The organism is Streptomyces sp. NEAU-YJ-81 (assembly GCF_017592595.1).
GTDB classification, from domain to species: domain Bacteria; phylum Actinomycetota; class Actinomycetes; order Streptomycetales; family Streptomycetaceae; genus Streptomyces; species Streptomyces hygroscopicus_B.
The window spans coordinates 1-42,958 of the sequence record NZ_JAGFNO010000048.1 but is presented as its reverse complement, the minus strand read 5'-3'; the positions used below and the strand labels follow the sequence as shown (position 1 = coordinate 42,958).

The window sequence follows — 42,958 nt, the reverse complement described above, 5'->3', positions numbered from 1 at the left end:
CAGGCGCAGGCAACGGACGCATCGACATGATCTCCCCCTCGCCCCCAGGAAACAGACCCGACAACGAGCAGTGTCCACCGCACCCGAAGGTCATTTCAGGTGAACCATCACATCGACCAACAGAGTCCCACAGGGTGAGTCAGCTGCTCAGCGCCGTCGCGGCATGCGGCTGTCTCACTTGCCGACGAGGGCGTCGTGGATGGCCCACCCCATGTCGCCGGCGCACCAGCTGATGTTGCCGAGGACAGCGACGTCCAGACCCTGCTGTGGGTAGTGGTAGAGGCGGGCGCTGACCCCGTCCTCCTCGCCGGTGTGGCCCCAGCGGACGATGGTTCCTTCGTCGTCGAGGATGTGGGTGAGGCCGAAGCCGTACATCCACCGGTAGCCGCGGACCTTCTCCTCACGCTCGTCGACCTGCGGGGTCAGCGCGAGGCGCGTGGTCTCGTCGTTCAGTAGTCGCCCGTGGCGCAGCGCGTGGGCGAAGGCCGTCAGATCGGCGGCGGTACAGGTGGCTCCTCCATCGGCGGCAGCCCCGGGGGTGGTCGCGTAGTGATTGGTCCGGTACGGGGTGGGGCTGTCGGGGGTGGTGAGGTATCCCTCGGCGGTGTCCGGCCCCAAGTCGTCCAGGGCCGGGAATCCTGCCGTACTCATTCCGGCACAGGCGTAGACGTCGTCGGCGACGACCTCTTCGAAGGAGCGGCCGGTCACCGCTTCGATGAGCAGGCCGAGCAGGATGTAGCCGGCGCCGTTGTAGAGATGACGCTCCCCGGGAGGGAAGTGGGGCTGCTTGTTGGCGAACAGCGGCAGGTAGTCCTTGTTGCTCCGCAGCAGGTAGAGCGGGTGGGAGGAGGTCAGGACAGCCCATTCGGCCTCCCAGTCGTCGCTGCCCTCTTCGAACCAGTCGCCGATGCCCGCTGTCATCGTCAGGGCATGGCGGACCGTGACACGTGGATCGAGCTGGGGCATGTGGTCTCTCACGAAGTCCACCAGCGCTTTGTCCAGGCGGACCTGTTTCCGCTCGACGAGCTGCAGGACGGCCACCGCTGTGAACATCTTGGACACCGACGCCACGCGGAAGCGCGTGTCGCACGTGTTCGGTATGGACCATCGCCGTGACGCCATCCCGAACGCGCGGGTGAATACCGGCTCCCCGTGGCGCGTGACACGGACCGTGCCGGAGAACCCTTTCCCTCCTGCCACTCGGGAAACGGCCTCCTCCAGGCAAGCTGGATCGAAGCCGTCAGCCCTGGTCACGATCGTCACCGCAGATCCCCTCGCAGAAGAAAGTTCACCAGCCATCGGTGATGATCGTCAGCAGTCCGCCCGCGGGCAACCGCTTTACCCTGACCGCCTCGCCGCGGCGAGAGCGTCGCGCGTCGGCCGCCGGTCCGCTGACCGTGACCAGCATTCCGTCACCCTCGCGGATCGTATCTCGTCGGTCCCCTTGCCTTGCCCTGGATGTTGCCATTTCCCAGTCGCTCTCGGAGGGCGACCACCACCGTCTTCAGACAGCCGACCAGTCACTCGACCATGGCGTTGCGATCCTCGGCTTTCCGAAGGACGACTGGCGGTTGCCCCCTGGAGCGGCCGCAGATCGCAACAAGCACACCGAGGTCACGCCGAGCATGCTGCAGAGCGGTGGCGGTCGTCCTCCGGGGCGACCGGGGGGTCTCGAGTGGGAGCGGGGGCGCTCCCGAGAGCGGCCGGGGATCGCAACTGCAGCCACGTCAACCCCGGCGGCCGGGCGGTGGCCCGCTGCGGTGGAAGAGCGTTGCCGGAGCAGCTCGCTGAGGCTACTGCTGGGGGCGTCCACACATGTGCTGTTTCGTCGGGTCGGCGCGTGCGACAAGCGCTTAGTGCTCCAGTCGCAGATCGCTATCGTCGCCGGTCAGGAGCGTGTCTGCGAGTGTACTCGCCTGACATGCTGTCAGGCGCTGTGAGTTCGTGACTTCGGGTGCGGCGGTGGTAGTGGCAGCGGCGGGCGGTGGCCTGGTGCCGGCGTCGCCACCGGGACCAGCTCATCGCGTGTCCGGTGCGCTGAAGGTGTGCCGACGGGATACTTCCAGCTGCCAGGAGTCGCCGGATTTCTGCCACGGGGAGCGGGGCAAGGGAGCCGGAAGCGTTTCTTGAGGCCCCCTTTTCCGGCCCCGCGGCGGCGGCCATGGCGGCGAGGAAGGCGTGGGCGAGCATGGCCAGGGTGATGTGCCGGTACCAGCCCGGATACCGGCGGACCTCGCGCGTGGCCGCGGAACTGGACGCCCTCGCCTTGGGCATCGCTTATGAGAGCTGGAGCGACACGACCAGCGGCGCCAGCTTCGGTGGCGTCGCGCGACGCTGTGGGTGCCGACAAATCATCCGCGCAGTTCAGGCCGCTCGCTGGTACTCGTGGAGGGTTCCGCCGAGTCGGTCTCGTCTGCGGACGTCCAGGTGGGCAAGCTGGGCTTGTTGCGTGATGGGTGTGGGTAGCGGGCGGCAGGGAGCGGCTTGTTCCAGGGCTCCGTGCGGGCGGTGCTCGTTGTAGAAGGATTCATACTCGCGCAGGGCGTGGAGGAGGTGGCCCTGGTTCCAGATTAGGGTCCGGTCCAGGAGTTCGGTGCGGCAGGTCTGTATCCATCGCTCCATGAGCGAGTTCATCCGTGGTATCCGAATGCCGGTGGTGACGACATTGAGACCGGCGTCGGTCATCAGGGTGTCGAAGGCGGTTGTGAACTTCGAGTCGCGGTCGCGGATCAGGAACTTTGCCTTGCTGCCTGCGTCTTCGAGGTCCATGAGGAGGTTGCGTCCGAGCTGCACGATCCAGTCCGCGGTGGGGCGTGCGGTGGCGCCGAGGATCCGGATGCGCCTGGTGGTGTGCTCGATGACGGCGAAGACGTACAGGCGCGCCCCTGTCAGCGTTCGGACTTCGAAGAGATCGCAGGCGAGGAGGGCCTTGGCCTGGCTGCGGAGGAAGTCGGCCCAGGTGGTGCTCTGCCGTTCGGGGGCGGGAGGGATGCCGTGATCGCGGAGGATCTCCCAGACCGTGGAGGCGGCGACCTTGATCCCCAGCGCGGCGAGCTCGCCGTGGATCCGGCGATATCCCCACGAGGCATTTTCCCTGGCCAGGCGCAGGAAGAGGGCGCGGATCGATCGGATGGTGCGTGGGCGTCCACGCCGCTTGGACACGCAGGTTGCGGCATGGCGCCGCCTGAGCAGCTCGCGATGCCAGCGCATGACCGTCTCGGGGCGGACCAGCAGCAGAAGGTGCCGCAGTCTGTCTTTGGGCAGGTGGTGGAGCAGGCCGGCGAGGACAGCGCGATCGCTGTCGGTGAAGGCAGGCTTGCCGACCTTGTAGGTGCCGGATATTACGTCCACGCAGGTCACGCTGTCGGTAAGCTGGAAAAGGTCAACGCGATCGCTTCTCCCCTCCCTTGGACCAAGACCGGGTGTAGCTCGTCCGCACCGACCAGCGAGATGCTTGACTGTGCTGCTGCGACTCCTCTACCTCGCCCTGTCAACCACGTTCGCGTTCATACGGCTCGTGCCGATGAACGATCGCGAGAAAGACCTGGAGATCCTGGCGCTGCGCCACCAAGTCGCCGTACTGCAGCGAACGGTAGACCGTCCACAGCTGGCCTGGCCCGACCGGGCACTCCTCGCGGCCCTGCTACACCGTCTCCCCCGAGCACGGCTCCGCCGGCTCCGCCTGATCGTCTCTCCGGACACCCTCCTGCGCTGGCACCGCGACCTGCTCCGCCGCCGCCACGCGAAGGTCTCCCGTCCCAAACGCCGCGGCCGGCCCCGTACCGTCCGCTCCATCCGAGTCTTGGTTCTGCGCCTTGTACGGGAGAATCCGAGCTGGGGCTACCGGCGCGTGCACGGTGAACTCTCCGCGCTCGGTATCAAGGTTGCCGCGTCCACCGTGTGGAGCATCCTCAAAGAGCACGGGATTCCGCCCGCACCCGAGCGAGAACACACGACCTGGGCGGCCTTCTTACGCTCCTAGGCCAGCGCTGTCCTCGCCGCGGACTTCTTCGAAACCAAGACCCTGACCGGGGCGACGCTGTACGTCCTCGCCGTCATCGAACACGCCAGTCGACGCGTCCGCATCCTCGGCGCAACCGCCCACCCGACCGCGGCATGGGTGACCCAACTCGCCCGGAATATGGTCATGGACCTCCAAGACGCAAACGCCAGGGCGAAGTACCTGATCCGGGACCGGGACGTCCGCTACCCAGATGCCTTCGACGCAGTCCTGCAGGCCGAGGGCATCAGGGTCATCCAGACCGGCGTCCGGATGCCCCGCATGAACTCCATCACAGAGCGGTGGGTGCGGTCATGCCGGGCCGAGCTCCTCGACCGCACCCTCATATGGAACGAGACCCACCTACTCCACGCACTCCGCGAGTACGAGCAGTTCTACAACCATCACAGACCCCACCGCACCCTCGAAGGCGCCGCGCCCCTCCGCCCGCTACCCGCGCCGATCGTCCAACCGAAGAGGCTCGCCCACCTCGACGTCCGCCGACGCGACCGCCTCAACGGCATCCTCCACGAGTACCACCATGTCGCATGACCTGCACGGACGTAATTCTCGGCACCTACAGGGCCGGGCAACCGGCCAGCACGATCCGCCTGTCAGGACTCCGCCAGCACCTCGACATTAGGCGCCACGTTACCGATGCTTCGTCCCTCAGCATCCAGCAGTCGGCCCATCTGCTTGACGGTATGAAGGACGGTGGCCCGATCGACGATGGTCACATGGGAGGAGCGTTCAGTGATAGCCGCCTCCAGCCGCGGCAGGTCGCCGAGCGTCCGCAACCACACCATCAACAGCAGGTTCCGGCCCCCTGTCAAGCCGCAACATAGCCGGACGTCCTGTAGCGCGGTCAGCGAGCGCGCCGTGGACTCCAGATGCTGCGGCGGGACGCTCGCCCAGCACACCGCGGTCACCGGCCAGCCCGATATGGACTGCGCCACCTCACAGCGCAGCCGCAGCAGCCGACTCGCGAGCAGCCGTTTGACGCGGCGGCGCGCGGTGGGCTCGCTGATCCCGGCACGGTCGGCCAGCACGGTGAACGGCATGCGGCCGTCCTCGTGCAGCAGCCGGTACAGCTCCTGATCCGTGACATCCACCCGCGCCCCGCCCACTGCCGCGGGCAGCGCCTCGAGCGACTCGAGCACGTGCTGCTGCGACCGCTCCAGACTGCGCAGCCTCCACCGGCTCGCCTCGCTGTATCCCACGGTCCGCATCTCCACTCGGGACGACCGCACACCGGGCAGGCGGTCGATCGTGTGGCGCACGTAGGCGGACACCGCCGCAGGCGTCCGCAACGCGATCACGACCAGTAGACCGTAGGGGCCCGTGATGTGGTGGACATAGCGGACGGGACGCTCGGCGCTGAGCGCCGCCGCCACCGCCTCCAGCCGCCCCGGACCGCACTCGATCTCGATGTAAGCCATGCAGAAATCACTGTGCAGCGCCGGCCCGGCGACGCAGGTGACCCAGGCCAGTCCGCTGTCGCAAAGGCGCGCCCAGCGGCGCGCGACCGTCATGGGGTCCAAGTCCAGGGCCTGCCCCAGTTGAGCCCAGGACGCGCGCGGGGTGACCTGCAGCGCGTTGATCAGCGCCAGGTCTCTTTCGTCGACGATATCCTGCGCCATTCCCCGTCCCTATCACATGGTTGCGTGCGCGCCTACCCGCGTTCAATGTGCAGACGTGACGATTTCGAGCGTATGTGACGACTTCTCGCGGAGTTCCTCGACTCTGGTGCACGCCACGGGTGCTTCGGAGGAGGTCGCGATCGACATGTATGCGCACAACGACGAGAACAGCGGGGAGGGACGCGTCAGCGGCACGGGCGTGTCCGGGACGTACCGCCGGATCGATCCCGGCCGACGCGACGGGGTCGTCCGCGAGGCGGTCCGCACAGGTCTGATCGGCGCCGACGACCTGGTCACGGGCTTCTTCGACACTGACGGCGTCCGGGAGTCCGTGCGTGACCTGCGGGAGGCGTTCGGCGATGCCTCGGTCCTGCATACCTTCGCCGCCAAGGCTGCGTCCTTGGTCCCGGTGCTGCGGCTGCTCGCCCGGTCCGGCATGGGATGCGAGGTCGCCAGCCCTGGTGAGCTGGCGCAAGCCCTTGCTGCGGGTTTCTCGCCGGAGCGCATCGTCCTGGATTCACCGGCCAAGACACAAGCCGAGCTGACGCACGCCCTCTCCCTGGGCGTAGCGGTCAACGCCGACAACTTCGCCGAGCTGGACCGGATCGAGACGCTGCTCTCGGCAGGTAACAGCTCCTCGGTGTGCGGTTTGCGGATCAACCCGCAGGTCGGCACCGGGTCGATCGACGCCATGAGCACCGCGTCACTGAACTCCAAGTTCGGTGTTCCGCTGAAGGACACCGGCGCCCGGCAACGCATCCTCGGCGCGTTCGCCGCACACTCCTGGCTCACCCGAGTGCATGTGCACGTAGGTTCGCAGGGATGTTCCCTGGAACTGATCGCCGAAGGGGTGCGCGCCGCGTACGAACTCGCGGAAGAGATCAACACCGCTGCAGGCCGGCGGCAGGTCACCAGCCTGGACATCGGCGGCGGCCTGCCGGTCAACTTCGACGACGACGAGATCCGCCCTTCCTACGCGGACTATGTCGAGCAGCTGAGGACCAGTGTGCCGGGGCTCTTCGACGGACGGTATTCGCTGGTGACGGAGTTCGGGCGCTCGCTCGTGGCCAAGAACGGCTTCATCGCTGCGGTCGTGGAGTACACCAAGGACACCGGCGGCCGCCGGATCGCGTTGACCCACGCAGGAGCCCACATCGCGACCCGCACCGTCTTCATGCCTCAGGCGTGGCCGCTGCGGGTCGGGGTGTACGACGCCGAGGGGCGGCCCAAACGCGGGACGCCGCGTGTGCAAGACGTTGCGGGACCGTGTTGCTTCGCCGGTGATCTCGTGGTCCGCGGAGGCGAACTGCCCGAACTGGAACCGGGGGATGTAGTGGTGCTCCACGACACCGGCGGCTACTACTTCTCCACGCCATGGTCGTACAACAGCCTCGCCCGGCCCGCCGTGCACGGCTTCACCACGCAGGGACCGGCCGTACGGTTCGCCACGGTCCGCCCGGAGCAGTCCCTTGAGGAGATCCTTGCCGAGAGCGGCGTCGGCCAGGCGGACGCCCTTCTCTCCCTTGACCGGCCGGACGCCACGACACCGGCCTTCGGCCCCCCCGTCTCCTTGACCGGTCCGCTCAGCCCGCCAGATACCACGACCAACGACCGCGATGACCACGAGGTCTGGAGCGCGCCATGTCGATGACCGAGAAGCCCCCCGCTGTCGCGGCCGCGCCCCGGCACGGCCGCTCGCTGCGGACCGTCACGCAGTACGCCATCGCGGGGGCCGGTCTGATCGCCGCGCTCGTGCTCGGCTTCCTGGTGCACACCCCCACGATCTGGGGTCTGCTCCCGATCGTCCTTTATGCTGTGCTCTCGCTGTGCGGCATGAATCTCCTACTGGCCACCGTGATCTCCCTGCTGGCCGGGGTCGTCCTCGCGCAGCGTCCGCCCACCGATGTCGGCATCCTCCTTGGGAGCGCGCTCGGTGACACGGTGACCGTCATCGGTGTCATCTGCCTGCTGGGCTCCGGCCTGGGGGAGGTACTGCGGCAGACAGGAGCCGCGGACCTCCTGGTCCGCGGCGTCATGCGCGTGGTCCGGCGGGACAGCCAACTGGCGATCCAGCTCGGCGTGATGATGTCCTGCCTGCTCCTGGTCTTCGCGCTCGGCACGCTCGCCGGTGCGCTGGCGATCGCGGCGCCGATCCTCGTCCCCATTGCGGCACGTGCCGGCTTCACACGCTCAGCGACGGCCAGCATGATGTTCCTGGGCGGCTGTGCGGGGCTGGCGCTGGCCCCCTTCGCCGGGTCGAACATCGCGATCCTGGACGCCTCCGGAGTGGGGTACGGGACCTATGTCCTCGTTGCCGCGGGCCCCCTCGCCCTCCTGTCCCTGCTGCTCTCGATGGTCGTCGTGCCGCGCGTGCAGCGCCGCTCGGCACTCGGCGGCGACGACTTCTACGAAGACGAGCTGGCCGGAGCGGACGAGCAAGTCCCTGGGCCCCATACCGTGCGCGCCACTTGGGCATTCTCGGTAGTCCTCGTGGTCTCGGTCGCCTACGCCACGATGAGCAAGGGAGGCACCGCCTTTCCCCTGTTGGCCCTCCCAGTGATGGCCGTGGTCACCGCCGCAGCCGGCGGATTGTCCGTGAGGGGCACCATCGACGCGCTCTGCCGCGGCGCGGGACGCATGGTGGAGACCTTCCTGCTGTTCTGGATACTCGCCGCGTTCTTCCAGATGGTCAACGAACTCAAGCCGTACGACGTCCTCCTGGACTGGTTCGGCCCGCAGCTGCACGACCTGCCGGTGCTGTCGTTCGCCGTAGCGGTGGCGCTGCTCGGTTGGCTGGGCGTCCCGGGCGCTACCGCCGCACACGTGGTGCTGCTGAACAAGGTGTTCGGTCCCCTCGGCACCAGCATCGGACTCACTCCCGCCATGTGGGCCGTGACTTACCTGTGGGGTTCCAAAGCCGACACCTACGGCCCTTTCCCCAACCCCAACATGATGTCTGCCCTGGGCTTCGCCGAGGCCACCCGCCTCAGGACGCTGCTGTCGGTCGGCTGGCAGGTACTGATCCCCGCAGCGGTCATGTACGGCCTGATCCTGACGCTGCTGGTCTGAGACGCCCGCCCCGAATCCCGCATCACACTTCGCATGTAAGAGGAGAAAAGTTGTACGAGTTCGATGTGCTCGCCGTCGGGGGAACCGTCGTGGACGGCACCGGAGAGCCCGGGCGGCGCGCGGATGTCGGCCTCCGGGGCGACAGGATCGTGTTCGTCGGCGACGCCCCGCCCGGCGCCACCGCCCGCGAGACGATCGACTGTGCCGGCCAAGTGGTCGCACCGGGCTTCATTGACCTGCACTCGCATGCCGACTTCACGATACGTGATGCGCCCGCTGCCGAATCCTGCATCCGGCAGGGCGTGACCACCATCGTCACCGGCAATTGCGGCACGTCTCCCTTCCCGATCAACCCCGCGCGGCGCCACGAACACGACACGACGCTCGCCCGCGGAGGCAGCCTCAGCGCCGAGATGCTGTGGGAGGACTTCGACGGCTTCGCCCGCGAAGTGGAGGCGGCGGCCCCGTGCGTCAACCTCGCGGCGTTGGTCGGCCACGCAACCCTCCGCATCGCCGCCCTCGGTACGGAGCTGCGCCCCCCGGCAGCCGATGAGACGGCCACCATGGGCACGCTGCTCGCCGAAGCCGCCGAGCAGGGCGTCTTCGGCCTCTCCACCGGACTGATCTACGCCCCCGGATCGTTCGCCGGCACCGACGAGATCGTGACACTCGCCACCGAGGCACGACGGGCTGGACTGCTCTACAGCACCCACATGCGGGACGAGGGAGATCACCTCATCGAGGCCGTCACCGAGGCCATCGAGACCGCCCGCCGCAGCGGCGTTCGCCTGCAGATCTCACATCTCAAGGCCATGGGCCCGGCCAATCACGGCAAGGTGCGCGAAGCGCTCACCCTGATCGACTCCGCAGTCGCGGAAGGTCTGGACGTGGCGTGCGACGTCTACCCGTACGCGGCGTCCTCCACCCGGCTCACCTCCCGGCTGCCCGACTGGGCGCTGGACGGCGGTCTGGAAGCGCTGCTCACACGGCTGGAGGCCCGGGATACACGCGAGGCGATCGCCGCCGAGCTGCGCGCCAAGATCGGACGTACCTTCCTTCCCGAGGGCACCGTCCTCGCCGCCATGGCTCCGGGCCGCTACTCGGAGTGGGTGGGCTCCTCCATCCGAGAGATCGCCACCGCCGAGGGTAGTCACCCCGCTGAAGTGTCACTCGACGTGCTGCGCGACCACGGAGGGGAGGTGTGGATCGTCAACCACGCGATGTCCGAGGCCGACGTCGAGACCGTTCTGCGTCACCCGAACAGCGCTGTCGTCAGCGACGGGTGGGAACTGGACCTGACTGGCGGCGGACACCCGCACCCGCGCCATTTCGGAGCCTTCGCCCGCACCCTGGCGCACTACACCCGCGACCGCGGTGTCCTCACCCTGTCACAGGCCGTGCGCAAGATGAGCACGCTTCCTGCCGCACGCCTCGGCCTCACCGACCGCGGCACACTGGCCGAGGGCATGGTCGCCGACATCACGGCCTTCGACCCTGTCACGATCACCGACACCGCCACCTATGAGGCACCGCTCTCCTACGCCCACGGTGTACGCAATGTCCTCGTCAATGGCAGTCCAGTGCTCCGTGACGGCGTGTTCTTGGCGAACCGGCCGGGGAAGGTGCTCCGGAAGAAGCCCTCGGGGCCGACCGCGTACTGAGCACGGTGGCCGAGCCGCGCGTTCCGAAGGAGCGAGAATGGGTGAACATGAAGGCGGCTACCTGAGAGATCTGCTGGAGGCCGCGCGCGACCGGGCCTTCGTAGGCCGGATCGCGGAACTCGCTCTCTTCCGAACCGCGTTGTCCAGCGCCCCCGGATCCCGCTCCGTCCACTACCTGCACGGTCCAGGAGGAATCGGCAAGTCGACGTTTCTGCGCCGGTTCGCGTGTGAGGTCCACCGGGAAGGGCGTCCGGTGGCGGAGGTGGACGGCCGAACGCTCATCCCGACGCCTCAGGGATTCACCGCGGCCGCGGGGGACGTGATCGGGGAACCGGGCGTGGTGCTGCTGGTGGACACCTTCGAACGCTGCCAAGGCCTGGAGCACTGGCTACGTGAGGAGTTCGTGCCCGGCCTGCCTGCGGGCAGTGTCGTGGTGATTGCCGGGCGCAGACCGCCGGACTCCGACTGGACGTCCGACCCCGGGTGGGCGGACCCGCTCCACGTCACGTCATTGCGGAACCTGACTCCCAAAGATGCCGTGCGGCTGCTGCGTGCGCGTGGCCTGAGGCCGGAAGTTCACCAGTCACTGCTGTCCTTCACCGGTGGCAACCCCCTTGCCCTGACGCTCGCGGCAGCGGTGGCCCTCCAGGACGGAGCAGCAGCCGACTCCGGCTGAAAGCCGAGCCAGGACGTCATCGCCACCTTGCTGGCCCGGTTGCTCGGTGACATTCCCAGCACGGAGCACCGCAGGGCGCTCGAAATCTGCGCCCACTCCTATGTCACCTCGGAAACGCTCCTTCGCGCTCTCATGGGCAACAGAAAGGCTCCTCAGCTGTTCGCCTGGCTGCGCCAGCAGCCCTTCATCGAGTCAACGAACGCCGGACTCCTTCCGCACGACATGGTCCGGGAGACACTTGAGGCCGATCTGCGCTGGCGTGACCCCGAGGGCTTCGCCGACATGCACAGAACTGTTCACCAGTACCTCGTCGAGCGGGTCCGCACCGCGCCGGAGGCGCAGATGGTGCAAGCCACCAGCGCTCTGCTCTTGAAGGGTGTCAATATTCCGATCAGGCTGCTGAGCTGGGCTTTTCCTGTGGATGGTGAGGCAGCCGGGGTGACGTGGTGCGGTACTCGTTGAGTAGTCCGCCAAGTACCTGGTGGCGCCTGACCGCGGCGGCGGGCAGGGGGATGATGTTCGGGGCGTCGTCTGGGGCACGCAGGTCCAGGCTGCGGTGGGCCCGTCCCGAGTTGTAGTGCTCGGCGTACTGGGTGAGGACAGTACGCAGGTGCCGTTCGCCGGTGATGAGGAGTCGGTCGGTGCACTCGGTGCGGACTGTGCGTATCCATCGTTCGGCGAATGCGTTGGACCGTGGGCTTTGTGGCGGCGTCGGGATGACGGCTGTGCCGTTGCCGGCGAAGACGGCGTCGAAGGCGGCGGTGAAGGCGGCGGTGAACTTGCTGTCCCGGTCACGGATGAGGAACCGGAAGCATCCGGCCCTGCCGCCGAGATCCATGAGCAGATTGCGGGCGAGTTGGGTGACCCATGCGCCGGTAGGGCGTGCGGTGACGCCCAGGACGTGGACACGCCGGGTGTCGATCTCCATGACGAAGAAGACATAGAGGCGCTTGAGGAAGACGGTCTCCACGTGCATGAAGTCGCAGGCGAGCAGCGTGTGGGCCTGGAAGCGGAGGAACGAGCGCCAGGTCTGCTGGGAAGCTCGCTGCGGTGCGGGCGGTAAACCGGAGCAGCGCAGGACGCGCCGGATCGTGGCGGCGGCAACCTTATGCCCGAGCCGTCGGAGCACGCCTTGAATCCTGACGTACCCCCAGGTCGGATTCTCTCGCGCCAGGCGCTGGATGAGCGCGACCGTCTCTTCCGGCAACGGTGGCCGACCGGGTCCGACCGCCGTCTGGCGCCACTTCCAGCGCACCAGACGCCGGTGCCAGTTCAGCAGCGTGCCCGGGGTGACCAGCCGATGACAGCGCAAGACGGACGGCAGGTGCCGCGCGAGAGAGGAGAGCACGGCACGATCAGCCCATGAGAGCCGCGGCCACTCGATCTGCCGACGAAGTACAGCGACCTCATGACGAAGTACGAGGATCTCGGCGTTGTTCGCAGCGGTCGACCGGCCCCGCAAGAGGAAGCAGCCCAGTAGTCGACAGAAGATCAGGTAGAGCAGTCGCAGACCCACAAATACTGATCATGCCCGTACTCGGGCGATCACAAAGCCCAAGGTCAACCACCGTACGGCAATAAAGACACCCATCAGGGCCCGTGAACGGGCGAGCACCCGCGAACGGATCATCGAGGCCGCACTGCATGTCCTTGAGACCGACGGCGCCGCAGCGCTCACGATCCGGCGCATCGCGACCGACATCGAATACTCCGCGCCTGTCGTCTATCAGTACTTCGCCAACAAGGACGCGCTCGTACTGGAGCTGGTCGCCTACGGCCATCGCCTGATACTGGCCGAGTTCCAGCAGGCCGCCGAGGAGCCCGGTATCGATCGGCGCATGATGCGGATCGCGTCCGAGTACGTCCGGTTCGCCGGCGAGCATCCGCACCTCTACGGAGTCATGAACGGCACCACGGTCGACGCGGACGAACGCCGCCGCGTCGCGGAACCGGCCATCGGCGTCCTCAAAGAACTGCTCACCACCTGGTCCGACACCCACGACGTGGTCCTCGCCGACCCCGACGAGGCGTGCGAGATCATCTGGGGCACCCTGTACGGCATCGCATCGCTCGGCCACCTCGGCACCATCGGCAGCGAGCGCGCCCGACGGCTCGCCGAGCAGGCGCTCCGCGCGATCCTTCTCGGCTGGCGGGCCGAGGCGCCGGGGAACGGGTAGTACGGCGCCGGCTCGGTATCGCGGCCTGCGGCTGGACGCGCCAGCACGCCCTGCGCCGAGCGGCCCGAAGTCGTACGCGAGCTGCCGCGGCGAGCTGGGACGTCTGTCGCCCCTTCCCCTTGGTTGACCAGGGGGCCGACGTCATGCTGGACTTGTTTGCCCCGCGCAGCTCGTCCCTGACCAGGCAAGAGGCCATTGGGCCAAGCTGCCACTGGCCGCCCACGCCGCGATCCCGACCGGTGCCCTACTCATCCGCTGCGGCGAGATCACCCTCTTCCTCAAGGACGACCTCGTAGCCCTCGCACACTCCCGCTCCCCCGCAGACCTATAGGCCACCCCCGCCAATAATTCGGCGGCTGCCGACTCGATGGCCCGTGGGTCCGAGGAGCACGGGACCAGTCGCCCGTGTCGTGGGGGGATCACCACCGGCTTCGCCATCAGCGGTGGCCGTCGGCCCCGACGCCGACCCACTTATTGCATATAGCCTGCAATAGCCACGCCCTTGCACCAGGCTGATTGTGTGCGAGGTCGGCCCGATAGCCTTCATCATGATCCGCGCCTGTCGGTCCGGGGCATGTCCTTCCGATGGCTGATCGTCTTCTCAATCCGGCACCCGCCGGACAGGCCGACCCCGCGCACTGATCCGCCCTGATAAGCGATCCTGCGCCTGCCGGTGATGGATCGGGAGGACTGAGCAGTGCCCCGTCACTTGGGTTGCCAAGGCATGAGCCGGCCCCCGCGAGTGTGTCCCCGCGGGGGCCTGGCTGTCGGAATGTGCCTGGTTCAGGCGCTCGAACGTGACACCTACCGAGTGAGACGTGCCCGAAGGACTCGGCGATGGCATCGGCCAGCTCTGTGCTTGCCGATAACTTCATCCGTGCAGGTCATGCAGCATGCTGGTATTCGTGGAGGAGGCCGCCGAGACGATCACGTCGTCGTATGTTGAGGCGGGTAATCTTCTCCGGGTCGGCGATCGCTGGCGGCAACGGGTGCGGCGGGCGGGCGTTGGCGATGCCCTGGTGCGGCCGGTGTCCGTTGTAGAACTGCTCGAACTCTCGCAGGACGTGGAGCTAGGGCCGGTCTTCAAAGCCCCGGGTTCTGCTTCCGCCAAGCCGATGAGCCCGCTTCTACCTGCTGTCCCATGTCTTCTCGTAAGCGGCCAGTTGCTCCGCATTGCCGGTGAAGGCCGGGCCGCAGTGTGGTGGCAGGCGATCGATGACCATCGCTACCGCGGCCTGCGCGCTGTCCGTCTCGGCGATCCGAGGGCTGCTCCGACTCGGTCCTTCGACGTAGTACCGGCCGTCCCTCAGTGTGCCGATGTAGGGGATGTCCCAGGTGTGGCGGATCTCTGTGCACCTGCTGAAGTGCAGCTCCCACATACCGGTCCAGGGGTAGAGCTGACGTAGCAGCGGCTCGGCATATGCCACCCGGACCAGCTCGGCAAACGGTTCCAGAAGCGGTGATCCTTCCGGCCGGGAAGGTTCGCCAGCAGCGGTGAGGATGTCGCGCCAGGCGGTATCGACGATGTTGGTCATGCCGTGATTGTGCAGGTGCTACGGACCAGTCATCAAAGATCACTTACTGTTGGATCATGGTCGCGTGCATCGACATGAACTCACCGATCGGGAGTGGGATTTACTCGCTCCACTCATACCTGTGCCGTTCGGAAACCCATCGCTGCTGCTCGGAGCAGGTCTGGCGTTCCATCACGGTCTGCTGGAACCCTGTCCGGGTGATCGTCTCTTTGGTGTACCAGGTGGCTCGGAAGCTGCTCGCGTTGCCGGCGTTGTTGTTGCGCCGGGATGCGGCCAAGGACGCGGAACTGCTTGTGCTGCGACACGAGAACGCGGGGCTGCGCAGGCAGCTCACGAGGCCTGTGCGGTACGAGCCGGCGGATCGGCTGTGGTTCGCGGCGCTGTCGTCGATCCCCCGGTGCCGGTGGGCGAACATGTTCCCGGTGACGCCCGCGACGCTGCTCGCATGGCAGCGCAGGCTGATCGCTCGGAAGTGAGACCACAGCAAGCGTCCGGGCCAGGCCCGGGAACCGTCGACCGCGGGTGTGGTAAAGACGCTGGTACTGCGGCTGGCCAAGGAGAATCCGCGGTGGGGCTACCGACGGATCCAGGGCGAACTCATCCGGCCCGGACGCCCGGTCGGCTCGATAACGGTCTGGGAGATCCTCACAGCGGCGGGCATCGAAGAAGAACACCAGCACGACCACCGGCAAGCGGAAGGGGACAGAGTCGGCCAGGAACCGCCCCAAGCGGGCACGGAAAGCGGGTGCACCCACGCTCCGGGACCTCATCCGCGACGACCTCGCCCAGCACGGTGAACCACGCTCGGCAACCGAGGTCACCGCCGCCCTCACTCAGGCTCTTCCAGACCGGGAGATCAAAGCCACTGTCGTGCGCAGCACTCTGGAGTCACTCGTCGCCAAGGGCGAAGCTCACCGCACCAAGCAGAAGCGGTCCGTCTTCTACTCGACTGCCGCCCCAAACACGGCCGCCGGTACAGCGGAGCCCAGCGAAGGAACCCCTTCCTGAGAGGGATTGCACAGAACATCCGGCGTTGCGCCACGCCGTCCGAGAACCCGCGAGCATCACTACTGATCTCGGCTCGTTAGGGTGATGTTTGCGGAACGTCCTGATGTGGGTGTTGTGTTGTTGGTAGTCCGTGGTGCGTGAGATATGCGGATGGGGGCGGGCTGACGCCTGCAGCACGGCGGCGCCGGGAAGCGGTGCGGATACAGGCGGCGGAGCTGTTCGCTCAGCAGGTCAAACCGCCCGAGGTGGCCCGGCAGCTGCGTGTGAGTGTGAAGTCGGCTTACCAGTGGCAGCAGTTGTGGCGGCAAGGTGGTGCCGACGCGCTGCTTTCGCGAGGGCCGAGCGGGGCGGGTGTCGCCTGTCGTCGCGCTGTCTGGAGAAGCTCGCCGGGTATCTCGAGCAGGGGCCGGCCGCGCACGGCTGGACGGAAGACCAGGTGTGGACGGCTGCACGGGTGGCCACGCTGATCGGCAGGAAGTTCCACGTCTCCTACAGCGTCTCGGGCGCAACGAGGCTGATGCGCCGGCTCGGTTTCACTCCGCAGATGCCCGCACGCAGGGTGGCCGAGCGCGACGAGCAGGCCGTGACCGGCTGGAAGGAGGCGACCTGGATGGAGGTAAAAGGGCCCGGGCGGCCTGCCGGGGCTACATCTGCTTTTGAGGACGAGGCGGGCTTCACCCGCAGGCCGCCCAAAGGACGCACCTGGGGCCGGCGAGGCCACACCCCGGTCGTCACCGTCAGTGGACGACGCTCGGGGCGCCTGTCGGTGGCCGGGCTGATCGCCTGGCGCCCGGGCTCCCGCACCCGGCTGTGCCACCGCCTGCTCACTCACCCCGCGGGCAAGGGCACGCGACGCAGCATGAGCGAGCGCGACTACATCGCCCTTCTGGACGGCGTCCACCAGCTGGTGAAGGCACCCATCGTGCTGGTGTGGGACCGGCTCAACACCCACGTCTCCAAGACGATGCAGGAGCTGGTTGCCGAACGTGAGTGGCTGACGGTGTTCCTGCTTCCTGCGTACTCGCCCGATCTGAACCCGGTCGAGGGCGTGTGGGCACATGTCAAACGCAGCCTGGCCAACCTCGCCGTCGTCGCCCTCGACCGCCTGGAGAAGCTCGTGCGCAACCGGCTCAAGAACCTGCAGTACCGACCCGACACCCTCAATGGGTTCATAGCCGGGACCGGCCTGCCCCTAGACACCCCCACATCACCCTAACGAGCCGAGATCAGTAGCGATGGTGATCCGGTGCCTCTCCGCGGTCCGGTCGATGCGGGCCAGCATCTCCGCCACCGCCCCGATGGGCACACAGACGTCCTCCGTGAGTACCGGCCCCAGCCGCTCGAGCGCGGGGAAGGCCAGCCGGCGGGCCGCGAAGAGCATCTCGGCCTCTTCCTCTGTCTCCGACCGGTCCGCCCAAGTAGAGCCAGCCCCGCGGAAGCAGTCGACCATCCGGCGGGCGCCCTCCTCGGCGGCGCGGCCATCATCGTCGAAACGGGCCAGGAGGACCACGTCCGCCTCGGCGGAGAGCCCCATGTTCTTCCAGGCATCGACCGCGCGCAGACAGTGCCGGTCGACGAGTTCCAGCGCGGCCGGCCGCAGCCCGGCGGCAGCCGTCGCACGCACCGCGTCACCGGCCTGCCCGACGCTGTCGAAGTAGCCGACGGCGGTCACGCCGACCGGAGGCAGGCGTCGCAGCCGGACCGTGATCTCGGTGACGACACCAAGAGTGCCCTCGGCACCCACCATGAGGCCCATAAGGTCGTAGCCGGCGACCCCCTTCGACGTACGGCGCCCGAGCCGGACCACCTCGCCCGTGCCGGTCACGACCTCCAAACCGAGGACATAGTCGCAAGTGACGCCGTACTTGACGCAGCACACTCCGCCAGCGTTCGTCGCGACATTTCCTCCAATAGTCGACCAGGGCGAACTGGCGGGGTCAGGCGGGTACCACAGGCCGAGCGCCGCTACATGGGCGCGCAGGTCGTCGTTGACCACACCGGGCTGCACGACGGCGAGGCGCTCCAGCTGGTCGACCTCCAGCACCCGATCCATGCCGTCCAGCGCGAGGATCACGCCGCCTTCGACGGCATTGGCGCCCCCCGACAATCCAGTACCGGCGCCGCGTGCAACCAACGGGACTCCTTGCTCCAGGCACGCACGAACCACGGTCCGGACCTCGTCGGTGCACTTGGCGCGCACGACGGCCACCGCTCGGCCAACAGGCGCCCACACCGCCTGGTCGTGGGAGAGACCGGCGACGATGTCCGGATCAGTCACCACCCGGCCAGCGGGCAGCCGTCGCCTGAGTACTTCGGCGATACCCACGGCAGGGGGCGTCGTGCTGACGAAGTCCCGCTCGGCCACCCGCACACCTCCAGAGAAGTTGACTCAAATATGAATGCACCATTGATGGCACCACGCCGCCGGGCAGCCGGTTCATGGACGATATGCACGAAAGACCGATGGAAGTCTTGGGGCGCCTCTTGCTCCGTTCCGTTCCTCCCCCTGGGTGGCGCGCTTCCCGGCGCGACCGGCTCGGGCTCGAAACGCGTACCGGTCGGGTGCGGCGAGTGGTGCCAGGCACTCGGGGCGGCGGCACTGGCCAGGAGCGCCGCCGCCCAGCGCGGCGGTCAGGCAGAGCCGCGGCGTCCAGGCTTACTGGGCACGGCAGGTCCTGAGGTAGCTGAGGAACGATGCCTGCAGCCCAGTCACGTGCGTTTCGTGCATGAGTGCGCTGGTGACGGATCCGCTGCGTGAGGTGAGGCGGTGAAGGAACGTGGCCGTGTTCTTCGTGAGATTCTGGTAGACCGCCAGGTCTCCGAGGATCTCTCGGTCGTTGAAGGTCACGTGAAGCTTGGTAGCAGGCAGGGTGTCACCCATTGCTTGAAGACGAGCGAAGACCTGACTGTCTGCATTGACAATGCCGGGGCTGCCCGCGCCGATGCTCTCGAAGAAGGTGCTATTGGTGAGCCAGGCGTAGAGACTGAAGAGTCCGCCGTAGGAATAGCCGAAGAGGCCGTGACCGCTCGGGGCTGTGCCGTAGTCGCGTTCGATCCGCGGGTGTAGGTCGTCGGTAAGGAAGTTCAGGAACATATCCCCGCGGCTGTCGCTCAATTCAGCGAGGTAGGCGTCGGCTTGCTCGCGAGTCATCGTGCCCGCTTCGACCCCCATCTCCACCGCATCGATGTACTCCTTCGCGATGGGTTCGCCGGGGGGCACGAGGTCTCGGTTGCGCAACCGCTCCCAGTGCTCTGCTTCCTCGCCTGCGTAACCCACGCTGACTTGCACGTAGGGCTGAATCGACTGCATGGGGTCCAGTTGCGTGACGATGAGTGGGGCGGTCATGCCCACGGCCCAGTTACCGTCGAGCACGTACACGACAGGCGCTTGCGCCGCGGCAGGGTCGTAGCGCGGTGGCGTGGTGACCCAGACGCCGTAGTCGTGCCCACCGCTGGAGCGCATCTCGAAGTAGTCGGTGTGGGCGAGGCAGCCCTGCCACATGGTGCTCATCTGAGGTCCTTCACGATTTGGCCAGCCTGGATTACGAGGACGGCGTTGGTGGGGTCGGAGAACAGTTCTGGGTCTTCGAGCGGGTTGCCGTTCCAAAGAACGAGGTCTGCCTGTGCGCCGGGAGTGATGACACCCACCTGGCCGGACAGGCCGAGGATCTCGGCGTTGGTCTTGGTCGCCGCCACGAGCGCTTCCATCGGCGTCTCGAGGGCTGCGCGCAGGCTGAGTTCTTTGCCGCGACGGTCCTGGGCCGGACCGATGAGGTCGGAACCCAGCCCGATCCGTACTCCTGCGTGCTTGGCGACAGCGAGCGCCTTCGTCATCTGCTCGCGTACGCCCTTGACTCGGTCGCGGGTCGACTCGGCGAGACCGGCTCCGGCGGTTTCGTGCAGCAGTTGCTCGACGACAGCGAACGTGGGCACGAGGGCAACCTGGCGAGCGGCCATCAGGGTCGCTGTGGATTCGTCGAGGCTAGTGCCGTGCTCGACACAGCGCACCCCGGCCTCGACCGCATTTCGTATGCCCTCGTTGTTGTGGGCGTGGACTGTCACGTAGGTGTTCCGTGCCGCAGCTTCTTGAACTGCAACAGCGATCTCTTCGACGGTGAACTGGGTGTCGGTCAGTCGATCATGTGCGCCCACCACTCCGCCGGTCACGCAGAGCTTCAGGAAGGAGGCTCCGCGACGGAAGGCTTCGCGGACGTTGTGTCGCAGCTCGTCCGCGTTGCCCGCCATCATGGAGAGGGCGCACAGGCCCGGATGTGGTGGCTGCTCCACAGCTCGGTGGGTTCCCATTCGGCTCCGTAGTAGCCGTGCCCGCCGATCTGGCACTGAACAGGTCCGCACGACAGGACGCGCGGCCCTCTGACCTTGCCCTTCGCGATCGCGGTGACGACACCGCCGTCGATCCCGCCGGTGTCGCGAACGGTGGTGAAGCCGGCGTCGAGCGTCGCGCTGGCCGTGGCGAAGATGTCCGCCGCGATCTCGGCGGCGCTTATCTGAAACGAGAAGTGCGGCTGGATCGGGCTCGACAGGCCCAGGTGGACGTGAGCGTCGATCAGGCCGGGCGTCATCGTCAATCCCTCGGCATCGAGACGCTCGCCGTGCGCGCTGGAGGCACCGAGTTGAGTGATGCGGCCGTTCTCGATAGTGATGTCGAGGTTGCTGGGATCGCGCCCCGATCCGTCGATGACCGCCGCCCCGACTACATGAGCAGGTCCCATAGTCGATCCTCCGCCGTTGCGAGCTGACTGCGACCATGTGCGAAGCAACACGGAACCGCCAATCATTCTTTTCCAATGGATAAACTGTGGGAGTGATCCTGTCAACCTCGGAACGCAAGGGCAGCGCGCGCGAGCGACTCCTGGCACGGCTTCTCGACGCCTTCGGCGAGGCCCTTCCCCCGCCGGAGATGTCGCTCCGTGAGATCGCCGCCCGGATCGAGACCAGCCACGCCCTGTTGCGATACCATTTCGGGTCACTCCCGGGCGTCTTGGCCGCCATGCTCAAGGCGCAGCGATCCCGTGACAACGAGGCACTTTTGGAGGCCGCCCAGCAGGGCACCTTCGACGATTTCGTTGTGGCGATCTGGCGTACTTACACCCGGCCAGAGCAGCTGTCGCGTGTCCGCGGCTTCTTCTACGTCGTCGGGCTGGCCGCGTACGGCCCCGAGGACTTCCGTGAGTTCGTAGAGTCGATCGGCGACCTGACCGTGATGCTGTCCTCACTCGCGGAACGCGAAGGGCTCGACGCGAAGGAAGCGCGGGATGTGGCCACCGTCACCGTTGCCGCGATTCGCGGCCTCCTCTTGCAGGAAGTCCTGACTCCCGGAACCCGCTCGGAGGACGCGGTCACCTTGATCCTGCGCATGAGAGAGGGCCGATCCGTTCCACGATCACGTCCGGAGCGCTGAGCAGGCCCCCGGCCCTTGCTGCCGCCTCACCTGGTCCTCGGACCCTGTCTGCGGACGCGCTGACAAGCAGCCTCGACCATTGGTTGCTTCACCTTTCCACGTGCTGACCGAATGTTCGGTTTGCGCGAAGGGAGGGCTGCTCGTCATAGCTGCAGGGGGCAGTATGTGCGACGAGGACCGTGCTTCGCGACTGCTCGGAATTGACATGCTGGACGTGGGTAAGGCCAGCGCACGGCTGCACATGACCATGACGGCGAGCATGATCAACAGCCCTGGGATGGCGCACGGTGGCTACATCTTCCTGCTGGCAGAGTCGGTCTTCGCTCACGCCTGCAACAGCCACGGCCCCGTAGCTGTCGCGTCCGGAGCCGACCTCACCTTTGTGGCCCCGCCTATGACGGGGATGTCCTCACGGCGACCGCCGAGGAGCGCGCGACTTGGCTCTCGAACCATCCGAGGTCGCCGCGGGATACGACCTCACCAGCCAGCCCGTTCCCGCCTCTGCCAGGCTCATGGTGGGTTCTGACAGCTGAGCATCGGCGCACACGCGCGCGACAACTGTTGGGTACGACGACAGAAAGTGGCGACAACAGTCGCCGGAACATGGACTCTGACCTGCGTAATGTGCGGACAACGGGCGGAGCGGCGACCCTCCGCGCCGCCAGAGGAACCGTCTGGTCCGGCAACGAGAAGGTGGGTTGGAACATGGCTGAGAGCACAGACGTTGTCGTCGTCGGGGCCGGGGTAATCGGATCCTCTATCGCTCTCGAACTGGTGCGGAGCGGTCTGCGGGTCGTCGTGGTCGACAAGTTCGGCGGCGCAGGCAACGGCTCCACCAGCGCCTCGAGCGCCGTGGTCCGCTTCACCTATCCCACGATCGCGGGCGTCAATGCTGCTTGGGAGTCCCGTCACTGCTGGGAAGCATGGCGCGACCATCTCCAAGCACCCGCCCGTGAACCCCTCGCAGCGTTCAACCGCTGCGGCGTCACCATGCTGGACGTGGACTTCGCACCCTGCGGCATGTTCACGCGACACTTCGACAAGGTCGGTGTCCCGTACGAAAAATGGGGTGCACGAGAGCTGTCCAAGCGGTCGCCCGCCGTGGACACCGGCCGGTGCTTCCCGCCCCGCCCCGTGGATGACGACGAGTTCTTCGCCGACGCGTCCGCTCGGCTCGGTGCTCTCCACACACCCGACGGGGGCTTTATCGACGACCCGCAACTCGCCGCGCACAACCTTGCTACGGCGGCCCAGCGGCACGGAGCCGCCTTCCGGTGGAAGACCCCCGTCACCGCGGTGATGCGGCGCGGGGGACGCGTGCGCGGGGTGCGCCTCAAGGATGGAACCGAACTGTCCGCCGGGGTGGTCGTCAACGCGGCCGGCCCATGGTCGGGACAGCTGAACCGGCTCGCCGAAGTGGGCGGCGACTTCACCGTCGGTCTGCGGCCGCTGCGCCAGGAGGTGCACCACGTAGCGGCGCCCGCCGGCTACCACGACGCCGGCGGCGACGGGCACGCACCGGTGCTGGTCGATATGGACCTCGGCACGTATATACGGCCCGAGGGCAGGGAGTTCCTGCTCGTCGGCGGCACGGAACCCGAGTGCGACCCGCTGGAATGGCTCGACGATCCGGACGACGGGAGTCCCATTCCGACCGTGTCGCAGTTCAGGACGCAGGTGACGCGGGCGGCTCGCCGACTGCCCGGCCTGCGCGTTCCCAACAAGCCTCGTGGTGTGGCAGGCGTATACGACGTGACCGACGACTGGACCCCCGTATACGACCGAACCGAACTTGCCGGCTTCTACGTGGCCATAGGCACCAGCGGCAATCAGTTCAAGAACGCCCCTCTGGTAGGCCGCCTCATGACCACCCTGATCCACGGTGTCGAAGGCGGGCACGACCACGACCGGAGTGCGCTCACGCACACCTGCGAACACACCGGCCAAACCATCGACCTCGGTGCGTTCTCACGTCGACGTCGGCCGGCCCCATCCACGGGCACAGTCCTCGGCTGACGCTGGCCGCTGAGCCGAGTTCCCCGTCGAAGAGGATGGCCTCGTACCCGGCGGTCGACCACCTGTGCAAACCTGGCGAGCCGGAGCTGGGCAACCCCACGCACTGTGCGAAGCGCACATCAGCGTCACGAGCGACGTCTTCGACGAGCTAGCGGATCCTGCTCGCCGTTGCCGCCCCGAAAGCGTCAACAGCGGTTCTCTTCTCTGCTGGAGTCAACGACCGGTGTGGTGGGGGTGTCACCTGTCTCCCGGTCGTGGTCGGGCCGCCGGGGGCCGGTCAGGCGCGCTCGCGGCCATCCGGCAGCGCATCAGCCGCCTGACGGGCGAGAAAGCACACCCTGCTGAAGGAGCCCACCTGCATGGAGCACTACATCGTCTCGGCCGACCTGGTGCCGGGTAACCGATCAACGTTGCTACGCATCATGGCGACTTTGCACAGCCGCAACGCCGACCTCCACGAGGTGAGCTTCCGGCGCAGGCCCGCAGGCACGTCCGTCTTCAGCGCCGTAGTATGCGCAGATCCCGAGCGCCTTGACCATCTCGTTGCGGCACTGGGCAGGCTCGTGCACGTCACGGGGGTGACGGCACGGCGAACGCCGCAGGTTCTGCGGCAACCGTAGCAACGTTGCCTAGTGCCGCATCAGGCAACGTTCGCCCTGTTCACGACCTCGCGGAGGCGTTCGTCGGCGGCGTGCTTGTTTCACCAGATGATGTAGCGACGGATCATGCTGCCCTGCTCAAGTTGTCGAGCACGATCGCGATGCGGATCTCGGGCGGGTAGAGGCTGCGCAGGTAACGGCAGAACTCCAGGAACCTGGTCCGCTTCTTCTTCGGCTTGACGCGGCCCCGTAGAGCTTGCCCTTGGCCAGGTCGTAGGCGGCGAACAGGTGCCGGACCCCGTGCGGGCGGGTGTAGGTCGCCCGCCGGCGGGGCCTCGGTTCCCGGGCGGGGTCCTTGTGGCGGCCGCCGCGTTCGGTCCACTGCCGCCCGGGGTGGGGCTGGAGGTTGAGCGGCCCGAACTCGTCTATGCAGAAGACGACTTCGGGCTCGCCTTCCTCGGGTATGACCTCACCGTCGGCGATCGCGTAGAGATGTTCGACCTGGGCCTTCTTGGCCGCGTAGTCGTGTGAGGTCTTCCAGGTCTTTATGCATTGAAATCAGACGCCTTCCTCGCGGAGCGGGGCCCGAAGGCCCTCGTGGCTGATGTCGTCGAACGCCCCCTCGGCTACCAGGAAACCGGCCAGCTTGGCTGGGCTCCAGGTCGAGCACGGCAGGCCGTGCTCGGCTGGCTTGGACTTGGCGATCTTCTTGATCTCCCGGCCGGTCCGGGCGAACAGGGTCTGGTCCATGGAAGATTCAACGGAGGCGAGACGGGTCCGGCGGACACGGTGGGAAAGACATTCCGCTCGGCCCGGACCAGGTCGCGGTGAGCATCCGCCAACGCCGCGCGGGTGCGTCGAGGAGATCGCCGTCGCGCCCGCCGGCCGGGAGAGGGTGACGCTCGCCGCGGGCGTGGAGGTGCTGCCGCTGATCATCCAGGGCTGGCAGATATATTTCGTAGCTCGATATATGCTCGATGCATGACCAGACAGAATCCGCCCTTGACGGAATCGCAGTACTTCATCCTTGCTGCACTCATGGATGGTCCGTTGCACGGTTACGGCATCATCAAGGCTGCCGAGCAGGCCACCGACGGGCGGCTCCGGATCGCTGTCGGCACTCTCTACGGCGCGCTGGAGCGGATGGAGCGGGCCGGGCTGGTGGCCGCCGGCCATGAGGAGATCGTGGACGGGCGGGCGCGGCGCTACTACCGGCTCACCGAGGACGGCGTCGAGGCGCTCGGCCGGGAGGCGCTGCGGATGCAGCAGGCGGCGGCCGTCGTCATCGGACACTCGCGGGATGCCGGAGCGGCCCCGGCATGAATCGTCTGCTGCTTGCGGCCTATCCCGAGCCCTACCGTTCCCGGCAGGGAGAGGAGGTGCTGGCCTGCCTGTCCGAGGCGTATCCCGGCCGCTCCTGGCCCCCGCCGCGGGAAGTTGCCGCCCTGGTGCGCGCCGGGGTGCAGGCCCGCGCCCGTGCCGTCGTCGACGACACGGCCCGGCCGTGGTGGCTGGACGGCATCCATCTGGCCGCCCTGGCCCTCGCCGCGCTGGCGCTGGTTCCGTACTTGCAGGATGTGTGGCACTGGGCACTGCACATCGACCCCGGACAGCACGCCATCGCCTTCCACTTCTCCGGCTGGTACCCGTGGGCCGAAGGTCCCACGCGGATACGGCTGCTGCCCTACGGGCTGCTCCCGCTGGGCTGCCTGATCGCCCTGCTGCGCGGCAGACCGTGGATCGCGCTGCCGGCCGCGGCAGCCATGATCTGGGCCGGCGCCACGTCCCACGGCCGCACCCTCTTCGGCGACGAGGGCAAGGCGGGCCTGGGCTACTACGGTCTTGGCGCCCCGATAACGGCCCGTGACCTGGTGCTGTCGGGGGCACTGTGCGCCGCGTGCGCCGTGCTGGCGCTCTGCCGTCCCAGCCGTCTGCGACGCCGCTCGTACCGCTGGCTGGCCCCCGTCGTGCTCGCCATGTTCGTGGCCGGGGGCCTGCACATCATCTCCGTCAGTCCGGCTTTCCAGCGCGGTTTGTTCGTCCTCGAAGTCGCCGCGCTGATCGCCGCGTGGGTGGCGACGGCCGCCACCGGCGACCACCGGTGGCTGATCCCCGTCGCGGCGTTCGCGATCGTCCGCACGCAGGCGATCGTCGTCCGGCCGGACGCGTTCATGCAGTCCTTTCCGGACCTGGTCGTCCTCATCCTGCTGATCGCACCTCTCCCCGCCGTGGCGATCGCCGCCCAGCGCCGACAGGGGCAGGCACTCGCCGAATAGGAGCGGACCCCCGGTGGGCCGGCCGAGCCCGGCGGCCCACGTCGTGCCGGAAGACGTGCGTGACCGAACTCCCCCCAACGGAAGAAACAGAGCGATGACTCAGCACGATTCTCAGTCCCTGCCCGCGCACCGTCCGGGGGCCTCAAGCCAGGCCCCCGAGGCCCCCGACGACCCCAGCCCGTCGCGTACGACACGGCCGTGGATGCCGGCTCTGCTGTACACCCTGGGGTTCCTGACGGTCTACCTGCTCGCCATCTGCACCCCGTGGGGGCAACGAGCTGAGAACCCCTGGTTTTATCTCGGTAAACAGGGCGGCGAAGAAGCATGGATCTACCCCCTGTCAGGAGCGGCCTACGGCTCGACGCCCCTGCCGCCGATGGAATTGAGTGCCAAGCCCACGCTGATGGTGGGCCTGGCCGTCATCGTGGTCCTCACCCTGGTGCGGCGGTGCTGGCGGCAGGGGTGCGCGGCGCTCGGGGTCGTCATTCTCACGGCCGGAGGCAACGATGTGCTCAAATCGACCATCCTGCCCCGCCCCGATCTGGTGGGCGCGCCCGAGAATCTCCTTGATCAGGGTTTCCCCAGTGGGCACTCGGCCATCCCCGCCGCGCTGACCCTCGCCGCCGTCCTCGTGGTGTCCCCCCGCATCCGCCCCTACGTCGCCATGGCCGGTGTGCTGTGGCTCGCCTGCATCGCCGCCGCCAGCGCGACCATGGGCGGCCACCGGCCCAGCGAAGTGCTGGGAGCCACACTGTTGGCCTGTGCCTGTTACGGCCTCGCAACCTGGCTGCTGCCGCCGGCCGCCGCGCCAGGCGCCGCGCGGAGCCCCCGTGCGCTGCCCGTCATCACCCTGACGCTGGCACTGGCCGTCGCCCTCGTTTCCGGCGCACGGGACGACACCCTCACAAGGTCACTGGTCTCCGCGGCGACGGGCTTCATATGCGCGGCCCTGGTCTGGTACGCCGCAGTCGGGCGGCCCGCACACACCGCACGCCGCACACGCCCCGCACTGGACTGACCACCCGGCCGGCTCCGGGCGGGAACCGGCATCCTGGCAAAGCGGCGGTCCGACGCCACCGCCCAGTCGTAGAAGCCGTCGACGCCCGAGCGGGGATGCGCTACCGCCCGGCGTGTCCTCCCGTAGTCCGGTCAACAGGCCGGTGTCGCCCGGCGCGGCAACCGGACGGCCAGAATGATCACGTGGCTGAACGAGTGCAGGTCCGGGAGATCGACGATGACGAGGGCCGGTGGCTGCTGCGGATTATCCGCAGGGGCACCGGGTCGGTGGTGACCTGGCGGCGGGCCCAGATGGTTCTGCTGTCCGCGCAGGGGATGGCGAAGATCGCCGAAGTGTCGTTCACCAGCGACGACCGGGTCCCCGATGTGATCCACAACTTCAACACCGACGACTTCGACTCGCTCTACCCGAAATACAAGGGCGGGCGGCCCAGGACGTTCACGCTGCCGAGCGCCGCGAGATCAAGAAGATCGCGAAGTCCAAGCCGACTGAGCACGACCTGCCCTTTTCCACCTGGAGTCTGTCCAAGCCGGCGGACTTCCTGGTCGCAGAGGGGGTGATCGACGACATCAGCCACGAGGGCCTGCGCATCCTGCTCCGCAAGGAAGGCGTCTCCTTTCAACGCCTGAAGACCTGGAAGACCTCCCGCGACCCGGACTACGCGGCCAAGAAGGCCCGCGTCGAGCACCTCTACGCGATCGCCGACGGGGAGGTCCTGCCCGAGGAGGGCGAGCCCGAAGTCATCTTCTGCATGGACGAGTTCGGCCCGCTCAACCTCATGCCCCACCCCGGGAAGCAGTGGGCCGAGCGCAGCGGCAAGCACAAGGACCCCGGCCGTGAGCCGCGCCGCAGGCGGCGGGCGACCTACAACCGCTACGGCGGAGTACGGCACCTGTTCGCCGCCCTGGACCTGGCCAAGGACAAGCTCTACGGCCACATCAAGCCGGTCAAGCGGCGGACGCAGTTCCTGGAGTTCAGCCGCTACCTGCGCACCCTCTACCCGGACAAGGCCCGTATCGCGATCGTCTGCGACAACTTCTCCCCGCACCTGACCATGAAGAAGTGCCAGCGGGTCGGCACCTGGGCCGCGGCGAACAACGTCGAGATCGCCTACACCCCGACGAACTCCTCCTGGCTCAACCGCATCGAGGCCCAGTTCACCGCCCTGCGCTACTTCACCCTCGACGGCACCGACCACGCCACCCACAAAGAGCAGGGCAGCATGATCCGCCGCTACATCATCTGGCGAAACCGCCATGCCGAGGACCGGCACCTGCGCGCCGTCCTCGACAGGGCGAACGTTGCCTGATGCGGCACTGGCTGCTGCCCGTGCTCAGAACACCACGTCCGGCTCTTTCATCGATGTCGGCAAGCGGGGGTGCAACTCTGCCATCTTCAGGCCGATATGCGCGGCCAGTCGGTCATCGCCGACGTCCAGTTGCAGTCCAGTGAGCTGCTCAACGCGATGCAGCCGTTTGTAGAGTGTGGAGCGGTGGATATGTAGGGCGGTGGCGGCATGCTGAGCATCGCCGGCGTGATCGAGATACACCCGCAGGGTTTCAACCAGCCCACGGTGCGCGGGGTTTGAAAGCAGGGAGCGCAGCCCCGGGTGGATGCCCTCGGCAAGCTCGTCGGGGGTGAGCTTGCCCAATAGCGCGTACACGCCCAGCTGTGTATGAGCCACCACTTGACCCAGGGTGCCCGTGATGCGGGCGACCTCGGCAGCGCGGCGGGCCTCCTCGTAGGAAGAGTGGGCCTCCGTGAGGCGTGGGCGTGGCCCGCCTACGCCTACCCAGCACAGGGCGGCCCGTCCCAGGCCGAGTTCTGCGACCAGCTTTTCGCGCAGCACCTCGGCAAGCTCGGCGGCATTGCGCTCGATGACCTGGGAACGTGCCCCAGGCCAGATCGTCAGCAGAAGCGCGTGATCCGGACGCGTCAGGGCCAATCCGCGCGAGGGGGGAAGCCGTCGTCGACAGCGGTCGACGGCGAGCTCCAGGGCCAGACGGCGTTCTTCAGCCAGAGGCTCGCCCTCTTCGCGCGCCACCATGGCTACCAGGACGGTGACCGGGCCAGCCACGGCGTGTTCCTCCTCGACGAGCGCGGCACCCGCCTCCGTCCGGAGTGCCTGGTCCGGGGCGATCAGGTCGCGGACTAGCTCCCTGGCGTGGCTGCGAGTCACTTCGACGCCAAGGTAGCCGCGGTGCAGGACCAGGGCGGCTTGCGTAGCCGCCTCGCGCAGCAACTCGACGGCCCGGTCGCCGATAGGGCCATCGGAGCCGATCAGCCATACGTAGCCGAGCAGGGCATCGTCGTAGCGGATCGGCATGCCGACCCGTTCCATCGTGATGCCGATCTGGGGGCACGGCGGAAGAGTGAAGACATCGGAAGCCTGAGCAGCGCCCTGCTCGCAGACGTGCGCGACCAGCGCGGCCGACACACCACGGTGCATGACCGATTCGATCCGGGCGTCGTCCACGTCGCCAGTGTGCGCGTTGTACGCGAGCAGCTTGAGTCGCGTGTCGTCGATGGCGATCGACCGACCAAGGCGGGCACCGAACGCGTCGACAAGTCGCTGCAGCTCCGAAACCATCTCGGCACTGTATAGGGGGCATGAACTTTCCACAGATCGACATACGGCGCCAGCCATCCATCAGAAACGCGACATACGAAGCGGGGCATCAGGACCGCGTGTTCCTAAAGTCTTGAACGACAGCCCGCCGATCGGTGGAGGCGGGCCCCTGTGGGTGCCGGATTTATGTCACCTGGGCTGACCTGCTGGTTCGGATCTGCCAGATCTCAGGAGCAGCGAGCCGTTCTGAGGGAGCATGCCGGTCGTGGTGATACGCCTGATCTACCTGCTCGCCTGCCAAGCCTTCCGATGGCTTGCCCTACTCGCCCGTTCGGATGCCTCGAAGGACACAGAGATCTTGATGCTCCGGCATCAACTGGCCATCGCACGCCGTGCCCAGCCACGGCCCCGCTTCTCCTGGAGCGACAGGGCCGTCATGGCGGCACTGCTCCCACTCGTCAGCGCAAAGCGGCGATCACAACTGGCCTTGCTGGTCTCTCCACGGTCAGTGCTGCGCCGGCACGTACGGCTCATCGCCTGGAAGTGGACCTACCCATCCCGTCGTCCGGGCCGACCACCCAAACCAGAGGCCCTGCGGCAACTGGTCATGCGTCTGGCACGGGAGAACCCTGGATGGGGATACCGCCGAGTCCACGGAGAGCTCCTCGGCCTGGGCCGCAAGGCCGCCGCCTCCACCGTCTGGTCCATTCTGAAGCAAGCAGGGATCGACCCATCGCCGCAGCGTGTGGACCGCTCCTGGGCCACCTTTCTCAAAGCCCAAGCCTCCGCGATCGTAGCCACCGATCTGTTCCACATCGACACGGTCTTCCTGCGGCGCTGGTTCGTGCTGTTCTTCATCAACCACGGCACCCGGCGGGTGCACATCGCCGGCATCACCCGACACCCGACCGGCCCCTGGATCACCCAGCAAGCACGGAACTACTTCATGGACCTCGGCGACCATGCCAAGTCGGTCAAGTTCCTCATCCGGGATCGCGGGGCCTATTTCACTGACAGCTTCGACGCCGTCTTCGAGGCGATCGGCGTGCACGTCCTTCCAACGCTGCCCCGAGTACCGCGGATGAACGCCATCGCGGAACGCTGGATCGGATCATGCCGACGCGAGACGACCGACCGCATCCTGATCACGGGAGAGCGCCACCTACGCCTCGCCGTCAGTGAGTACGCGAAGCACCACAACCAACACCGGCCACACCGATCCCTCGGACAACGGCCGCCGGACCTACTCACCGAACCCCAACCACCCACCGCCACCGACAACACTCGCATCCATCGACGCGATCGGCTCGGCGGCCTCATCCACGAATACACGCAGGTCGCATAGGGGTGACACAGATTTCCGGCACCCACAGGGCTTGCCGCGGGCGACGTCATCGGCGCTGAACACGTGGCCGGCGAAACGTCCGAGAAGTCCGGTGGACGTCAGGGAATGCTGGATGCGTTCGTGGCTGCCGCTGGAGGCGACGCAGTAGGGGAGTCGACGGTGGTCGAGGAAATCCAGCAGTTCCTGGACGCCGGGCATGGTGTGCGGCTGGGCGGCGAACGCGTCGCGGACCTTCTTCCGGTAGGCATCGAGCCAGTTGGGGCCGACGGGGGCGGTGGCATGGGCGCGGACCTGCTCGTACAGATAGGACTCGGGGCGGCCGAGGAAGCGGTGTCGTACTTGCCCGGGAGTGAGGGGCCAGCCGACTTCCGCGGCCATGTCCGCCCCGACCGCGGGACCTATGCGTTCGGTGTCCACCAGAACTCCGTCGCAGTCGAAGATCACGAGCCGGGTGTCGGACAGGGCACTGCGCGGACGTGTGTTCACGGTGACCTTGCTTCGTAAGCGATAGGAGGGGAGACCGGGCGTGCCGCCGCGAGGGCGGCGGCTCTTCCTGCTGCTCGCTGACAGCGGGCAGCAGGAACGGGGGTACTGGACGACCGGCTCGAGCGGCTGTCGCCGAGTTCGGTTCCGGGTGTCATGCCTTCTTCTGGGCGTCGTGGTCGCGGCTGAGCAGAGCGGCCAGTTCGTCCAGGGCCGCCTCCGCGCCGTCCCCCTCGGCGGTCAGCACCACCGAGTCGCCGTGGCTAGCCCCCAGCGCCAGCACGGAGAGGAGACTCCGCGCGTCGACGGGATCCCGGCCGTCGCGGGCGATGGTCACCTTGACCGGCTGGCTGGTGGCGGTCTGGACGAACACGGTCGCGGGCCGGGCGTGCAGCCCGCTGCGGGAACCGATGGCTACGACACGCTGAGGCATGGCGAATGCTCCTTTGTCTGGGGCTGTCGGGGAAGTGAAGGATGCACCTGGAGGTGACTGAGTGGGTCGGCTCGTGTCACGATCGTGCGGCCGTGAGGGATGCCAAGGCGGCCGCCACGACAGCCTCTTCGGTCATCCCGACCGAGGCCATCGCCTGCGTCGCGGGGGCGGAGGTGCCGAAGCCGTCGACAGTCACGGTGCGGCCGTACTCGCCGAGCAGGTCGTGCCAGCCGAAAGCACACGCGGCCTCGACGACGACGCGGGCCCGGACGGACGGCGGGAGCACCGCGTCACGGTAGGCGGCGTCCTGTTCGGTGAACCAGTCCTTGCACGGAACGGAGACGACCCTCGCCGCTACGTCCCGCTGGGCGAGTTCTTCCGCGGCTTTCAGGGCGAGTGATACCTCACTGCCACTGGCCAGGAGCACCACGTCTGCGGCGCCGTCGGTGTCGGCCACCACATAGGCACCGCGGGCCACACCCTCTCGCACCTGGTCAACCGACGCCTGCAGCACGGGAAGCACCTGACGAGCCAGCGCCAGCCCGACCGGCCCCGGGTGGCCGAGTGCGCTCAGCCAGGCGGCTGCGGTCTCCGTGGCATCGGCCGGACGGACCACCGACAGCCCCGGCATGGCCCGTAGCGCGGCGAGGTGTTCCACCGGCTGATGGGTGGGGCCATCCGCGCCGAGGGCCACGGAGTCATGCGTCCAGACATGGACCACCGGTAGCTTCATCAGAGCGGCGAGCCGCAAGGACGGCCGCTGGTAATCGCTGAACACCAGGAAGGTGCCGGCGAACGGGGTGTCGTAGCCGATGAGGGCGATGCCGTTCAGCGCGGCGGCCATCGCGTGTTCGCGTACGCCCCAGTGAATGTTGCTTCCGCTGAGGCCCTGCCCGTCGCCCTCGTCGGCCGGGAGGAACGAACCACCGGATGTGATGGTCGTGCGGTTGCTGTCGCCGAGGTCCGCCGAGCCACCCCACAGCCGTGGAGCTGCCTTGGCCAGGGATTGGATGACTTGCCCGGAGGCGTCACGCGGCGCGACGAGGGCTCCGGGCTCGAACACCGGGAGCACCTCGGCGGCCTCGGCGGTGTCGGCGGGCCGGATGGCATCTGCGCGTGCCCGTGCGCGCTCGGGGTGGGCCGCTGCCCACTCGGCGAGTGCCGTGTCCCAGGCACGGTGCAGTTCGGCACCCCGGGAGATGGCGCGCCTCGTGTGCCGCAACACCGCCGTCGGAACGGCGAACGGTTCATCGGCGACGCCCAACCGGGCCTTGAGCGCGGCCACTTCGGCCCCACCCAGGGGAGCGCCGTGCGCGGCGGCGGTGTTGGTCGCGTTCGGGGAAGGGAAGGCAATCTGCGACTTCAGGGCGATGAGGCTGGGTCGGCCGGTGTGTGCGCGGGCGGTGCTCAGCGCGGTGTCGAGTGCGTCGGTGTCGATGTCGCCGTCGGCGGCGAGGCCCACCGTCTGCACGAACCAGCCCTGGGCGGTGAAGCGGGCGACGGTGTCCTCACGGGTCGTGAGGTCCGTGGAACCCTCGATCTGGATGCTGTTGTCATCCCAGATCACCACCAGGTTGTCCAGGCGATGGCGCCCGGCCAGGGCCCCAGCCTCGTAGGAGATTCCCTCCTGGAGGTCGCCGTCGGAGCACAGTACCCATACGGTACGGGCGGGAACGCCGCCCCCGGCCGGATCGGAGCCTGCCAGCCGCCCCTGGTCCCGTTTCAGGGCCATGGCCATGCCGACCGCGGTGGCGACGCCCTGGCCCAGCGGCCCGGTGGTGGTTTCCACACCGGTGGTGTGCCCGTACTCGGGGTGTCCCGGGGTCAGGGATCCGAGCTGCCGGAAGCGCCGCAGGTCCTCCAGTTCGACCCCGTAGCCGGTGAGGTGGAGCTGCGTGTACTGCAGGATGCTCGCGTGCCCGCACGAGAGCACGAACCGGTCGCGTCCCTCCCATGAGGCGTCCGCGGGGTCGTGCCGTATGTGGCGCTGGAACAGCAAATGGGCGACGGGAGCCAGCGCCAGCGCCGTGCCGGGATGGCCGGAGCCGGCCGCCTCGACCGCGTCCACGGCCAGGGCCCGCGCCGTTGTGATGGCCCGCTCGTCCGCCTCGTCGAGCAAGCGCCCGGCCCGGCTGTGAGAAGGCGTGGCCGTCTGCTCTGTTGCGAGGGTCACGGAGACTCCTTGGAGAGATCATGACGTCATAATGACTTTGGAAACGTAGCCGATATCTCCCTGCAGGCGCCAGGGATGCCTCGGGAGCGGAACCTCACAGCTCGACGGAAGGGCACGGAGGGTGGCCCCTCGCCCAGGTCGCGACCAGTGATCGCATTTCGCTTCGGTTGCGACTATTGACGCTTTCAGGAACCTGTAGTCATCATGACGTCTCGATGACACATGGGCTCGATGAGGAGATCAGGGATGCCGGGGCACAAGTACGCGCAAGTGCGTGACCACCTCCTGCGCCGCATCCGCGACCTCCCCGTGGGCGGACAACTGCCCGCCGAGAGTGTGCTGTGCGCAGAGTACGAAGTGAGCCGCATCACACTGCGTCGTGCCGTGGACGAGCTGGTCCAGGACGGATATCTCGTGCGCGAGCACGGCCGTGGCACGTTCGTGAGCCACCCTCGCTACAACCTGAAGCACCGCGAGCGGTTCGTGAACGAGGTGACCGGCTTCCACACGCAGCTGGCCCGCCAGGGTCACACCGTCACCTCCGAGGTGGTCGCCCAGGAGCGCATGCGGGCCGGGGCGCGGCTGGCGACCGCGCTCGACATCAGCCGGGCCACCTCGGTTATCCGGCTGGAGCGGGTGCGACGGGTCAACGGAGTGGTGCACCATCTGGCCGAGTCATATGTGGAGGAGGAGCGGTTCCCGGACGTCCTGACGACCGACTTCACCTCCACCTCGCTCTACGCCTATCTGCGCGCGCACCACGACGTGCTGCTCGCCCGCAACGAGATCGTCGTCGGCCTGCACATGTGCGACGAGCGCGAGGCGGCCCTGCTGGGCGTGGCCGATGGGTCTCCGCTGCTGCTGGCCACCTCATCCGTCTTTGAACCGGGCGGGAAACCAGTCATCCACGGCACATCGAAATTCCTCCCCGAGACCGCGGAACTCTCCTTCGACATCGTCGCCGACGTCGAATAGCGATTCCGGCCGGCCTTGAGAACAACCACGTAGGTGCACATGCTGAGTGATCTTTTGACCGAGGAGAAGATACGTTTCTCCACAGACAAGCTGGACTGGCGGGAAGCCGTGACCCTGGTCGCCCGGCCGCTCCTCGACGCGGGTGACGTCACCCCCGGCTATGTCCAGGCCATGCTGGAGTCGATCGCGTCCGGCGGAACGTACATCAACCTGGGCCACGGCATCGCCCTGGCCCACGCCCGGCCCGAGAACGGGGCCGTGCGCACCGCCATCTCGATGCTGCGACTGGCGGAGCCCGCCCCGCTGCTCGGTCGGCCGGAGCACGCGGTCGACCTCTATTTCTGCTTCGCGGCCGTTGACGCCGACGCTCATATGAGTGCCATGGCCTCCCTCGCCCGCATCCTGTCGGACGCCCAGACCCGTCAAGCGCTGCGCGACGCGGCCTCCGCGCCCGATGTCATCAAGTTGATCACTCGGTTCGAGGAGTCCCAATGAAGTTCCTGGCCATGTGCAGCACCGGCCTTGGCAGCAGTTTCATGGTGCGCATGAACATCGAGACCATCGTCGGTGAGCTGGGGCTCTCGGCCGTCACGGTCGAGCACTCCGACATCAGCTCCGCCGGACCGGACAGCGCGGACGTGTTCTTTGTGGCGAAGGACCTGGAGGACGCCGTTCAGGGACTGGGCGACGTGGTCGTTTTGAACAGCATCATCGACATGGACGAATTGCGCGAAGCGGTGAAGGCTGCCGCCGCCCGGCACGGGCTCCTCTGACCCGGGCCCCACCCGTTCGTCCCGGGGCGGCGCGGCCCGACGCGGCGGCAGCGCCCACCACACCACCCGTCGGGCAGCCGCCGCCCCGCGCGCCTTGGCCCGCCGCCCGGTCCGGCACCCACCATCCCCGCAGTCACGGCCTCGTCGTGCCCGAAGAGAGGCGTTGTCAGTGAACAGCGTTCTGCAGAACCTTCTCGATGTCTTCCGTGAACCATCCGTCATCGTCGGCTTGATCGCTCTCCTGGGCCTCCTGCTGCAGCGCAAGTCCCTCTCCGACACCATCAAGGGGACGACCAAGGCATTCGTCGGCTTCCTCGTCCTGGCGGCGGGTGCCGGAGTGGTTTCCGACTCCCTGACTCCCTTCGGCGAGATGTTCCAGCATGCCTTCGGCGTCCAGGGCGTCGTGCCCAACAACGAGGCCATCGTCGGCAAGGTGCTCACCAACTACGGCTCCCAGGCCGCGCTGATCTTCTTCTTCGGCATGGTGGTGAACGTGCTCCTGGCGCGGTTCACCAGGTTCAAGTTCATCTACATGTCCGGGCATGTGGCCCTGTACCTGGCGGCCATGATCGCCGTGATTCTCATCGCCAACGGCTTCAGCTCGTGGCAGGCCGTGCTCTGGGGTGCCCTCGCCCAGGGTCTGATCACCACCCTTTCGCCCGCGCTCGTCCAGCCCTGGATGCGCAAGGCCACCAAGAACGACAATGTCGCGCTCGGCCACACCGGCAACTTCGGCATCGCCACTAGCGGTCTGGTCGGCAAGCTCTTCGGCAACCCCGAGAAGTCCACGGAAGACCTGAAGATCCCCAAGGGGCTCGGCTTCCTGCGCGACACCACCGTCGTCATCGCCAGCTCCATGGGCGTGATCTATCTGCTCGTCACCCTGGTGGCCGGGCCCGGCTACGTCGAGGACAAGCTGAGCAACGGCCAGTGGTATCTGCTGTGGGCCGTGATGCAGGCCGGTAAGTTCGCCGCCGGCGTGTTCATCATCCTGGCCGGCGTCCGCGTGGTCCTCGCCGAGATCATCCCCGCCTTCAAGGGCATCTCCGAAAAGCTGGTCCCCAACGCCAGGCCCGCCCTCGACGTCCCGATCGTCTTCACCTTCGCCCCGAACGCCGTACTGATCGGCTTCCTGTCCAGCTTCGTCGGCGGGCTCATCGGGATGGGAATCCTCGTCGCCGTCGGAGGAACGATCATCATCCCCGGCATCGTCGCCCACTTCATGACTGGCGCCGCGTCCGGTGTCCTTGGCAACGCGACGGGCGGACGACGCGGCGCGGTGCTCGGCGCCATGGTCAACGGCCTCATGATCACATTCCTTCCGCTTCTGGTCCTGCCCTTCCTCGGTGACGTCGGGCTGCAGAACTCCACCTTCTCCGATGCCGACTTCGGAGTCTCCGGCCTCCTCCTCGGCAGCGCCGTCCATATCAGCCACATCGCCGTCATCGGCCTGATCGTCTGTTCGCTGGCCGCCGTTTTCGCCGGCAGTGCCCTCACTACCCGCCGACAGGCCGCCAAGGAACCCACCACGACCTCGGAGCGGCAGCCCGCTGCCTGAGTCCCCGCCTCGACGCGGCTCGCGACACCACCGGGCCGCGTCGTTCGGGTCTCTGGCTACTTGTCCCGAAGAGGATCGGGGCGCACGTATTCTCGCGGCCCGGGCAGTCGGGCCGACGTAGAAGTGGCTGGAGACGGTGAGCCGGAGCCTGTCGGTCGGGTGTCTACAACGGACACCGGCCGCACCAGGGCATTGCCAACGCCCGCCCGCTGAACCCGTTGCTGCCAGCGATCGCCGATCCGGAGAAGATTACCCGTCTCAACATACGACGTCGTGATCGCCTCGGCGGCAACCTCCACGAATACCGACATGCCGCATGACCTGGGCGGATGAGGTTTCCGGTAAGCGCACCGCCGGCGATGACCGGCGAACAGATAGGTCATGCCCGCGACCTGCTCGCCCGCCCGGAGAACACCGTCACCTCGATCGCGAAGTTCCTCGGGGTCACCCGTAACACCATCTACAACTACGTGCCCGAACTGAAGGGCGGCCGACTCGCGCTCGCCGAGTCGACCGACACGGCAGAACTGCCCCGACCCTCCAGGTCAGCCGACGATGGCCTCCATCGATGCCGTGACCGAGCGACCGTGTGCCCCGGCGGCGGTCCACCACCGACCCAGGTGCTGCCGACGGGGAACGCTCACTCAGGGCGCAGCACGGGCCGCAGCGCGTCCAGCACCGACGGGTCCTCGATCGTCGACGGCACCGGTTCGTCGCGCCCGTCGGCGATCCCGCGCATCGTAGCGCCGGACCGCACCCGTCACCGGGGAGTCGTAGATCAGCGCGGTCCGGTCGCCGTGGCCGTTCTCGACGTGGCGGTCCAACGCGTTGTACGAGGTGTTGAGTTCACCGTCGGGGAACCACCGAAGGAGCGGCGCACGGGAGTCGTCCAGGGCCTGGGTCGGTGGCCGGGTCCAGTCGATCGCCGCCGCCGCGTCCAGCCAGAACCCTTCGACATCCTCGAGGCTGCGGTGGTAAGTCTCGTCGTACGCGCCCATCAGCGCCCCTTGCGTCACTCGGCCTTGGAGAACTGTGAGCAGTGTGGCCCATCGACCGGGCGGCGGCCAGCCCCGTCTGTGTGGTGCCCTTCACCTGGGCACCAGAGGTCATCGGCGTGGCGTGGCCAGTGCACAGGTGAACCACACGCGCTTCCCCCGGCCGTGTCGGCCGCTCACCGGTGACCAGCCCCAGGAGTGCGTGCAGGCGGCGACCAGCGAGAGCCCGCGGCCGTTTTCGCGGTCGTTCGGCGGCTCGCAGGAAGTCGGCGGCCTTGCCCGGCAGGCCTCCCAGCTCCGAGCGCTTGACCGTTTTCCCGCGACATGCCGCAGGGCACAGGGGTGGCGGACAACAACAGCTGACGGCCACGGCAGGCACGGGATAGGGCGACGTGATCGTTGATCAACACGTAGAGTGCCACCAGAAGGGTGTTCAATTCTTCGTTCACACGTCAACCTTGAACGCCCTCCTCCCACGCCTGCGGACCGACCTCAGTTCACGCGATCTCCACGCGATCAACCGCCTAGTTCGACCTTGAGCGCACGTGGTTCGCGATCGCCGCGTCGTCGTTCGCGCCGTACATGTCGTCGATCAACGTTGCGAACGAGTTCACGACGGCATTGCGCTTGATCTTGCCGTTCGCGGTCCGCTCGCCGCGCTCGACTTCCAGGGGCCGCGGCAGAACGCGGAAGTCCTTCAACTGCTCTACGCGCGCGAGGTCCGCGTTGACCCGAGCGACCTCCGCTCGCAGGCGTTCGGCCAGCACCTCTGCCGACCGGGCGTCTGCGGTTGTGCTCGGTTCGAGCAGGACGGTGAGGTATTTGCGGGCATCGCCGACGACGATCGCTTCGTTGATCAGCGAGCTCTCCTTCAACCGGGTTTCGATGGGCTGAGGATTGATCGTTTTGCCGCCTCGGGTGATGATCACGTCCTTCTTCCGGCCGATGAGCCGGATGTCGCCGTGGGTTGTGCGCTCCATCAGGTCACCAGTGCGGAACCAGCCATCCTGGAAAACAGCCTCGGTCTCCGCCGGGTTGCGCCAGTATCCGTCGAAGAGCAACGGCGCGCGGAGCAGCATTTCGCCATCGTCCGCGACCTTCACCTGGAACCGCGGGTCCGGGAATTCCCTGCCGATGAAGCCCGGACGGGGGAACGGCTGGTTGAAATGAGCTATGGGACACCCGGCGGTCTCGGTGAGACCGTAGTTTTCGCGGAGATCGAGCCCCCAGATCTGCCAAATCGCGATGACGCTTTCGGGCATCGCGGCAGATGCGGTGTAGGCAACCCGGATACGATCCATTCCGACGGTTGCCCGCAGTGGCAAGAACACCCAACGAAGTGCGGCAGCGTACGCGATCCGCAACAGTACCGAGGGCCGGCGATGGGACCATCGGCGTTCGGCTACCCTGCGGCCGGCCCACATGGCGGCGTCATAGGCGTAGCGACGAAGGCGCGGCCAGACCTCCGTCTGTGCGATCAGTTCGCCGGCGATCTTCTCGTAGAACCGCGGCGGCCAGAGCACTGCCGTCGGCCGCACCAAGCGCAACACGTCTTGGTAGTCACCAATGGGGCAGTATGTGACCACCAGCCGTGAGAGCAGCGGCGCGAACACCGACACCACCGCCGGCGCCACGTGGGCCAACGGCAGGAAGCCCACGACATCGTGCTCGTGACTGAGGATCTGCGGGTAGAGGCCGACGAAGGTCTGAACCGAGTGCTGAAGCGTGCTGTGCGAGTGTGTGACGCCTTTCGGAACTCCCGTGGACCCCGACGTGTAAAACAGCACGGCGGCATCGTCGAGGGATCCGCCGGCGACCAGCTCGGACAGAGGATCGGCGCTGTCGTCGGCGTACTGTGTTCCTTCTTCGCACAGCGCTTCCCACGTTGTCCTCTTGATCACCTCGGGTAGCTCCGGCGGAGTGGCGTCGATTCCGACCACGAGCCGCAGCTTCGGTGTGTGTGCGGCGACCTCCGCCACCTTGATGAGCTCCGTCGTCGTCTCGCCGATGAAGGCGACGGCCTCGCTGTGTGCGAGGAGTTGCTTGATCTCGGCAGGTGAGTTGGTCGGATAGACGCCGATCACGGCGCCGCCGACACTCTGCACGGCCAGCGCGGCGAACACCCACTCCGGGCGTGCGCTGCTCATCACCGCGACGCGATCGCCGTGCTGCACACCTTGCGCGATAAGGCCGAGCGCGAGATCTTGCACACGATCCCGGTACGTCCGCCACGTGATCGCCTGCATAACCCCATCACGCCAGTAACGCAGCGCGACGGCGTCGGGTTCCCTGTTCACGCGATCGAGCAGCAGCCCCGGTAGCGTCCGGGTTGGCTCGAAATTGGTCAGATCCATGACACGGCCTCTCTTCCAGAGCCGACAAGCCCGGGCCCGATGAGATTCATGCGGCACTCTCCCCGAGGTGCAGGAAGTCACCTCGGTACCACGTCACCGGCATGCCGCTACCTGTCCGCGCGTCGTGTACACGGCCGATGAGGATCACGTGATCTCCGCCGGGTACGGCTTGCTCCAGTTCGCAACGGATGACTGCCGCTGCATCGGGCAGTAGCGGGTGACCCTTCTCATCGAATTCGAAGGCTCCGTACGCGAACTTGTTTTCACCTTTTGTCGCGAACTTGATCGCCAACTCGGCGTGTGCGGGTGTCACGATGTTGACGATGAACCGCTCAGCCGCCATGAAGACGGGAGAGCAGTTCGCTCCTCGGTCCAGGCACACCAGGACGAGCGGCGGATCGAGCGACAGCGCGGCGAAGGAACTCGCGGTGAACCCGTGCAGCGTGCCTGACGCGCTTCGCGTCGTCACGATCGTCACGCCTGAGGGGAAGCTGGCCAACGCCGAGCGGAAGGCGGCCGGGCCCAGCCCTTGAAATTGATCAACCATGATATCCCTCGCGGGCAGCTCGGGCGGCAGGGTCGTTGAAGACCGTGCGCGCGTCGGCAACCGTGACGCGGAGTTGCTCTTCGACCGGCCAACTAGAAGTCCCTGAGTGAAGGGCCCGTTTCAGCGCCGCGAACACGGCAGGTGATTTCGCCGCTGCCGCCCGCGCGTCCGCCATCGCGATCGCGATCAGGTCGTCCTGCTCGACCACCTGGTCGACGATGCCCATCGTCTCCGCGTCGAACGCGTCGAGGGGCTCTCCGCTCAGCAGGAGGCGCCGGGCCGCGCGGTCACCCAGGACCCCGCGCACTCGAGTGATCCCCTTCACGGCCGGCAGCATCCCGTGGTTGATCTCCGGGAAGACGAAACGCGCCTCAGTCGACGCGTACACCATGTCAGCGAACAGTGCCATTTCGATGCCACCACCGACGCACCAGCCGTTGACCGCACACACCAGCGGCCGGGCAAAGTCCTCCAGTGCGCAGAGCAGCGCGTGAAACGACGCCATCCGTTCGACCATCGAATCGGCGCCGAAGCCGATGACTTCCTTGATGTCGCCACCCGCGCAGAAGAAGCGCTCACCAGCTCCCGTCAAGACCACTGCGGGTGTGCCGGGGCCGCTGGCAAGGGTTTCCAGTGTCGTTGTCAGCTCGCTGACGAGCGAGTTGCTGAGCGCGTTCGCCGGCGGGTGGTTCAGAGTGAGTACAACCACGCCGTCCACTTCGTCGGACGCGTGCACAGCGCTGGGCGCTGTGTTATGCGAGGCAATGCTCATGCTCGTCTTCCCTCTTAGTTCGCCGGTCCGCCAGCGGTGCGAGCGGAGGGGAAGTCCACGGGGCGCTTCTCCCGGAAAGCCTGGCGTGCTTCGGCGTAGTCGGCACCGGCGAAGTCGAGAATCTCGAGTGCCGCGGACAGCTCGTGCTGAGGCACCGCGTTGGTGAGCCAGGCGTTGAGCGCACGCTTGGTGAAACGGAGCGCCTGCTGGGAACCGCGGGCCAGCTGGGATGCGACCTCGAGGGCACGGGGCAGCACCTGCTCGCGGGGAACGGACAGGCTCACGAGCCCGATCCGCTCGGCCTCGGTGCCCGTCAGCTTCTCGGAGGTGAGCACGTAGTACTTGGTCTTGGCCATGCCGACAAGCAACGGCCAGATGAGTGCGGCGTGGTCGCCGGCGGTCACGCCGACCTTGGTGTGGCCTTCCATCAGCACCGCGTCGTCCGCGGCGATGCTGATGTCGGCGAGAAGCGCGGTCGACAGCCCGTAGCCGACCGCGGGGCCGTTGATCGCAGAGATGATCGGCTTCTCGATGCGCAACACCGTCGCAACCCGCTTGCGTTCGGTCTCCAGCATGGCGAGCGCTTCCTCGGGCGTGGGATCGGGCTGAGCGACGTCCATCCCGGTACAGAAGGCTTTGCCGGCCCCGGTGATGACGACGACCCGGGTCTGTTCGTCGCGCTCGACGTCGGCCCAGATCTGGTTCATCTCCTCGAACATCGGCAAGGTGAGCGCGTTGTACCGGTCGGGTCGATTGATCGTGATCAGGAGGGTGCCGTTGTCGTGGCGTTCGGTGAGGATGTCGCCGGTGCCGTGGTTGTAGAGGTCGGTCATCGGCTGGTCTCCTTGTGGTGTGTGGGGTTGTGCTGGGAGTGGAACTGGCGG

38 protein-coding genes and 5 pseudogenes are annotated in these 42,958 nt (G+C 67.3%); 24 read left to right on the top strand and 19 right to left on the bottom strand.

Going from position 1 to position 42,958, the window contains the following annotated elements; genetic code table 11:
• Positions 1-174 precede the first annotated feature (174 nt).
• Positions 175-1,299 carry a serine hydrolase gene (locus J5X86_RS46560; RefSeq protein ID WP_279595785.1) on the bottom strand — a complete coding sequence of 375 codons (1,125 nt, stop codon included), beginning with the start codon at positions 1,297-1,299 and terminating at the stop codon, positions 175-177.
• Positions 1,300-2,364: 1,065 nt separating this feature from the next.
• Positions 2,365-3,351 (bottom strand): integrase core domain-containing protein, encoded by a 987-nt coding sequence (locus J5X86_RS46550; protein WP_308124947.1) that lies wholly within the window; start codon positions 3,349-3,351, stop codon positions 2,365-2,367.
• A gap of 109 nt (positions 3,352-3,460) precedes the next feature.
• Between J5X86_RS46550 and J5X86_RS46545 the strand changes: the two are divergent.
• A pseudogene (locus J5X86_RS46545) lies at positions 3,461-4,552 on the top strand (integrase core domain-containing protein).
• A gap of 62 nt (positions 4,553-4,614) precedes the next feature.
• Here J5X86_RS46545 and J5X86_RS46540 read toward each other — a convergent pair.
• Positions 4,615-5,640 carry an Lrp/AsnC family transcriptional regulator gene (locus J5X86_RS46540; RefSeq protein WP_208522661.1) on the bottom strand — a complete coding sequence of 342 codons (1,026 nt, stop codon included), beginning with the start codon at positions 5,638-5,640 and terminating at the stop codon, positions 4,615-4,617.
• A 145-nt stretch (positions 5,641-5,785) separates the two neighbouring features.
• Between J5X86_RS46540 and J5X86_RS46535 the strand changes: the two genes are divergently transcribed.
• The 5 genes from J5X86_RS46535 to J5X86_RS46515 are packed head-to-tail and all read left to right on the top strand — an operon-like array spanning position 5,786 to position 11,508.
• A complete protein-coding gene (locus J5X86_RS46535; protein WP_208522672.1) occupies positions 5,786-7,291 on the top strand; it encodes a diaminopimelate decarboxylase in 1,506 nt (501 codons plus the stop codon).
• On the top strand, positions 7,288-8,709 hold the full coding sequence (locus J5X86_RS46530; protein WP_243983183.1) for a Na+/H+ antiporter NhaC family protein: 1,422 nt from the start codon (positions 7,288-7,290) through the stop codon (positions 8,707-8,709). The genes J5X86_RS46535 and J5X86_RS46530 overlap by 4 nt, the downstream gene beginning before the upstream one ends.
• Positions 8,710-8,759: 50 nt before the next feature.
• Positions 8,760-10,370, top strand: coding sequence for an amidohydrolase family protein (locus J5X86_RS46525; RefSeq protein ID WP_208522659.1), 1,611 nt, complete (start codon positions 8,760-8,762; stop codon positions 10,368-10,370).
• Positions 10,371-10,407: 37 nt separating this feature from the next.
• Positions 10,408-11,046 carry an ATP-binding protein gene (locus J5X86_RS46520; RefSeq protein ID WP_208522658.1) on the top strand — a complete coding sequence of 213 codons (639 nt, stop codon included), beginning with the start codon at positions 10,408-10,410 and terminating at the stop codon, positions 11,044-11,046.
• A gap of 27 nt (positions 11,047-11,073) precedes the next feature.
• The gene (locus tag J5X86_RS46515) at positions 11,074-11,508 is read left to right on the top strand and encodes a hypothetical protein (RefSeq protein WP_208522657.1); all 435 of its coding nucleotides are present in this window, start codon (positions 11,074-11,076) and stop codon (positions 11,506-11,508) included.
• Here J5X86_RS46515 and J5X86_RS46510 read toward each other — a convergent pair.
• Positions 11,438-12,562 (bottom strand): integrase core domain-containing protein, encoded by a 1,125-nt coding sequence (locus J5X86_RS46510; protein WP_208522656.1) that lies wholly within the window; start codon positions 12,560-12,562, stop codon positions 11,438-11,440. The two genes, J5X86_RS46515 and J5X86_RS46510, sit on opposite strands and share 71 nt — an antisense overlap.
• Before the next feature lie 28 nt (positions 12,563-12,590).
• On the opposite strand from J5X86_RS46510, the pseudogene J5X86_RS52720 reads away from it, so the two are divergent.
• Positions 12,591-12,800, top strand: a pseudogene (locus J5X86_RS52720) (TetR/AcrR family transcriptional regulator); the annotation flags it as partial.
• Positions 12,801-12,884: 84 nt separating this feature from the next.
• A complete protein-coding gene (locus J5X86_RS51560) occupies positions 12,885-13,223 on the top strand; it encodes a TetR-like C-terminal domain-containing protein (protein WP_243983182.1) in 339 nt (112 codons plus the stop codon).
• A gap of 1,127 nt (positions 13,224-14,350) precedes the next feature.
• Here J5X86_RS51560 and J5X86_RS46500 read toward each other — a convergent pair.
• A complete protein-coding gene (locus J5X86_RS46500) occupies positions 14,351-14,758 on the bottom strand; it encodes a DUF6193 family natural product biosynthesis protein (RefSeq protein ID WP_243983181.1) in 408 nt (135 codons plus the stop codon).
• Between the two features lie 197 nt (positions 14,759-14,955).
• On the opposite strand from J5X86_RS46500, the pseudogene J5X86_RS53130 reads away from it, so the two are divergent.
• From J5X86_RS53130 to J5X86_RS46490, 3 genes and pseudogenes are all read left to right on the top strand, one after another.
• Positions 14,956-15,423, top strand: a pseudogene (locus tag J5X86_RS53130) (integrase); the annotation flags it as partial.
• A gap of 480 nt (positions 15,424-15,903) precedes the next feature.
• Positions 15,904-16,233, top strand: coding sequence for a helix-turn-helix domain-containing protein (locus tag J5X86_RS51545; protein WP_308124944.1), 330 nt, complete (start codon positions 15,904-15,906; stop codon positions 16,231-16,233).
• The gene (locus J5X86_RS46490; protein WP_308124943.1) at positions 16,203-16,982 is read left to right on the top strand and encodes an IS630 family transposase; all 780 of its coding nucleotides are present in this window, start codon (positions 16,203-16,205) and stop codon (positions 16,980-16,982) included. The genes J5X86_RS51545 and J5X86_RS46490 overlap by 31 nt, the downstream gene beginning before the upstream one ends.
• Here the strand turns inward: J5X86_RS46490 and J5X86_RS46485 are convergent.
• From J5X86_RS46485 to J5X86_RS52280, 4 genes are all read right to left on the bottom strand, one after another.
• Complete coding sequence (locus tag J5X86_RS46485; protein ID WP_374229479.1) at positions 16,974-18,131, bottom strand: FAD-binding oxidoreductase; 1,158 nt, start codon at positions 18,129-18,131, stop codon at positions 16,974-16,976. The genes J5X86_RS46490 and J5X86_RS46485 overlap by 9 nt on opposite strands.
• 291 nt (positions 18,132-18,422) lie before the next feature.
• Entirely contained in the window at positions 18,423-19,277 is an 855-nt protein-coding gene (locus J5X86_RS46480; protein ID WP_208522655.1) for an alpha/beta hydrolase, read from the bottom strand.
• Positions 19,274-20,053 (bottom strand): amidohydrolase family protein, encoded by a 780-nt coding sequence (locus tag J5X86_RS46475; protein WP_308124942.1) that lies wholly within the window; start codon positions 20,051-20,053, stop codon positions 19,274-19,276. The genes J5X86_RS46480 and J5X86_RS46475 overlap by 4 nt, the downstream gene beginning before the upstream one ends.
• Complete coding sequence (locus J5X86_RS52280; protein WP_279595784.1) at positions 20,011-20,499, bottom strand: amidohydrolase family protein; 489 nt, start codon at positions 20,497-20,499, stop codon at positions 20,011-20,013. The genes J5X86_RS46475 and J5X86_RS52280 overlap by 43 nt, the downstream gene beginning before the upstream one ends.
• Positions 20,500-20,585: 86 nt before the next feature.
• Here J5X86_RS52280 and J5X86_RS46470 point away from each other — a divergent pair, with 86 nt between their 5' ends.
• From J5X86_RS46470 to J5X86_RS46455, 4 genes are all read left to right on the top strand, one after another.
• Positions 20,586-21,188, top strand: a complete 603-nt coding sequence (locus tag J5X86_RS46470; RefSeq protein ID WP_208522654.1) for a TetR/AcrR family transcriptional regulator — start codon at positions 20,586-20,588, stop codon at positions 21,186-21,188.
• 163 nt (positions 21,189-21,351) lie between these two features.
• Entirely contained in the window at positions 21,352-21,714 is a 363-nt protein-coding gene (locus J5X86_RS46465) for a hotdog fold thioesterase (RefSeq protein ID WP_208522667.1), read from the top strand.
• 179 nt (positions 21,715-21,893) lie between these two features.
• On the top strand, positions 21,894-23,204 hold the full coding sequence (locus J5X86_RS46460) for an FAD-binding oxidoreductase (RefSeq protein ID WP_208522653.1): 1,311 nt from the start codon (positions 21,894-21,896) through the stop codon (positions 23,202-23,204).
• A gap of 359 nt (positions 23,205-23,563) precedes the next feature.
• The gene (locus tag J5X86_RS46455; RefSeq protein WP_208522652.1) at positions 23,564-23,824 is read left to right on the top strand and encodes a hypothetical protein; all 261 of its coding nucleotides are present in this window, start codon (positions 23,564-23,566) and stop codon (positions 23,822-23,824) included.
• Positions 23,825-23,904: 80 nt separating this feature from the next.
• On the opposite strand, the pseudogene J5X86_RS52710 reads toward J5X86_RS46455, so the two are convergent.
• Positions 23,905-24,523: pseudogene (locus tag J5X86_RS52710) on the bottom strand (IS630 family transposase); the annotation flags it as partial.
• A gap of 261 nt (positions 24,524-24,784) precedes the next feature.
• Here J5X86_RS52710 and J5X86_RS46440 point away from each other — a divergent pair.
• The 4 genes and pseudogenes from J5X86_RS46440 (at position 24,785) to J5X86_RS46420 (ending at position 28,406) form a co-directional block, all read left to right on the top strand.
• A complete protein-coding gene (locus tag J5X86_RS46440) occupies positions 24,785-25,126 on the top strand; it encodes a PadR family transcriptional regulator (RefSeq protein ID WP_208522651.1) in 342 nt (113 codons plus the stop codon).
• Positions 25,123-26,079 carry a hypothetical protein gene (locus J5X86_RS46435; RefSeq protein WP_208522650.1) on the top strand — a complete coding sequence of 319 codons (957 nt, stop codon included), beginning with the start codon at positions 25,123-25,125 and terminating at the stop codon, positions 26,077-26,079. Before J5X86_RS46440 ends, J5X86_RS46435 begins: the two co-directional genes overlap by 4 nt.
• Before the next feature lie 94 nt (positions 26,080-26,173).
• The gene (locus tag J5X86_RS46430) at positions 26,174-27,097 is read left to right on the top strand and encodes a phosphatase PAP2 family protein (RefSeq protein WP_208522649.1); all 924 of its coding nucleotides are present in this window, start codon (positions 26,174-26,176) and stop codon (positions 27,095-27,097) included.
• 182 nt (positions 27,098-27,279) lie between these two features.
• Positions 27,280-28,406: pseudogene (locus J5X86_RS46420) on the top strand (IS630 family transposase).
• A gap of 24 nt (positions 28,407-28,430) precedes the next feature.
• Here J5X86_RS46420 and J5X86_RS46415 read toward each other — a convergent pair.
• Entirely contained in the window at positions 28,431-29,687 is a 1,257-nt protein-coding gene (locus tag J5X86_RS46415) for a CdaR family transcriptional regulator (protein WP_208522648.1), read from the bottom strand.
• A gap of 235 nt (positions 29,688-29,922) precedes the next feature.
• Here J5X86_RS46415 and J5X86_RS46410 point away from each other — a divergent pair, with 235 nt between their 5' ends.
• Positions 29,923-31,011, top strand: coding sequence for an integrase core domain-containing protein (locus tag J5X86_RS46410; protein ID WP_243983179.1), 1,089 nt, complete (start codon positions 29,923-29,925; stop codon positions 31,009-31,011).
• Here the strand turns inward: J5X86_RS46410 and J5X86_RS46405 are convergent.
• From J5X86_RS46405 to J5X86_RS46395, 3 genes are all read right to left on the bottom strand, one after another.
• On the bottom strand, positions 30,910-31,497 hold the full coding sequence (locus J5X86_RS46405; RefSeq protein WP_208522647.1) for an HAD family phosphatase: 588 nt from the start codon (positions 31,495-31,497) through the stop codon (positions 30,910-30,912). The two genes, J5X86_RS46410 and J5X86_RS46405, sit on opposite strands and share 102 nt — an antisense overlap.
• Positions 31,498-31,648: 151 nt before the next feature.
• A complete protein-coding gene (locus tag J5X86_RS46400) occupies positions 31,649-31,927 on the bottom strand; it encodes an HPr family phosphocarrier protein (protein WP_208522646.1) in 279 nt (92 codons plus the stop codon).
• 76 nt (positions 31,928-32,003) lie between these two features.
• On the bottom strand, positions 32,004-34,046 hold the full coding sequence (locus tag J5X86_RS46395; protein WP_208522664.1) for a transketolase: 2,043 nt from the start codon (positions 34,044-34,046) through the stop codon (positions 32,004-32,006).
• A gap of 300 nt (positions 34,047-34,346) precedes the next feature.
• Between J5X86_RS46395 and J5X86_RS46390 the strand changes: the two genes are divergently transcribed.
• The 4 genes from J5X86_RS46390 (at position 34,347) to J5X86_RS46375 (ending at position 37,406) form a co-directional block, all read left to right on the top strand.
• Positions 34,347-35,075 (top strand): GntR family transcriptional regulator, encoded by a 729-nt coding sequence (locus J5X86_RS46390; RefSeq protein WP_208522645.1) that lies wholly within the window; start codon positions 34,347-34,349, stop codon positions 35,073-35,075.
• A 39-nt stretch (positions 35,076-35,114) separates the two neighbouring features.
• Positions 35,115-35,570 (top strand): PTS sugar transporter subunit IIA, encoded by a 456-nt coding sequence (locus J5X86_RS46385; protein ID WP_208522644.1) that lies wholly within the window; start codon positions 35,115-35,117, stop codon positions 35,568-35,570.
• The gene (locus J5X86_RS46380) at positions 35,567-35,848 is read left to right on the top strand and encodes a PTS sugar transporter subunit IIB (protein ID WP_208522643.1); all 282 of its coding nucleotides are present in this window, start codon (positions 35,567-35,569) and stop codon (positions 35,846-35,848) included. Before J5X86_RS46385 ends, J5X86_RS46380 begins: the two co-directional genes overlap by 4 nt.
• 169 nt (positions 35,849-36,017) lie before the next feature.
• Positions 36,018-37,406 carry a PTS ascorbate transporter subunit IIC gene (locus J5X86_RS46375; RefSeq protein WP_208522642.1) on the top strand — a complete coding sequence of 463 codons (1,389 nt, stop codon included), beginning with the start codon at positions 36,018-36,020 and terminating at the stop codon, positions 37,404-37,406.
• 644 nt (positions 37,407-38,050) lie between these two features.
• On the opposite strand, the gene J5X86_RS46370 is transcribed toward J5X86_RS46375, so the two are convergent.
• From J5X86_RS46370 to J5X86_RS46350, 5 genes are all read right to left on the bottom strand, one after another.
• Positions 38,051-38,404, bottom strand: a complete 354-nt coding sequence (locus J5X86_RS46370; RefSeq protein WP_243983177.1) for an acetyl-coenzyme A synthetase N-terminal domain-containing protein — start codon at positions 38,402-38,404, stop codon at positions 38,051-38,053.
• 521 nt (positions 38,405-38,925) lie between these two features.
• On the bottom strand, positions 38,926-40,755 hold the full coding sequence (locus tag J5X86_RS46365; RefSeq protein ID WP_208522641.1) for a long-chain fatty acid--CoA ligase: 1,830 nt from the start codon (positions 40,753-40,755) through the stop codon (positions 38,926-38,928).
• A gap of 46 nt (positions 40,756-40,801) precedes the next feature.
• The gene (locus J5X86_RS46360; RefSeq protein WP_208522640.1) at positions 40,802-41,302 is read right to left on the bottom strand and encodes a flavin reductase family protein; all 501 of its coding nucleotides are present in this window, start codon (positions 41,300-41,302) and stop codon (positions 40,802-40,804) included.
• The gene (locus tag J5X86_RS46355) at positions 41,295-42,074 is read right to left on the bottom strand and encodes an enoyl-CoA hydratase/isomerase family protein (protein ID WP_208522639.1); all 780 of its coding nucleotides are present in this window, start codon (positions 42,072-42,074) and stop codon (positions 41,295-41,297) included. Before J5X86_RS46355 ends, J5X86_RS46360 begins: the two co-directional genes overlap by 8 nt.
• A 14-nt stretch (positions 42,075-42,088) precedes the next feature.
• Positions 42,089-42,907 (bottom strand): enoyl-CoA hydratase/isomerase family protein, encoded by an 819-nt coding sequence (locus J5X86_RS46350; protein WP_208522638.1) that lies wholly within the window; start codon positions 42,905-42,907, stop codon positions 42,089-42,091.
• Between the last annotated feature and the right edge of the window lie 51 nt (positions 42,908-42,958).

What these genes read in the sequence shown, in the direction of transcription:
- J5X86_RS46560 (WP_279595785.1), bottom strand. Translation starts at nt 1,299, where the DNA reads ATGGCTGGTGAACTTTCTTCTGCGAGGGGATCTGCGGTGACGATCGTG.
- J5X86_RS46540 (WP_208522661.1), bottom strand. Translation starts at nt 5,640, where the DNA reads ATGGCGCAGGATATCGTCGACGAAAGAGACCTGGCGCTGATCAACGCG.
- J5X86_RS46535 (WP_208522672.1), top strand. Translation starts at nt 5,786, where the DNA reads ATGTATGCGCACAACGACGAGAACAGCGGGGAGGGACGCGTCAGCGGC.
- J5X86_RS46530 (WP_243983183.1), top strand. Translation starts at nt 7,288, where the DNA reads ATGACCGAGAAGCCCCCCGCTGTCGCGGCCGCGCCCCGGCACGGCCGC.
- J5X86_RS46520 (WP_208522658.1), top strand. Translation starts at nt 10,408, where the DNA reads ATGGGTGAACATGAAGGCGGCTACCTGAGAGATCTGCTGGAGGCCGCG.
- J5X86_RS51560 (WP_243983182.1), top strand. Translation starts at nt 12,885, where the DNA reads ATGATGCGGATCGCGTCCGAGTACGTCCGGTTCGCCGGCGAGCATCCG.
- J5X86_RS46500 (WP_243983181.1), bottom strand. Translation starts at nt 14,758, where the DNA reads ATGACCAACATCGTCGATACCGCCTGGCGCGACATCCTCACCGCTGCT.
- J5X86_RS46480 (WP_208522655.1), bottom strand. Translation starts at nt 19,277, where the DNA reads ATGAGCACCATGTGGCAGGGCTGCCTCGCCCACACCGACTACTTCGAG.
- J5X86_RS52280 (WP_279595784.1), bottom strand. Translation starts at nt 20,499, where the DNA reads ATGGGACCTGCTCATGTAGTCGGGGCGGCGGTCATCGACGGATCGGGG.
- J5X86_RS46465 (WP_208522667.1), top strand. Translation starts at nt 21,352, where the DNA reads ATGTGCGACGAGGACCGTGCTTCGCGACTGCTCGGAATTGACATGCTG.
- J5X86_RS46460 (WP_208522653.1), top strand. Translation starts at nt 21,894, where the DNA reads ATGGCTGAGAGCACAGACGTTGTCGTCGTCGGGGCCGGGGTAATCGGA.
- J5X86_RS46455 (WP_208522652.1), top strand. Translation starts at nt 23,564, where the DNA reads ATGGAGCACTACATCGTCTCGGCCGACCTGGTGCCGGGTAACCGATCA.
- J5X86_RS46440 (WP_208522651.1), top strand. Translation starts at nt 24,785, where the DNA reads ATGACCAGACAGAATCCGCCCTTGACGGAATCGCAGTACTTCATCCTT.
- J5X86_RS46435 (WP_208522650.1), top strand. Translation starts at nt 25,123, where the DNA reads ATGAATCGTCTGCTGCTTGCGGCCTATCCCGAGCCCTACCGTTCCCGG.
- J5X86_RS46430 (WP_208522649.1), top strand. Translation starts at nt 26,174, where the DNA reads ATGACTCAGCACGATTCTCAGTCCCTGCCCGCGCACCGTCCGGGGGCC.
- J5X86_RS46415 (WP_208522648.1), bottom strand. Translation starts at nt 29,687, where the DNA reads ATGGTTTCGGAGCTGCAGCGACTTGTCGACGCGTTCGGTGCCCGCCTT.
- J5X86_RS46410 (WP_243983179.1), top strand. Translation starts at nt 29,923, where the DNA reads ATGCCGGTCGTGGTGATACGCCTGATCTACCTGCTCGCCTGCCAAGCC.
- J5X86_RS46400 (WP_208522646.1), bottom strand. Translation starts at nt 31,927, where the DNA reads ATGCCTCAGCGTGTCGTAGCCATCGGTTCCCGCAGCGGGCTGCACGCC.
- J5X86_RS46390 (WP_208522645.1), top strand. Translation starts at nt 34,347, where the DNA reads ATGCCGGGGCACAAGTACGCGCAAGTGCGTGACCACCTCCTGCGCCGC.
- J5X86_RS46385 (WP_208522644.1), top strand. Translation starts at nt 35,115, where the DNA reads ATGCTGAGTGATCTTTTGACCGAGGAGAAGATACGTTTCTCCACAGAC.
- J5X86_RS46380 (WP_208522643.1), top strand. Translation starts at nt 35,567, where the DNA reads ATGAAGTTCCTGGCCATGTGCAGCACCGGCCTTGGCAGCAGTTTCATG.
- J5X86_RS46370 (WP_243983177.1), bottom strand. Translation starts at nt 38,404, where the DNA reads ATGGGCGCGTACGACGAGACTTACCACCGCAGCCTCGAGGATGTCGAA.
- J5X86_RS46365 (WP_208522641.1), bottom strand. Translation starts at nt 40,755, where the DNA reads ATGGATCTGACCAATTTCGAGCCAACCCGGACGCTACCGGGGCTGCTG.
- J5X86_RS46360 (WP_208522640.1), bottom strand. Translation starts at nt 41,302, where the DNA reads ATGGTTGATCAATTTCAAGGGCTGGGCCCGGCCGCCTTCCGCTCGGCG.
- J5X86_RS46355 (WP_208522639.1), bottom strand. Translation starts at nt 42,074, where the DNA reads ATGAGCATTGCCTCGCATAACACAGCGCCCAGCGCTGTGCACGCGTCC.
- J5X86_RS46350 (WP_208522638.1), bottom strand. Translation starts at nt 42,907, where the DNA reads ATGACCGACCTCTACAACCACGGCACCGGCGACATCCTCACCGAACGC.